At 59.4% G+C, this 45,067-nt stretch carries 40 protein-coding genes and 5 tRNA genes; 31 read left to right on the forward strand and 14 right to left on the reverse strand.

Annotated features, from left to right (window positions below; genetic code table 11):
- Positions 1–2,407 (reverse strand): ribonuclease E (rne, locus tag BLP65_RS08565; protein ID WP_175452498.1); only part of this gene is annotated, 2,407 nt, incomplete at its 3' end.
- Positions 2,408–2,772: 365 nt separating this feature from the next.
- Between rne and rluC the strand changes: the two genes are divergently transcribed.
- The 3 genes from rluC to sppA are packed head-to-tail and all read left to right on the forward strand — an operon-like array spanning position 2,773 to position 5,370.
- Positions 2,773–3,717: a 23S rRNA pseudouridine(955/2504/2580) synthase RluC gene (rluC, locus tag BLP65_RS08570; RefSeq protein WP_092995496.1), complete on the forward strand. Its 945-nt coding sequence runs from the start codon at positions 2,773–2,775 to the stop codon at positions 3,715–3,717.
- The gene (locus BLP65_RS08575) at positions 3,707–4,399 is read left to right on the forward strand and encodes an HAD-IA family hydrolase (protein ID WP_092995499.1); all 693 of its coding nucleotides are present in this window, start codon (positions 3,707–3,709) and stop codon (positions 4,397–4,399) included. The genes rluC and BLP65_RS08575 overlap by 11 nt, the downstream gene beginning before the upstream one ends.
- The gene (sppA, locus tag BLP65_RS08580) at positions 4,396–5,370 is read left to right on the forward strand and encodes a signal peptide peptidase SppA (protein ID WP_092995502.1); all 975 of its coding nucleotides are present in this window, start codon (positions 4,396–4,398) and stop codon (positions 5,368–5,370) included. The genes BLP65_RS08575 and sppA overlap by 4 nt, the downstream gene beginning before the upstream one ends.
- A 57-nt stretch (positions 5,371–5,427) precedes the next feature.
- Here sppA and BLP65_RS08585 read toward each other — a convergent pair whose 3' ends face one another.
- The 3 genes from BLP65_RS08585 to BLP65_RS08595 all read right to left on the reverse strand — a co-directional run bounded on the left by BLP65_RS08585 (position 5,428) and on the right by BLP65_RS08595 (position 9,400).
- Entirely contained in the window at positions 5,428–6,003 is a 576-nt protein-coding gene (locus BLP65_RS08585) for a Maf family protein (RefSeq protein ID WP_092995504.1), read from the reverse strand.
- A 102-nt stretch (positions 6,004–6,105) separates the two neighbouring features.
- Positions 6,106–7,935: a sodium-extruding oxaloacetate decarboxylase subunit alpha gene (gene oadA / locus BLP65_RS08590; protein WP_092995507.1), complete on the reverse strand. Its 1,830-nt coding sequence runs from the start codon at positions 7,933–7,935 to the stop codon at positions 6,106–6,108.
- 46 nt (positions 7,936–7,981) lie between these two features.
- The gene (locus BLP65_RS08595) at positions 7,982–9,400 is read right to left on the reverse strand and encodes an acetyl-CoA carboxylase biotin carboxylase subunit (RefSeq protein ID WP_092995510.1); all 1,419 of its coding nucleotides are present in this window, start codon (positions 9,398–9,400) and stop codon (positions 7,982–7,984) included.
- A 394-nt stretch (positions 9,401–9,794) separates the two neighbouring features.
- Here BLP65_RS08595 and BLP65_RS08600 point away from each other — a divergent pair, with 394 nt between their 5' ends.
- The 10 genes from BLP65_RS08600 (at position 9,795) to mltG (ending at position 18,324) form a co-directional block, all read left to right on the forward strand.
- Positions 9,795–10,337, forward strand: coding sequence for a YceD family protein (locus tag BLP65_RS08600; protein ID WP_175452499.1), 543 nt, complete (start codon positions 9,795–9,797; stop codon positions 10,335–10,337).
- Between the two features lie 19 nt (positions 10,338–10,356).
- Positions 10,357–10,536, forward strand: coding sequence for a 50S ribosomal protein L32 (gene rpmF / locus BLP65_RS08605; protein ID WP_092995516.1), 180 nt, complete (start codon positions 10,357–10,359; stop codon positions 10,534–10,536).
- Between the two features lie 237 nt (positions 10,537–10,773).
- Positions 10,774–11,793: a phosphate acyltransferase PlsX gene (gene plsX, locus BLP65_RS08610; RefSeq protein WP_092996259.1), complete on the forward strand. Its 1,020-nt coding sequence runs from the start codon at positions 10,774–10,776 to the stop codon at positions 11,791–11,793.
- Entirely contained in the window at positions 11,790–12,758 is a 969-nt protein-coding gene (locus BLP65_RS08615) for a beta-ketoacyl-ACP synthase III (protein WP_092995518.1), read from the forward strand. The genes plsX and BLP65_RS08615 overlap by 4 nt, the downstream gene beginning before the upstream one ends.
- Before the next feature lie 63 nt (positions 12,759–12,821).
- Positions 12,822–13,754 (forward strand): ACP S-malonyltransferase, encoded by a 933-nt coding sequence (gene fabD / locus BLP65_RS08620; protein WP_092995521.1) that lies wholly within the window; start codon positions 12,822–12,824, stop codon positions 13,752–13,754.
- A 158-nt stretch (positions 13,755–13,912) separates the two neighbouring features.
- A complete protein-coding gene (gene fabG, locus BLP65_RS08625) occupies positions 13,913–14,656 on the forward strand; it encodes a 3-oxoacyl-ACP reductase FabG (RefSeq protein WP_092995524.1) in 744 nt (247 codons plus the stop codon).
- Positions 14,657–14,796: 140 nt separating this feature from the next.
- The gene (gene acpP / locus BLP65_RS08630; protein ID WP_092995527.1) at positions 14,797–15,033 is read left to right on the forward strand and encodes an acyl carrier protein; all 237 of its coding nucleotides are present in this window, start codon (positions 14,797–14,799) and stop codon (positions 15,031–15,033) included.
- Positions 15,034–15,126: 93 nt separating this feature from the next.
- Complete coding sequence (gene fabF, locus BLP65_RS08635) at positions 15,127–16,368, forward strand: beta-ketoacyl-ACP synthase II (protein WP_092995530.1); 1,242 nt, start codon at positions 15,127–15,129, stop codon at positions 16,366–16,368.
- A 101-nt stretch (positions 16,369–16,469) separates the two neighbouring features.
- Positions 16,470–17,285, forward strand: a complete 816-nt coding sequence (gene pabC / locus BLP65_RS08640) for an aminodeoxychorismate lyase (protein WP_092995533.1) — start codon at positions 16,470–16,472, stop codon at positions 17,283–17,285.
- 1 nt (position 17,286) lies between these two features.
- Positions 17,287–18,324, forward strand: coding sequence for an endolytic transglycosylase MltG (mltG, locus tag BLP65_RS08645; RefSeq protein WP_092995536.1), 1,038 nt, complete (start codon positions 17,287–17,289; stop codon positions 18,322–18,324).
- 163 nt (positions 18,325–18,487) lie between these two features.
- On the opposite strand, the gene BLP65_RS08650 is transcribed toward mltG, so the two are convergent.
- Positions 18,488–18,670, reverse strand: coding sequence for a hypothetical protein (locus tag BLP65_RS08650; protein WP_092995539.1), 183 nt, complete (start codon positions 18,668–18,670; stop codon positions 18,488–18,490).
- Between the two features lie 172 nt (positions 18,671–18,842).
- A complete protein-coding gene (locus BLP65_RS08655) occupies positions 18,843–19,514 on the reverse strand; it encodes a Bax inhibitor-1/YccA family protein (RefSeq protein ID WP_092995542.1) in 672 nt (223 codons plus the stop codon).
- Positions 19,515–19,667: 153 nt separating this feature from the next.
- On the opposite strand from BLP65_RS08655, the gene BLP65_RS08660 reads away from it, so the two are divergent.
- The 10 genes from BLP65_RS08660 (at position 19,668) to BLP65_RS08705 (ending at position 28,234) form a co-directional block, all read left to right on the forward strand.
- Positions 19,668–19,757, forward strand: a tRNA-Ser gene (locus BLP65_RS08660).
- Between the two features lie 313 nt (positions 19,758–20,070).
- Positions 20,071–21,576: a dynamin family protein gene (locus tag BLP65_RS08665; protein ID WP_245688277.1), complete on the forward strand. Its 1,506-nt coding sequence runs from the start codon at positions 20,071–20,073 to the stop codon at positions 21,574–21,576.
- A 69-nt stretch (positions 21,577–21,645) separates the two neighbouring features.
- Entirely contained in the window at positions 21,646–22,296 is a 651-nt protein-coding gene (gene uvrY / locus BLP65_RS08670; protein ID WP_092996262.1) for a UvrY/SirA/GacA family response regulator transcription factor, read from the forward strand.
- Between the two features lie 193 nt (positions 22,297–22,489).
- Positions 22,490–24,334 carry an excinuclease ABC subunit UvrC gene (gene uvrC, locus BLP65_RS08675; RefSeq protein WP_092995547.1) on the forward strand — a complete coding sequence of 615 codons (1,845 nt, stop codon included), beginning with the start codon at positions 22,490–22,492 and terminating at the stop codon, positions 24,332–24,334.
- Complete coding sequence (gene pgsA / locus BLP65_RS08680) at positions 24,335–24,919, forward strand: CDP-diacylglycerol--glycerol-3-phosphate 3-phosphatidyltransferase (protein ID WP_092995550.1); 585 nt, start codon at positions 24,335–24,337, stop codon at positions 24,917–24,919.
- 57 nt (positions 24,920–24,976) lie between these two features.
- Positions 24,977–25,052, forward strand: a tRNA-Gly gene (locus tag BLP65_RS08685).
- Between the two features lie 42 nt (positions 25,053–25,094).
- A tRNA-Cys gene (locus BLP65_RS08690) sits at positions 25,095–25,168 on the forward strand.
- 21 nt (positions 25,169–25,189) lie between these two features.
- Positions 25,190–25,265, forward strand: a tRNA-Gly gene (locus tag BLP65_RS08695).
- Between the two features lie 103 nt (positions 25,266–25,368).
- Positions 25,369–25,455, forward strand: a tRNA-Leu gene (locus BLP65_RS08700).
- A gap of 388 nt (positions 25,456–25,843) precedes the next feature.
- Positions 25,844–28,234 carry a phosphoketolase family protein gene (locus BLP65_RS08705; protein ID WP_092995553.1) on the forward strand — a complete coding sequence of 797 codons (2,391 nt, stop codon included), beginning with the start codon at positions 25,844–25,846 and terminating at the stop codon, positions 28,232–28,234.
- Positions 28,235–28,267: 33 nt separating this feature from the next.
- Here the strand turns inward: BLP65_RS08705 and BLP65_RS08710 are convergent, their stop codons facing one another.
- Together BLP65_RS08710 and BLP65_RS08715 are read right to left on the reverse strand one after the other, a co-directional pair.
- The gene (locus BLP65_RS08710; RefSeq protein WP_092995557.1) at positions 28,268–29,641 is read right to left on the reverse strand and encodes an MBL fold metallo-hydrolase; all 1,374 of its coding nucleotides are present in this window, start codon (positions 29,639–29,641) and stop codon (positions 28,268–28,270) included.
- Positions 29,642–29,717: 76 nt separating this feature from the next.
- A complete protein-coding gene (locus BLP65_RS08715; RefSeq protein ID WP_092995560.1) occupies positions 29,718–30,635 on the reverse strand; it encodes a mechanosensitive ion channel family protein in 918 nt (305 codons plus the stop codon).
- 221 nt (positions 30,636–30,856) lie between these two features.
- Between BLP65_RS08715 and BLP65_RS08720 the strand changes: the two genes are divergently transcribed.
- Together BLP65_RS08720 and BLP65_RS08725 are read left to right on the forward strand one after the other, a co-directional pair.
- The gene (locus BLP65_RS08720; protein ID WP_092995563.1) at positions 30,857–31,228 is read left to right on the forward strand and encodes a TusE/DsrC/DsvC family sulfur relay protein; all 372 of its coding nucleotides are present in this window, start codon (positions 30,857–30,859) and stop codon (positions 31,226–31,228) included.
- A 453-nt stretch (positions 31,229–31,681) separates the two neighbouring features.
- Entirely contained in the window at positions 31,682–32,467 is a 786-nt protein-coding gene (locus tag BLP65_RS08725; RefSeq protein WP_245688278.1) for a class I SAM-dependent methyltransferase, read from the forward strand.
- 232 nt (positions 32,468–32,699) lie between these two features.
- On the opposite strand, the gene BLP65_RS08730 is transcribed toward BLP65_RS08725, so the two are convergent.
- Positions 32,700–33,050, reverse strand: a complete 351-nt coding sequence (locus tag BLP65_RS08730) for an Hpt domain-containing protein (RefSeq protein WP_092995566.1) — start codon at positions 33,048–33,050, stop codon at positions 32,700–32,702.
- A gap of 124 nt (positions 33,051–33,174) precedes the next feature.
- On the opposite strand from BLP65_RS08730, the gene cysM reads away from it, so the two are divergent.
- A complete protein-coding gene (gene cysM / locus BLP65_RS08735) occupies positions 33,175–34,071 on the forward strand; it encodes a cysteine synthase CysM (protein WP_092995569.1) in 897 nt (298 codons plus the stop codon).
- Positions 34,072–34,427: 356 nt separating this feature from the next.
- Here cysM and BLP65_RS08740 read toward each other — a convergent pair whose 3' ends face one another.
- Positions 34,428–34,691, reverse strand: a complete 264-nt coding sequence (locus tag BLP65_RS08740; protein ID WP_092995572.1) for a DUF2249 domain-containing protein — start codon at positions 34,689–34,691, stop codon at positions 34,428–34,430.
- Positions 34,692–34,971: 280 nt separating this feature from the next.
- Here BLP65_RS08740 and BLP65_RS08745 point away from each other — a divergent pair, with 280 nt between their 5' ends.
- Together BLP65_RS08745 and rlmD are read left to right on the forward strand one after the other, a co-directional pair.
- Positions 34,972–35,802 carry a 3'-5' exonuclease gene (locus BLP65_RS08745; protein WP_092995575.1) on the forward strand — a complete coding sequence of 277 codons (831 nt, stop codon included), beginning with the start codon at positions 34,972–34,974 and terminating at the stop codon, positions 35,800–35,802.
- Between the two features lie 69 nt (positions 35,803–35,871).
- Positions 35,872–37,200: a 23S rRNA (uracil(1939)-C(5))-methyltransferase RlmD gene (gene rlmD / locus BLP65_RS08750; protein WP_092995578.1), complete on the forward strand. Its 1,329-nt coding sequence runs from the start codon at positions 35,872–35,874 to the stop codon at positions 37,198–37,200.
- Positions 37,201–37,203: 3 nt separating this feature from the next.
- Here rlmD and BLP65_RS08755 read toward each other — a convergent pair whose 3' ends face one another.
- The 4 genes from BLP65_RS08755 to BLP65_RS08770 all read right to left on the reverse strand — a co-directional run bounded on the left by BLP65_RS08755 (position 37,204) and on the right by BLP65_RS08770 (position 40,750).
- Complete coding sequence (locus tag BLP65_RS08755) at positions 37,204–37,596, reverse strand: cupin domain-containing protein (RefSeq protein ID WP_092995581.1); 393 nt, start codon at positions 37,594–37,596, stop codon at positions 37,204–37,206.
- An 89-nt stretch (positions 37,597–37,685) separates the two neighbouring features.
- A complete protein-coding gene (locus BLP65_RS08760) occupies positions 37,686–38,432 on the reverse strand; it encodes a copper resistance protein B (protein WP_092995584.1) in 747 nt (248 codons plus the stop codon).
- Positions 38,433–38,459: 27 nt separating this feature from the next.
- Complete coding sequence (locus BLP65_RS08765) at positions 38,460–40,382, reverse strand: copper resistance system multicopper oxidase (protein WP_092995587.1); 1,923 nt, start codon at positions 40,380–40,382, stop codon at positions 38,460–38,462.
- A gap of 128 nt (positions 40,383–40,510) precedes the next feature.
- Positions 40,511–40,750, reverse strand: coding sequence for a hypothetical protein (locus BLP65_RS08770; RefSeq protein ID WP_092995590.1), 240 nt, complete (start codon positions 40,748–40,750; stop codon positions 40,511–40,513).
- 447 nt (positions 40,751–41,197) lie between these two features.
- Between BLP65_RS08770 and BLP65_RS08775 the strand changes: the two genes are divergently transcribed.
- From BLP65_RS08775 to BLP65_RS17085, 3 genes are all read left to right on the forward strand, one after another.
- Positions 41,198–42,436, forward strand: coding sequence for a VWA domain-containing protein (locus BLP65_RS08775; RefSeq protein WP_175452501.1), 1,239 nt, complete (start codon positions 41,198–41,200; stop codon positions 42,434–42,436).
- A 212-nt stretch (positions 42,437–42,648) separates the two neighbouring features.
- Positions 42,649–44,703, forward strand: coding sequence for a copper-translocating P-type ATPase (locus BLP65_RS08780; protein ID WP_217631961.1), 2,055 nt, complete (start codon positions 42,649–42,651; stop codon positions 44,701–44,703).
- Positions 44,704–44,822: 119 nt separating this feature from the next.
- A partial coding sequence (locus tag BLP65_RS17085; protein WP_217631948.1) for a hypothetical protein occupies positions 44,823–45,067 on the forward strand: 245 nt, incomplete at its 3' end.

Here is a 45,067-nt window from a genome sequence, read left to right on the forward strand (position 1 = left end):
TGGCCTCGCTCTCCGGCTTCGGCTGGGATGGTGCCTTCTTTTCCTCCGGGCCAGGGATCGGCGCGGGCTCGGCATGCTGTTCGCCGGACACGAGGTTTCTGGGCGGCGCGTCACCCTCCTTGGCAGGTGGCATGGGCGGACGGCGACGCCGACGATTTTGCTCAGGAGGTGCTGCTCTCGGACCTTGTCGGCCTTCCCCTCGGCCCTCTACCGGCTTGTTGCTCCTGCCGGCATCGGCCGCACTCGGCTGGGGCGCCGAACCGGCGTCCTTCGCGACGGCTTTATCTGCAGCCCTGGACTCGTTATCCCTGCCGGTCGAGGTGGTTTCAACCGCCTGTTCACTGCCTTGCGCGGCCGAATCCTGGCTCGGAGTGCGACGACGACGACGTCCTCCGCGACGTCCGCGGCGGGTAGAGGCGCCCCGATCGCCTTTATCGGCGGTTTCGGTGCCCTTGGAAAGCTCACTGCCTTCACCCTTTGCCGATTCCTTTTCTTTCGGCTCCCTGGCTTCCTTCTCCGGCTTCGCCTGCTGTGCGGGCTTGCCGGCAGGTTTCTGACCCGAACGTCCACCGCCGCTACGCCGCCGTGGACGGGTATCGCCCTTTCGACGCTCAGAAGTACCGCGTCCTCGCTCTTCGCCGCCCGAACGGCCGCGGCGTTGCGGAGCGCGCTTTTCCGGCTCTGCTTGCTCTTCGGGCTTTTCGGCACCGAACAGGTTATTCAGTAAACGGCGCAGGAAGCCGCCCGGCTGAGCGGCAGGCTGCTGCTCCACGGCGGGTACAGAAGTCGGGGTCGGAGGTGCGGCGCTGGGTACAACCGAACGGACCGCAGGCTCTTCGCGCGGGGGAATGGGCTTTTCGCCGCGAACTTCCTCAACATCTTCCGGCTTGCTCATCAGCTCATAGCTGGGGATCGCCTTATGAGCCGGCTCAACTTCGTCGGCCCGGACCCGCTGGAGCTCATAGTGCGGGGTTTCGAGGTGGATATTCGGCACCAGAACCACACTCACCTTCTGGCGTTGCTCGATATCAGCGATCGAGGAGCGCTTTTCATTGAGCAGGAAAGTGGCCACATCAACCGGCAACTGGGCCTGGATCTTGCCGGTCTTCTCCTTCATCGCTTCCTCTTCGAGGATGCGAAGGATGGAAAGGGCCAGCGATTCGACGCCCCGAATGGTGCCCTGACCGCTACAGCGCGGACAGACGATCTGACTGGATTCCCCAAGCGACGGGCGCAACCGCTGACGCGACATTTCCAGCAGACCGAAGCGCGAGATGCGGCCTACCTGGACCCGGGCACGGTCCTGCTTGAGGGCCTCTTTCAGACGGTTTTCCACCTCCCGCTGATTGCGGGCAGGGGTCATGTCGATGAAGTCGATAACAATGAGGCCACCCAAATCCCGCAGGCGCAACTGTCGGGCGATCTCGTCGGCCGCTTCGAGGTTGGTGTTGAGTGCGGTTTCCTCGATATCGCCACCCTTGGTCGAACGGGCAGAGTTGATATCAATGGAGAGCATCGCCTCGGTATGATCGATAACGATCGAGCCACCGGAGGGGAGTCGTACTTCCCGCTGGAAGGCCGATTCGATCTGACTTTCGATCTGATAGCGTGTAAACAGCGGGGTGCTGTCCTTGTACCTTTTGACCTTCTGGAGGTTGTGCGGCATCACCTGCTTCATGAACTGCCGTGCATGCTCGTAGGTCTCGGGATCGTCGATGAGTATCTCGGCAATATCACTCCGGAAATAGTCGCGAATCGCCCGGACCACGACATTGCTCTCCTGATAAATCAGGAAAGGTGCCGATTTTTCCTCGGCGGCGTCCTCGACGGCACGCCAGACCTGAACCAGGTAGTCCAGGTCCCATTGAAGCTCCTCGGCACTCTTGCCGACGCCGGCGGTTCGCACGATCAGTCCCATGTCCGCCGGGATTTGCAACTGACTCATGGCATCGCGCACTTCGCTGCGATCATCGCCTTCAATGCGACGGGAAACGCCCCCTGCCCGGGGATTGTTGGGCATCAGGACCAGATAGCGACCAGCGAGACTGATGAAACTGGTGAGTGCCGCGCCCTTGTTGCCACGCTCCTCCTTGTCTACCTGAACGACGATTTCCTGCCCCTCGTTCAGTACCTCCTGAATGCTGATTTTTCCGGAAAGATCGGCATTGGACTTGAAATAGGAGCGGGAGATTTCCTTGAGCGGGAGAAACCCGTGACGTTCGGCGCCGTAATCGACAAAGGCGGCTTCAAGACTCGGTTCGATGCGCGTGATGCGGCCCTTGTAGATATTGGATTTCTTTTGAACCCGGGCGGCGCTTTCAATATCGAGGTCGAACAGACGTTGGCCATCCACTAGCGCAACACGCAACTCTTCCGGCTGAGTTGCGTTAAACAGCATTCTTTTCATATTGTAATTTCTCTCAGGCGCTCAACCACTGCCCCGACCGGGACGCGGGTTCGCCAGAGTGGCACCTTCCGCGGCGCACGAAAAAGCGGCTGGCTCTATTCGGCCGCCGCTGCACTCCGTTGGCTGTCCTGCGACCCCAACTGCGGGGCTGCGGGAGCGCTGTTAGTTCGAGCGCCGGCCGTTCGGCCGACGCAGTAAACCTACAAATGGTGTGACAACATTCACCCGTCGGTAACTCCCGAGGGCGGTCAAAATTCTTGCCCTAGACAGACGCCAATTGACGCAAGCCTCTGAATTCAGGCGATCACTACTATATCAGCGTTGTCGTGGTGCATCAATGAGTGCGCCTGTTATCATAGCAGGTTATGGCTGAACCCAAACGCCCGCAAGTGCGGGAGACCACCGTTGGAGAGGACAGCGGCGGTCAGCGAATCGACAATTTCCTCCTGAAGAGGCTCAAGGGCGTACCGAAAAGCCGGATCTATCGATTGCTCCGCAAGGGCGAGGTGCGCGTCAATCGCCGCCGTGCCAAACCCGAATACCGACTTCAGAAGGGGGACATCGTCCGCATTCCTCCGGTGCGGACCCGTGATCCAGCCGCAGCCGCCAAGCCGGGCGAGTGGGTCCTGAAACAGGTGGAGCAGAACATTCTGTATGAGGATGACGGTCTGCTGGTGCTGAACAAACCGTCCGGGCTGGCTGTCCATGGGGGCAGCGGTGTCAGCCATGGCGTTATCGAGGCACTGCGTGCCCTGCGCCCCGATGCCCGTTTTCTGGAACTGGCCCACCGGTTGGACAGGGACACCTCGGGCTGCCTGGTTATCGCCAAAAAACGCAGCACCCTGCGTGCGTTCCATGAACTAATGAGGAATGGCGGGGTGGACAAGCGCTATCTTACCCTTGTCCAGGGGCGCTGGCGGGGCGGAAAGGTCGAGGCACCGTTGCGTAAAAACATCCTGAGTTCCGGAGAACGGCTGGTAAAGGTCCATACGGCCGGCAAATATGCGTTGAGTCTCTTTTCCCCTGTGACGCTATATGAGGGTGCCAGTCTGATGGAGGTCAAGCTCATCACGGGACGTACCCATCAAATCCGGGTCCACGCCCGGCATTCGGGGCATCCGATTGCCGGTGATGACAAATACGGCGATTCCGAATTCAACCGTCGTATGGCCGGATTCGGGCTGAAACGGCTGTTCCTCCACGCCGGTTTGCTGCACTTCACACTCGATACCACCGTGCATGTGGAGGCGCCTCTGGAGGAGGGGCTCAAAAAAATCCTAAAAGCATTGGAAGGCAAGAATGTCGCGTAAATTCAATCTCCTGGTCTTCGATTGGGACGGCACGCTAATGGATTCCGAAGCACGTATCGTTGCCTGCCTGCGTGCTGCCATCGGCGATCTGGAGCTCGAGTCACGGGATGAAGAGGCCCTGAAGAACATCATCGGACTCGGCTTGCGGGAAGCGGTAAGCGCGCTCTATCCGGGTTCCAACGACGACCTGCTGCGACGGCTGACTGACCGTTACCGCTATCATTTCCTGACGGCGGACCCGACGCCATCGGCACTGTTCGATGGGGCGGAGCAGATGCTTCGGCAGCTTGCGGATGCCGGTTATCTGATGGCGGTAGCTACCGGCAAGGGGCGGGCGGGTCTCGACAAGGTGCTGGACGAGACCGGAGTCGGAGCCCTGTTCCACGCCACTCGCTGTGCAGATGAGACCTTGTCCAAGCCCAATCCGCAGATGTTGCATGAGGTGATGGATGAACTGGGCGCCGAGCGGGGGGAGACCCTGATGATCGGAGACACGGAATACGACATGCTGATGGCTCAAAATGCCGGAACCGGAGCATTGGCCGTCAGCTACGGTGTCCATACCCGTGAGCGACTACTGGGATGTACCCCATTAGGCTGTATCCACGATATCAGGGAGCTGGAAGTCTGGCTTGGGGAATACGGGTCCATACCGGCAGAGCAAAAGGAGAGGGTGAAATGAATCAAGAAGAACAGAAATCCGCCGGGAATCCGAAAAGTGAACCGAACTGGGAAAAGGATCTGGTCAATCGGCTGGCATTTGCCTCGCTGAAGGAGCAGCGCCGCAGCCGGCGCTGGAGCATCTTCTTCAAGTTTCTGCTGTTCATCTACCTGTTTGTACTGCTGTTCACGGCCATCGGACCGGATTTCGGGGAAAAGGCCACAGTCGGCAAACATACTGCCCAGGTGGAGGTGAACGGGCCGATCTCCGATGATTCAGAGGCGAATGCCGAGGATATCATCGACGGCCTGCGCGATGCCTTCGAACATGCGAACACCAAGGGTGTAATCCTGCGCATCAACAGCCCGGGCGGGAGTCCGGTGCAGTCCGACTACATCTACAACGAGATCCGGCGGCTTCGCTCAGCACATGAAGAAATACCTGTCTACGCCGTTATCGTCGATATGGGAGCCTCCGGCGCCTATTACATTGCCTCGGCAGCCGATGCCATCTACGCCAATCCGGCGAGCATTGTGGGCTCCATCGGTGTACTGATGAACAGCTTCGGTTTTGTGAAGAGCATGGATAAGCTCGGGGTGGAGCGGCGCCTCTATACAGCGGGAGAAAACAAGGCCTTTCTGGACCCGTTCTCTCCCGTGGAGGAGGAGAGTACCCGGCATATCCAGGCCATGTTGAAGGACATCCATCAGCAGTTTATCGGTGCCGTCCAGGCAGGGCGGGGAGACCGACTGTCGGAAAGCGAGGAACTGTTCTCCGGACTGGCCTGGACCGGTCAGAAAGCCGAAGAACTTGGGTTGATCGATGGCATGGGAGATGTGGACTATGTTGCCCGCGAACTGATCGAGGCGGAAGAAGTGGTCGACTTTACCCGCAAACCCGATCTGTTCAAGCGCTTCGCCGACCGAATCGGTGCCAGCATGGCAGGGGTCATCACCAGGAACATCGGTCTACAGGGCCCCGAGCTCCGCTGAACTCATTGGTAGGCCTGCAGTTTATCCCGGATAACCTGCAGGCCGGCCTTCAGGCCGTCACGGCAACTGAATCCCCACGCTCTCCAGCATCCGTACCAGCCGGATCAGGGGGAGGCCGATCAGCGTGTTGGGGTCATCCCCCTCCAGACGTTCGAACAGGGTGATCCCGAGGCCTTCAGATTTGAAACTGCCGGCACAGTTGAGCGGCTGCTCCCTGTCGATGTAACGCTCGATTTGCGAGTCGGACAACTCCCGAAACACCACCGAAAAGGGTACGACTTCCACCAGTGCCCGGTCCTGGAGGGCATCGTAGAGACACAGACCGGTCTGGAAGATCACGGTTTTTCCGGAGCAGGCCCGCAACTGTTCGATCGCCCGCTCCCGGCTCCCGGGCTTGCCCAGAATCCTGCCGTCGTTCACCGCCACCTGATCGGAACCGATGATGAGTGCATCGGGGTGCCGCGATGTCACAGCGCGCGCCTTGGCCTCGGCGAGGCGGGCGACCAGAGCCTCCGGGGATTCATTGTCACGCCGGGTCTCATCGACCTCGGGGGAATCGGTATCGAAGGAGAGTCCGAGCTTGCTTAACAGTTCACGCCGAAACGGGGAAGTGGAGGCGAGTACCAGTTTCATTATTCTAAAATTTTTATTCCAGAGATGTAGGTCGGCCTTTAGGCCGTCATGCCGGTGACGGGCTAAAGCCCGTTCGGGTGTCTCCTGCTGATTTTAAGGGTTTTATTCGATGTCGACCAGCGCTTCGTCGGGGTTGACGCGGTCACCCTTGGTAACGCGCACCGCGGTCACCTTGCCGGCGACCGGGGCCTGGATCTCCGACTCCATTTTCATCGCCTCGGTGATGAGGATCGGATCACCCGCCTTGACCTCGTCACCCTCGGAAGCCAGGACATCGACGACGGTTGCCGGCATCGAGGTGGTCACCTGACCGGGGCGGGTCGCACGCGGACGCTGGCTCTGCCCTGCGCGGGCCGCCGGGGTGAAGCCCTCCCTGGGAGTTCCCGAGAACAGCTCTTCCAGGATCTCCACATCGATTTCTTCAGGTACCCCGTCCACGGTGGCGTAAAAAGGCCGGTGCTGCTGATTCTTGTGCCCGGATCCGGTGAGCTTGATGTGATAGGTCTCACCATGAAGGCTGACGTTGAACTCCGTCGGCACGGCGCTGACTTGATGATTCTCTTCGGAGGGCAGCGGTTCCAGCGGTTCGGGTTTGAGTTCGCCGGCTGCACGCTGCTCCAGAAAGTCGCGTCCCACGTCCGGGAACATGGCGTAGGTCAGCACATCCTCGTCGGTTTTGGCGAGCGCTCCGATCTCTTCCTGAAGGCGATGCATTTCCGGTTTCAGCAAATCGGCCGGACGGCGCTCGATGGCATCTTCGTTGCCGATGGCCTGCTGGCGCACCACGGAGTTGACCGGGGCAGGGGACTTTCCGTAGCGCCCCTGAAGATAATATTTCACCTCGTTGGTGATGTTCTTGTAGCGGGTGCCGGTCAGCACATTCAGCACCGCCTGGGTCCCTACGATCTGCGAGGTCGGCGTCACCAGGGGCGGGTATCCGAGGTCTTCGCGCACCCGCGGGATCTCCTCGAGCACTTCGCTCATGCGGTTCAGCGCGCCCTGTTCCTTGAGCTGATTCGACAGATTGGAGATCATTCCGCCCGGTACCTGGTTGACCTGGACCCTGGTATCGACCCCGGTATATTCGCTCTCGAACTGGTGGTACTTCTTGCGAACCTCATGAAAATAGAATCCGATTTCCTGAAGGTGCTGAAGATCCAGGCCGGTGTCATATTCGGTTCCCCACAGCGCGGCCACCATGCTTTCGGTGGGAGCATGTGAAGTACCGCCGGCAAAGGCGGAAATCGCCGTATCGATGATGCTGGCCCCGTGCTCGATGGCCTTGAGGTGACACATTTCCGACAGCCCGGCCGTCGCGTGTGTGTGGAGTTGCAGGGGCACCTTAACGGCACCACTGAGTTCGGAGAACAGCTCGGCGCTGGTCATTGGCGTCAGCAGGCCGGCCATGTCCTTGATGGCGATGCTGTCACAGCCCATCGACTCCATCTCTTTGGCCAGGGCCACGAACTGGGGAATGCCGTGTACCGGGCTGGTGGTATAGCTGATGGCGCCCTGAGCGTGCTTGCCCGCTTCCTTGACCGATTCCACGGCGACACGAATATTTCGAATATCGTTCAGGGCATCGAATATGCGGAATACGTCGATCCCGTTATTGGCGGCCTTTTTGACGAAGGCCTTCACCACATCATCCGAGTAGTGACGATAACCGAGCAGATTCTGGCCCCGCAGCAGCATCTGCAGAGGGGTATTCGGCAGGACCTCGCGAAGTTGGCGCAGGCGCTCCCAGGGATCTTCCTTGAGGAAGCGGATGCAGGCATCGAAGGTCGCGCCGCCCCAGACCTCAAGGGACCAGAAACCGGCCTTGTCGAGCTTGTCGCAAATGGGCAGCATGTCTTCGGTGCGCATGCGCGTCGCGATCAGCGACTGGTGCCCATCCCTCAGAACGGTCTCGGTAATCTGTACCTTGGCCATCTCTCGTCTTCCCGTTAGAAATTGGTTTCGTCAGTGAGCCGCTGTTCTACATACCCATCGATGCCGCAATCGATGCGGCAATCGCGGCAGCCAGTTCGTGAGTGGGGCGTCGAACGTGGTATTCAGACAGTTCCGGATGCGCTTCGACAAAACCGGTATCGAATTCCCCCCGGCGGAATTCCTCGGACTTGAGGATCTCCAGGTGGTAGGGAATCGTGGTCTTGATGCCATACACCCCCATGTCGTGCAGGGCTCGCTCGGCTCGGGCAATCAGCTGCGGCCAGCTGCTGGCCCTGACGATCAGCTTTGCGCACATGGAATCGTAATAGGGCGGGATTTCATAGCCCGTATAGATGGCACCGTCGGTTCGGACGCCGGGCCCACCCGGGGCAAAATAACGCGTAATCTTTCCAAAGCTGGGAAGAAACCCGTTCTTCGGATCTTCGGCGTTGATCCGAAACTCCATTGCGAAGCCACGCGCCTGGATATCCTCCTGTTTGAAGGAGAGCGGTTCGCCCGCAGCTATGCGGATCTGTTCTGCAACGATGTCCACCCCGGTGATCTCTTCGGTAACCGGATGTTCGACCTGCAGTCGGGTGTTCATCTCCATGAAATAGAAGTTGCCGTCATGATCGAGCAGGAACTCGACAGTGCCGGCATTTTCATAGCCCACGGTGCTGGCCGCGCGGGCCGCCAGCTCTCCGATGTACTCGCGCTGCTCGTCGTTCAACTGGGGGGAAGGCGCGATCTCCACCAATTTTTGGTGACGGCGCTGAATGGAACAATCGCGTTCATAGAGGTGAATCGCATTGCCGTGACTATCCGCCAGCACCTGGACCTCGATATGGCGCGGGTTGACAATGCACTTCTCCAGAAACACTTCGGCGCTGCCGAAGGCCTTGGTCGCCTCCGACACCACCCGGTCGTAATTCCTGCGTAGCTCGTCGGCGTCGTTGCAGCGTCGAATACCGCGCCCGCCGCCACCGGAGGTGGCCTTGAGCATGACCGGATAGCCGAGGGGTTCGGCAACGGCCAGCGCTTCATCCAGTCCGCTGATGTTGCCCTCGCTGCCGGGAGTGACCGGAAGCCCCGCCTCGACCATCGCCTGACGCGCCGCGGTCTTGTCGCCCATACGGCGAATCACTTCGGCACTCGGTCCGATAAACCGTACACCGCGACGTGTACAGATTTCTGCCAGCTCGGCGTTTTCCGAAAGGAAGCCATAGCCGGGGTGCAGTGCGTCGCAGCCGGTTGCAATAGCCAGATTGACCAGACGGTGGGCATTCAGATAACCGGCCACGGTATCCGGTCCCAGACTGTAGGCTTCATCGGCCTTTTTGACGTGGAGACTATGCCGGTCTGCTTCGGCATACACCGCTACGGAGCGGATACCAAGCTCGGCACAGGCGCGCACGATTCGCACCGCGATTTCGCCGCGGTTGGCAATCAGGATCTTTTTAATCACGATTACCCACCTTTAAAAACCTGCAATTCGCACCGGGTCTCCCCAGCAAAAAACAGGGGTTCGAGGAGAAAAAGCGAAGGCGGATGTCATCCGTCCGTCCATTCGCCCGAAAGAGGGGCTCTGATGAGCCCTGAATGTGAACGGCTACTCATTTTCAGTCCGCAAAATGTAGGGAAATAGATGACCAATGTCCATACAGCATCTGGCGGTCCGAGTCTTTCGGCCCCGAAGGTGCTTACGAGGGTGCCGTTTCCGGACGGAAACTATGTACGGAAATGCCCCGCGCATGTCAAGGATAGAGGCTGGGGCACAGGTCGCGGAAGACCCCTCCCGGGCGGTCGGAACAAGCGGATTTCATTGGTGTTTTTCTTTGACAACAGCGGGGGCCGCGCGTATGATTCGCGCTCTTATGAATGAGCGGCTTCCCGATCGTACCGAACCGTTTCGCCTGGCGCAGCGCGGCGCGGTTTTTACCGGTAAATTGCCGCTTGCGGACATGGACCGATTGGCAGGCTCACTGGTGAACAGTGAAGGCTCGGTCGAGGTTACCTTGCGGTTCGGCACCGATGAGCGCCACTTGGCAATCGTCAATGTCAAGCTGCAGACCGAGCTGACACTGACGTGTCAGAACTGCCTGGAACCATGTAGTCAGTCCATCGAGGTCGAGACGACGCTCGGTATTGTCCGCACGGAGTCGGAAGCGGCAAGGATCCCGAGGGCGTATGAACCCTTGGTGGTTGGTGACGAGCCACTCTCTGTTAAAGAGTTGGTCGAAGACGAATTGATACTTGCGCTGCCGATCGTTCCGCGCCATTTCGAGGACTGCCTACCCAGGGCCGCCACGGAAGAGGTGCCGGAATCCGGCAGTGAAGCGGCGGACCGGAAAGAGAGGGATAATCCCTTTGAGGTTCTCCGGCGTTTAAAGAAAGAACGGTAATCCTGACGAGGAATTCGAGATGGCTGTACAGAAGAGCAAAAAGACCCCTTCCAGGCGCGGCATGCGTCGCTCCCACGACGCGCTCAAGCCCGAGGCGCTCTCCGTCGAGCCGACCACTGGTGAAACCCATCTGCGCCACCATGTAAGCCCCGACGGTTACTACCGGGGTCGTAAGGTCGTGAACGTCAAGGGCGAATAAGCGGCTCTCGCTGAAGAGGCCGGCCTGGATTGCTGATCCGGGCCGGCTCTTTGGTTTAGACCGATTTGGCACCAGGGGGCGTGATGAGCGCGCAGGGATTTGGATTCACCAGGGGTTCTCCGAAGCGAAATAGCTGGTCTATTTCCAATTGAGGAAAATTCCTTGTGGTTCTGAAGATCAAGCGAGGGCGTCGACTGGTGTCAAGTGCAGGTCCGAGAGTTCCCAATGCCCGATGATATGATGACGATAGCGCTGGACGCCATGGGCGGTGATCATGGTGTCAGTGTCGTGGTGCCTGCGGCCCTGCAGGCGTTGCGGGAGATGTCCGCTCTCCGGCTGATTCTGGTGGGTGACCAGCAGGTCATGGCGGATGAACTCAAGCGCCATGGAGCGACTCCGGACGATCGCCTGATTCTGCATCATGCCTCCCAGGTCGTTGAGATGGATGACCTGCCTTCGCAGGCCCTTCGGGGCAAGAAAGACTCCTCGATGCGGGTGGCCATCAATCAGGTGAAGGAGGGCAACGCCCAGGCCTGCATCAGTGCCGGAAACACCGGTGCGTTGATGGCTACGGCGCGTTTCGTGCTAAAGACCCTTCCGGGTATCGACCGCCCCGCGATCATTACGGCCCTTCCCACCATCCGCGGTCATGCCCATATGCTCGACCTGGGTGCCAATGTGGATTCCAGCAGCGAACATCTGTATCAGTTCGCCATCATGGGGTCGGTGCTGACCAGTCTGGTCGATGGGGTGGATAACCCCTCCGTCGGACTACTCAACGTTGGTGAGGAAGAAATCAAGGGTAACGAACAGGTGAAGGGAGCAGCGAAGCTGCTTTCCCGGAGCGATATCAATTACAAAGGCTTCGTGGAAGGCGACGACATCTACAAGGGTACGGTGGATGTGGTGGTCTGCGACGGTTTCATAGGCAACGTGTCGCTAAAGACCAGCGAAGGCGTCGCCAAGATGATCAGCCACTATATGAAGCAGGCGTTCAACCGCAATCTGTTGACCCGTCTGGCCGGTCTGGTGGTGCTTCCCGTGCTGAAGGCTTTCCGGGCCAAGATCGATCCCCGCGCCTACAACGGCGCCAGTCTGGTGGGGCTGCGTGGCATCGTCATCAAAAGTCATGGCGGCGCCGATGTCTTCGCCTTCTCCCAGGCGATTCGGGAGGCGGTGCTGGAAGTGAACAAAAATGTGCCCGAGAAGATTACCCAGCGACTCGGGGAACTGTTGGAAGAAAGGCGAGCGGTTTGAAGTATTCACGAATCAGCGGTACGGGGGGCTATCTTCCGGAGCGGATATTGACCAATGCCGAGCTCGAGCAAATGGTCGAGACCTCCGATCAATGGATCACCGAGCGCACCGGTATCAAAGAGCGGCATATTGCCGCGGAAGGGGAGACCACCTGTGATCTTGCCGAGCACGCCGCTCGTCAGGCGATCGAGGCGGCCGGGGTGTCTACGGACGAGATCGACCTGATTATCGTCGCCACCACTACGCCGGACCGAGTCTTCCCGAGTACCGCCTGCCTGCTCCAGCAGCGGCTCGATATTCACGGTTGCCCCGCCTTTGATGTGCAGGCAGTCTGTACCGGTTTCGTATACGCCCTCGGCGTGGCTGACAACTTCATCCGCTGCGGTACAGCAAAGACCGCGCTCGTGGTCGGTGCGGAAACCCTGTCCCGCATTGTCGACTGGAATGATCGCACTACCTGCGTGCTGTTTGGAGACGGCGCCGGGGCGGTAGTCCTGACGGCGAGCGAGACCCCGGGTATCCTGTCGACCCACCTGCATGCCGACGGCAAGTACAATGAACTGCTGACCGTGCCGGGCGGCATCTCCGGCGGCTTTGAACAGGTAGTGGGTGGTAGCGCCTTCATCCAGATGAAGGGCAACGAAGTGTTCAAAATGGCCGTCAACACGCTCGGCCGGATCGTCGACGAGACTCTCGCTGCCAATCGTATGGAGCGCAGCGACGTGGATTGGCTGGTCCCGCACCAGGCCAACACCCGCATTCTCGGTGCTACGGCGCGCAAATTGAAGATGTCGATGGACAACGTCGTAATGACGGTCGACCGCCACGGAAACACGTCGGCAGCCTCGGTGCCGCTGGCCCTGGACGAGGCGGTGCGTGACGGGCGTATCCGGCGAGGCGATACCCTGCTGCTGGAGGCCTTTGGCGGCGGCTTCACCTGGGGTTCGGCGCTAATCACCTATTGAGTGATCGACACCGGGAGCGCCAAGACTCTCGGCGGCAAATAAATAGACTTTGGGGGAGCTCGGATGTCTCTTGCTTTTGTTTTTCCCGGACAGGGTTCGCAGGCCATCGGCATGCTGGGCGAACTCGCTGCCGATCACCCGCGGGTATCTGAAACCTTCGCGGTTGCCTCGCAGGTGCTCGGCTATGACCTGTGGCAGATTGTCGCGGAGGGCCCTGCAGACAAGCTGAACCAGACCCACATCACCCAACCGGCCATGCTGGCGGCAGGGGTCGCGACTTGGCGCGTCTGGAAAGCGGAAGGCGGAGCAGACCCGGCGATGATGGCCGGCCACAGCCTGGGCGAGTACTCCGCACTGGTCTGCTCGGGGAGCCTGGATTTCGAACAGGCGGTCTCCCTGGTGGCCGACCGTGGCCGGTTTATGCAGGAGGCGGTTCCGGCCGGCGTCGGGGCAATGGCCGCCATCCTCGGCCTGGAGGACGACAAGGTCATCGACGTATGTCGACAGGCCGCCCAGGACAAGGTGGTTGCCGCGGTGAATTTCAACTCACCAGGGCAGGTGGTGGTCGCCGGGCATATCGGTGCGGTAGAGCGTGCGGTTGGCCTGGCCAAGGAGGCGGGTGCCAAACGCGCCATGCTCCTGCCAGTCAGCGTACCGTCACACTGCGAACTGATGATGCCGGCTGCGGTACGCATGAAGGAACGGTTGGCCGGCGTGGATATAAAGCCCCCGGCTATCCCGGTCATCAATAATACCGACGTGGCCGCCCCGTCCGACCCTAACGCCATTCGCGATGCGCTGGTCCGCCAGCTGCACAGCCCGGTACACTGGGTGGAGAGCGTCCGCAGGATGATCGACGACGGTGCCGACGTGCTGGTCGAATGCGGTCCCGGGAAAGTTCTGACCGGATTGACCAAGCGGATTGAACGCCGGATGACCGCGCTGCCGCTGTACGACAGCGAGACGCTGGCAAAGGCCAAAGAGGCCCTCGGATAAACGAAGGTTAACCGCAAAGGACCCAAAGCGCGCAAAGACTGAATCAAGAAGCAAGCAACCGCAGCGACAGCTGAAGGCTGTTTGCGGTCATTATGCTCTTCTTAGCGTTCTTGGCGCTCTTTGCGGTACAAGAGAGATAGCAGGGGAGACAGTACACAATGTCCTGGAATGACGAAATCGCTCTGGTGACCGGTGCCAGCCGAGGTATTGGTGAAGCTATCGCCCTGGAATTGGGCGACCGCGGCGCCACAGTGATCGGTACCGCAACCTCCGACAAAGGCGCCGAGGCGATTACCTCGCGTTTGCAGGAAGCGGGTGTCAAGGGTCGGGGTTTGAAGCTGGACGTCACCGATACCGATAGCGTGGCCGAAGCAATCAAGGCCATTCAGGAGGCGTTCGGCACAGTGACCATTCTCGTCAACAATGCCGGAATCACCCGCGATAACCTGCTGATGCGGATGAAAGACGAGGAGTGGGACGAGATCATCGACACCAATCTGAGCTCCGCCTATCGGATGGCCAAGGCCTGTCTGCGCGGGATGACCAAGGCGCGCAGGGGGAGAATTATCAACATCGCCTCGGTGGTTGGGGTCTCCGGCAATGCCGGACAGGTCAACTACTCGGCAGCCAAGGCTGGACTGATAGGTTTCTCGAAATCACTGGCCCGCGAGGTTGGTGCCCGCGGCATTACGGTGAATGCCGTGGCACCCGGTTTCATCGACACCGACATGACCCGGGCGCTGCCGGACAAGCAGAAAGAGGCGCTTTTGGGGCAGATCCCGCTGGGACGCCTCGGCGCCCCAAAAGAGATTGCAACGGCGGTGACTTTCCTCGCATCGCCGGAAGCCGGCTACATCACCGGCGAAACATTGCACGTGAATGGCGGCATGTACATGGCTTAATTCAAGCCTGTTCAAATAGTTACAAGATTATCGTAAAGCAGTATCTAACGTTTCATTTGTATGGCATCTGTCGGCGGTTTTAAATACAATACCGCGGCAGTGATAAGACGAATTACTCAAGCTGGGAGGATATATCCGTCATGAGTTCTGTCGAAGAGCGCGTCAAGAAAATCGTTGTTGAGCAGTTGGGGGTTAAAGAAGAGGAAGTGAAGACGGCATCTTCTTTCGTGGACGATCTTGGCGCCGATTCGCTCGACACCGTGGAACTCGTTATGGCTCTTGAAGAAGAGTTCGAGACCGAGATCCCGGATGAAGAGGCGGAAAAGATTACGACGGTTCAGCAGGCGATCGATTACATCAACGCCCACGCCGGATAATCGTTTGCATTCGAACCGGGGCCGTAGACCACGATGTGTAACTCAGTGTGGTCGCGGCCTTTTGTTTGAGAATCACTAGGAAGGGTTGGTCTCTTGGCTAAGCGACGTGTCGTTGTCACCGGCCTGGGGATGGTATCCCCCGTCGGCCTGTCGGTGAAAGAATCCTGGGAAAATATCGTTGCCGGTAAAAGCGGCATCGGTCCCATTGAGCATTTCGATGTCTCCGCGTTTTCGACCCGCTTCGGCGGCTCGGTGCGGGGTTTCGATGTGACTCAATACCTCTCTCCAAAAGATGCAAAAAAGATGGACCCGTTCATCCATTACGGCATCGCCGCAGCCGCCGAAGCTATTGCGGATTCCGGCCTGGAGGTCACCGAGGAGAATGCCGAACGCATCGGGGTCTCCATCGGCTCCGGTATCGGCGGACTGCCGGGCATCGAAAAGGGCCATGCTGCTTATGAAAAGGGTGGGCCGCGCAAGGTTTCTCCCTTCTTCGTGCCGAGTAACATCATCAATATGGTCTCGGGTAATGTCTCCATTATTCACGGTCTGAAGGGACCGAACATCTCGCTCGTCACCGCCTGCGCAACCGGCACCCACAGTGTGGGGGATGCCGCACGTTACATCGAATACGGTGACGCCGACGTGATGGTGGCCGGCGGTGCCGAAATGGCCACCTCGCCCTGTGGGCTGGGCGGCTTCGCGGCGGCCCGGGCGCTCTCCACCCGTAACGACGATCCCGAAGCAGCCAGCCGGCCGTGGGACACGGAGCGCGACGGTTTCGTGCTCTCCGATGGTGCAGGCGTTGTGGTGCTCGAAGAGTACGAACACGCGAAGGCCCGGGGGGCAAGGATTTACGCCGAAGTGGTCGGCTACGGCATGAGTGGCGACGCCTATCACATGACGCTCCCGGCCAAGGGGGGTGAAGGTGCGGCGCGCTGTATGAACGCCGCCCTGCGCAATGCTGGTGTGGATCCGGATGAGGTCAATTACATTAATGCCCACGGCACTTCCACGCCTGCCGGCGACCAGGCGGAGACCGATGCCGCAAAGAGCACGTTTGGCGACCACGCCTACAAGCTGGTGATGAGTTCCACGAAGTCCATGACCGGTCACCTGCTGGGCGCCGCCGGAGGTGTCGAGGCGATCTTCACCATCCTTGCCATTCAGGATCAGGTTGCACCACCGACCATCAATATCTTCAATCAGGACCCCGATTGCGATCTCGACTATGCGGCCAACGAGGCGCGCGAGATGGAGATCAGGATCGCGTTGTCGAATTCCTTCGGATTTGGCGGGACCAACGGCACGCTGGTCTTCAAAAAACCCGAATGACTGCCTGGCCGGGTCCGTGAGGCCCGACTCGCTTCCGCAGTGGAATCGCCCATGGCCGCACTCAGCCTGACAGGCCGCTCCTCTCCCTCCGGTTACCTGCCGTGCTGTTGGTAAACGGCGATCCGGTCCGATCCGTGGATCCCTGTGACCGCGGACTCCAGTATGGTGATGGCGTCTTCGAGACGATCGCCGTACGGGGCGGAAAACCCGAGCTTTGGCATGCCCACCTGAAGCGCCTGATAACCGGGTGCAAAGCGCTGGATATTCCTCCACCCGATCCCGAGCAGCTTGCCCGGGAGATCGCCCGGGTTACCGCCGATCAGACCCGGTGTGTTGCCAAGCTGGTGATAACCCGGGGTCCGGGGGGGCGGGGTTATCGAAAACCGGATCAGGCCAAGCCGACCCGGTTGGTCATGAGCAGTCCATTTCCGGATTATCCATCAAAGTGGGCCAAGTCGGGCGTTGCCGTGCGGCTCTGCCGTACACCACTGGGACTCAACCCTGTACTCGCCGGGCTCAAGCACCTGAACCGCCTGGAACAGGTGATGGCCCGTAATGAATGGCAGAGCCCCGAGATTGCCGAAGGCCTGATGAGCGACAGTGAAGGCTTCCTGGTGGAAGGGACCATGAGCAACCTGTTCCTGATCGTCGATGACACACTGGTGACGCCACGACTCGACCGGTGCGGGGTTGAGGGCATCATGCGAAACAAGGTACTCGAAGTGGCGACATCCCTGGGTATTCCCACCAGGGAGGAGAGGGTGACACTTTCAACCCTCCAGCAGGGGGAGGGTGCTTTTCTCACCAATTCGTTGCTACGGATGTGGCCGATTCTCACTTTGGAAGATCGGGAGTGCCCGCAGACGGCGATCACGGCTACACTGAGACGGGCCCTGGATAAAGTTCTGGAGGAATAGAGTGCGTCGTTTGCTGTTCAGGTTTTTGGGTCTGACCATCCTCATTGCCGGTCTGTTCGCGGGCTGGCAGTTGATGCGTTACCAGAACTTTGTCGAGGCCCCGCTGAATATCGAAGGGGAGGGCACCGATATCGAAGTGGCGCCGGGCACACCATTCTCGATCCTTGCGGCTCGCCTCGAGGAGCGGGGCATCATCAGTGACGACCGGCTGCTGGTCTGGCTGGCCCGTTTTGAAGGGGTGGCAGGGGATATCAAGGCCGGGGAGTACCATGTCGAGCCTGATACGAGGCCGCTCCAGCTTTTACAGCAGATGGTAAAAGGACGTGTAAAACAGTATTCCCTGACTCTGGTTGAAGGCTGGACCTTCGCCCAAGTTCTGGACGCGATTCGCGGTAACCCCTATCTGGAAAACACACTGGCAGACCTGGACCACGAGGCCATAATGGAACGCCTGGGCCTGGCCGGGGAGCATCCTGAGGGGCAGTTTCTCTCCGACTCCTACCGTTTTCCCCGTGGCACCAGGGACGTCGACTTCCTCCGGCGCGCTCACCGGGCGATGCAGTCCTACCTGGAAGCCGCCTGGGAGAAGAGGGATGAAGACCTGCCCCTCCAAACACCCTATGAAGCCCTTATATTGGCCTCCATAATCGAAAAGGAGACCGGTGTTCCCGAAGAGCGTCCTGCTATCGCAGGCGTCTTCGTGCGGCGGCTGAACAGGGGGATGCGCCTGCAGACGGATCCCACCATCATCTACGGCCTGGGGGAGGAGTTTGATGGCAATCTTCGCCGTGTCCACCTACGCGACAGCGACAATCCCTACAATACCTACCGGCACTCGGGCTTGCCGCCGACCCCCATTGCGATGCCTGGCCGGGAGGCGATAGACGCCGCACTTCATCCGGCCGACGGCAAGTCACTCTACTTCGTGTCCCGGGGCGATGGCAGCCACGTGTTCTCCGCGACCCTGGAGGAGCATAACCAGGCAGTGATCAAATATCAGCTCAAGGGCCGCGCCCGTCCCTTCTCCTCCAGTCCCTGAAATCCTTCGGGGCGCAGCCAGCCTGGTGTCCTCAGTGGCCAGGAGCCTGTCCGTGGGCTCCAAAATGTAGGTTGGTGCTGAGGAACGAAGCCCAACAAACTCAGCGTTGGGGTTCGCATAACTCACCCCAACCTACAAAAAACGATGTTCTCGGACAGGACCACTAGCGAACCGCCAGTATCAGCAAAATCACAAATCCAATAACGGCCAGCAGCGGCACCAGCAACCCCTTCCAGTCGGCATTGGTGGCCTCCCGGCTCTGCGCCATCATCTGTTTGGCCCGGGGAAGCAGAAGCACGATCATTGCCCCAATCAGTAGGGCCATTCCCAATTTCATCCAGTCCATACGTTAACGTCTCTTCGATTTAGAATCACAAATAGCCACATCCACACACGGGGCCGGGCGCGATATTTCCGAGAAAGAATTGCCCGAAGGCGCGCTCCTCCTCCATCCATACTGCCCCATAAAAAAACCCCGGACGAACCGGGGCTTTTCAGAGCTACTGCTTGCCGTGCGGTCATTCGCGACCGGCAAACGCCGCGAGCAGGTTCAACAGGTGAATGAAGATGTTGAAGATGCTCAGGTAGAGACTGACGGTCATCAGCAAATAGTTGCTCTCGCCGCCATTCACCATCCGACCGGTGTCATACAGAATGAAACCGCTCATCAGCATGATGACCACGGCGGAGATGGTCAGCGACAGGGCCGGGATCTGCAGGAAGATATTGGCCAGAATCGCCGCCAGAATCACCAGCATGCCCACGAACAGGAAACCGCCCATGAAGCTGAAGTCGCGGCGGGTCGCCAGTGCATAGCCGGACAGCCCCAGGAAGATCACGCCGGTGCCACCCAGAGCGGTGCCGACTATCTGCGGCCCGTTAGACAGTGCCAGGTACATCTCCAGCATCGGGCCGAGTCCAAAGCCCAGTAGTCCGGTAATCCCAAACACCACGCCCAGACCTGCCGTCGAATTAGCCGTACGCGGCAGCGCCAGCCAGATCAGCAGCATCGCGCCACCGAGAGTCAACAGTGATGTCATCGGAGGCGGCTGGATGGCCAACGATACGCCCGCCATCAACGCGCTGAAGAGCAGCGTCATGGCCAGCATCGTATAGGTATTTCGGATTAGTTTGTTGACCGCCAGGGTCGATTCGACCGAATGGGCAACCGCGCTATTATTGGGATTCATCGGCACTCCTCGTAAAGTTTCCGAAATCTTGTTAAGAACGAATGTTCTTGTTCGACCGGTTTTCACGGTCTTTCGTTCCTTAAGGATACCGGTAAGCACAGGAGAATCAAGCTGGAAAACCACAGGGGTAATCGGTTAAGCTTCTCTCCCGCTGGAGAGGTGGCTGAGCGGTTGAAAGCACCGGTCTTGAAAACCGGCAGGGGTTAGCGCCCCTCGAGGGTTCGAATCCCTCCCTCTCCGCCAGATTTCCGGTGCTCTGGACGGGTTAGCAGCACCTGCTATTCTCCAACTGAGACTGTTCCAACGACTTCCGTTCCACCGCCACAGCCCCGGTTTCACAGACCGGTCGTAAAGCGAGAAGTGACCATCCCACTGCTCGAAGACCGAATGCCTGTTCAAAACCTCTTGATTTTCACTTCATTACATCGCTTTGCGATCTTGTGCTCGTCGGCGGATTTTACTTGATCTACAACTTACTCAATACAACCGGCAATATGTCCGGGTTCCGGGCTGAGGGGATGGCCGGTTACGACTCACTCGATGACGGAGAATAACATTGCGCGCCGATCCGGTAATTGAGAAGCGGCTGCAGAGCCTCGAATCCCATCTCAAACATGAAAATCCGGTCTTGCTTTCCGCGGTCAAGAGCTTCCGGGAACTCGACCGTGTCGCCTATCGGATGGGGCTCCTCAAACGCACGCAGTCCTACGCGACGCTGATTCCCTGGTGGCCACTGATTTCCGTTCTCGGGACCTTCTCGTCAGGCAAGTCCACGTTTATCAACTATTACCTGGACTACCCCCTTCAGATCACAGGCAATCAGGCGGTCGATGACAAGTTCACCGTCGTGTGTCACGGCCGCGAAGGGGACGTACACACGCTGCCGGGATTGGCCCTGGATGCGGACCCCCGCTTCCCGTTCTATCAGATCGGCGAAGAGATCGACAAAGTCGCAGAGGGGGAGGGGCGGCGCATCGATGCCTATCTCCAGCTCAAAACCTGCCCTTCTGAGGTGTTGCGGGGCAAGATCCTCATCGATTCGCCCGGCTTCGACGCGGACGAACAGCGTACCTCCATTCTACGCATTACCGAACACATCGTGGACCTGTCGGACCTGGTGCTGGTGTTCTTCGACGCCCGCCATCCCGAGCCGGGCGCGATGCACGATACCCTGGAGTACCTGGTGGCGGACACCATCCGTCGGCCAGACTCCAGCAAGTTTCTCTATATCCTCAATCAGATTGACACCGCCGCCCGTGAAGACAATCCCGAGGAGGTCTTCGGAGCCTGGCAGCGGGCCTTGTCGCAAAAGGGACTGACCGCCGGTCGTTTTTACACCATCTACAATCCCGAGGCGGCCAACCCGATTGACGACGAAAGCCTGCAGCGTCGCTTCGAGAGCAAGCGCGATCGCGATCTCGAAGAGATCCGTAGTCGAATGGAGCAGGTCACCACCGAGCGGGCCTACCGGATAGTCGGTGCCCTGGAGTCCAAGGCACGGGATATCGAGGAGCGGGTGGTTCCGCTGCTGTCCGAAGCAATCGGTCGCTGGCGGCGGCTGACCCTCGGGCTCGATGCCGTGCTGCTTCTGGTCGTGCTCACCGCCTTTCTGGTGATAACGATCCAGGCCGGCTACTGGGAGGGCCTACGCTTCACCGCTCCCTGGTTCCAGAGCCTGATGGAGAACGTCAACCTGGGCATCGCCGTTGCAGTGGTGTTGGTCGCCATCCTGGCTTATCTGCATCACATCATGCGCAACATCGCCCGTCGTCGCGTCCTCAAGTGGCTCACGGCGCAAGCCGAGAGCAGTCTGGATCGGGTCAGCCTGGCCGGTGCCTTTCGCAAAAGCACCCGCTTCTGGCACCGCCCATTCAGCCAGACCCCGATTGGCTGGGGCCGCCGGGCCCGTAAACGCATTGCCCGTGTGGTTGCCGATACGGATCGCTTCGTGCAGAGCCTGAATGACCGGTTTGCAGACCCCACCGGCAAAGTGAAGGATACCGCGGAGGACAGCAAATCGGGATCGGTGGCGACAGTCCGCTCTGACAGCGAGATACAGTAAGGGCTATAATCGCTCATGGTCGCCTCGGGGGGGGCGGCCGGTTTTTCCTTCAAAGGTCCAAAGTTAAAAATGATAAAGGTCCTGCTTGTCGACGATCATGAATTGGTCCGCACCGGTATCCGCCGGCTGCTGGAGGATATAGAGGACATAGAAGTCTGTGGTGAAGCCTCCAGTGGTGAAGAGGCGCTGAACAGGGTCGCCGAATGCCATCCGGATGTGGTGCTGATGGACCTGAGCATGCCCGGGATCGGTGGACTGGAAACCACCCGGAAACTCTCACTGAATAGCCCGGATGTGGCCGTAATCATCGTTACCGTCCATACCGACGCCCCTTTCCCGAGCCGCCTGATGCAAGCCGGGGCAATGGGCTATCTCTCAAAAGGGGGGAGTCTGGACGAAATGCTGCATGCCATTCGCGAGGTGAAGGAAGGGGGTCGGTATATCAGCCCCAAGATCGCCCAGAATCTGGCGCTCTCCCTGATGGACGAAGAGGAGTCGCCGTTCTCGGTACTCTCGGAAAGGGAGCTGCAGGTCATGTTCATGCTAATCCAGGGACAAAAGGTCGCGAACATTTCCGAAAAGCTGAATCTCAGTCCCAAGACCATCAGTACCTACCGCCATCGCGTATTTGAAAAGCTCAAGGTCCAGAATGATGCGGGGCTCACGCGTCTTGCCATGTGTCATGGGCTCCTGGATGGCTATCTATCCTCTAATCAGTAGTTTACGCTTGTCTTTTGACCAAAAACGTGAAGTCTGGGTTTTTCCGTTTTTCAGGGCCAGTCGGTGAATAATCAGGACCTTACAGGCGCCTCCTGAACTCATCTGTGAAGTGCGCCCGCCCTCCCGTCGTATTCTCCAGGGAACCGTCGACCGGGTATCGGCTTCCAAACCCCGATGAGCGCCGAAAATCCGAATGAATCCCGATAACCAGGAAACCTTCGATATCCAGGGTTTTCTCCAGACCCTGACGACACGGCCAGGTGTCTACCGCATGCTCGATGAGGATGGCAGGATCATCTACGTCGGTAAGGCGCGGAACCTCAAACGACGTGTCTCCAGCTATTTTCAGCGCCGGGACGACTCCCCCAAAACCCGCAGCCTGGTCGCGCAGATCCGCAGCATCGAAGTCACGGTAACCCATACCGAAGGCGAGGCGCTGCTGCTCGAAAACAACCTGATAAAGAAGCACCGTCCGCGCTACAACGTGCTGCTGCGGGACGACAAGAGCTATCCCTACATCTTCCTTTCCGAGGGGCCGTTTCCGCGTCTCGGATTCCACCGCGGCCGCCGTCGGGCCAAGGGACGCTACTTCGGACCGTTCCCCAACACTTCGGCAGTCCGTGAGAGCCTGAGCCTGCTGCAGAAGATCTTTCCGGTGCGCCAGTGCGAGGACAGCTACTTCGCCAACCGCAACCGGCCCTGCCTGCAATACCAGATCAAACGCTGCACCGGCCCCTGCGTGAAACGGGTGGACGAGGCCGGCTACCAGGAAGACGTGCGCCATTCGGTCATGTTCCTGGAGGGCAAGAGCAGTCAGGTGATCGACGAACTGGTGCAACGCATGGAGCAGGCATCGGAAAGGCTGGAGTTTGAACAAGCCGCCCGCTATCGGGACCAGATCGTGAACCTGCGCCGCGTACAGGAGAAGCAGTACGTCAGTGGCGAACGGGGCGACCTGGACGTCCTGGCGGTGCACCAACAGGCCGGCATCAGCTGTGTCCAGGTCTTTTTCATTCGTGGGGGCCGGAATCTGGGTAATCGTCTCTACTATCCCCAGCACACCACCCACGCCCCACCGCCCGAGGTGATCGGTGCCTTTATTGCCCAGTATTACCTGGCCAACCGCAGCGACCGGCTGGTGCCCCCCGAGCTGCTGCTGAACGTCGAACCCGAAGACCGCGAACTACTGGAACAGGTCCTCGGAGAGCGGGCCGGCAGGAAGGTGGCAGTTACAGCCAGGGTGCGCGGCGACCGGGCCCGCTGGGTAGAGATGGCGGTACGCAATGCGGAGCACGCCCTGAAAGCCCACCTGGCGACCCGCAGCAGCCAGCAAAAGCGCTTCGAAGCCCTGCAGGAGGAGCTCGGGCTGAGCGAACTGCCGCGCCGGATCGAATGCTTCGACATCAGTCATACGCAGGGTGAAGCCACCGTCGCCTCCTGTGTGGTGTTCGACAACAACGGACCGCTCAAATCGGATTACCGCCGCTTCAATATCGAAAACATCACCCCCGGCGATGACTACGCCGCGATGCATCAGGCGTTGACCCGACGTTTTCGACGCCTCAAGGAGGAGGACGGAAAGCTGCCCGACCTACTGCTCATCGATGGCGGTAAAGGGCAAATCACCCAGGCCGAAGCGGTACTTGGCGATCTCCAGGTTGCGGGCGTGACCCTGGTCGGCGTAGCCAAGGGAGCGAGCCGGCGGCCCGGACTGGAGCAGTTGATTATTTCCGGGCACAATGGCGCTGTCTCGCTGCCGCCCGATTCACCGGCACTGCACCTGATTCAGCATGTCCGCGATGAAGCGCATCGTTTCGCCATCGCAGGCCATCGACAACGGCGCGCCAAAAGCCGGCGCAGTTCACCGCTGGAGGCCATCGAAGGGTTGGGGCCAAAGCGGCGACAGCAGCTCTTGCGCCAGTTCGGCGGGCTCCAGGAAGTCGTACGGGCGGGGGTGGAAGACCTGAGTTCCGTGCACGGCATCAGCCGGCAATTGGCTCAACGCATCTACGACACGCTGCATCCGGATGAGAAATAGATGAATTTCACCATACCGACAATCCTGACGCTCTTGCGCATCGTGCTGATCCCGGTGTTTGTGGTTTTCTATTACTTGCCGGTGGAGTGGGCGCATCTGGCGACCACTATCATCTTTGCCTCTGCCGCGGTGACCGATTGGCTCGACGGCTATCTCGCCCGCCGGCTGCAGGCGCACTCCTCATTCGGTGCATTTCTCGACCCGGTGGCGGACAAGTTGATGGTGGCCACCGCGCTGGTGTTAATCGTCGACAGTAATCCAACCACTTTTAGCGGATTCTGGATGGCACTGCCGGCGGCCATCATCATTGGTCGCGAGATCACCATCTCGGCGCTTCGTGAGTGGATGGCCGAACTGGGCGCCACCGCAACCGTGGCGGTAAGCATGCTCGGCAAAATAAAAACCACCGCGCAGATGGCGGCTCTGCTGCTGCTCATCTACCAAGAGCCCCTTGCGGGCCTGCCGACCGCTCTGGTAGGATTCGCGCTTCTTTACGTCGCCGCTGCTCTGACGCTCTGGTCGATGGTGATGTACATGAGGTCGGCCTGGCCGGTCCTTGTGGCTCGGGAAGGTTCGGGGCTTTAGCTTCCAGAGCTTGACACCGAAGCTCTCCTGAATACAATGAGCGTCGCTTTGAATTATGCGGGAATAGCTCAGCTGGTAGAGCACAACCTTGCCAAGGTTGGGGTCGCGAGTTCGAATCTCGTTTCCCGCTCCAAATGCCGAAACCTCGGCCGATAAGCCGGGGTTTTTTGTTTTTGGCTGGGTGGCAGAGTGGTTATGCAGCGGCCTGCAAAGCCGTGTACAGCGGTTCGATTCCGCTCCCAGCCTCCATAAAAGAAGTAAAAGAAAAAAGCGGGAATAGCTCAGCTGGTAGAGCACAACCTTGCCAAGGTTGGGGTCGCGAGTTCGAATCTCGTTTCCCGCTCCAAATCGAAAAAACCCCGGCCCCTCGTGCCGGGGTTTTTTTGTTTAAGGTCGGCGAAGACCTCCCTTTTTAACCTACCGTTGGGTAGAATCGCAGCGATTCCACCGCCCGGGTGGCGAAATTGGTAGACGCAAGGGACTTAAAATCCCTCGGGGGCAACCCCGTACCGGTTCGATTCCGGTCCCGGGCACCATTTATCGGACGAGCAAGTTCCCTCTGAAGAAACGCTCTTCCGTGCAAACCACCGATCATACTGGTCCTGCAACGCACGCCAACTCTCCGGAGTACTCCTCGAAGGCCTTCGAAAGCCGCAACGCCCTCTACTGATACCGCTCTTGCCCTGTCGCACAGGCGGCATTCGGGCTGGGTCAGGGGCACCGGGCCTTGCTTCCTTCTTTTTTGAGACGACCGATTTCCGGGAACGCCATTTCGAGAAATGCCTTGACCGGAACAGGTAGGGCAGGGTTCGGCCCCGCGGTTCTCCGGTTGCAATGTACCCGCCCTCTGCTAATGCCTATAGGGAGTTGTCGTCCGGAATCAGGGCGGCGCCTTTCCATCTGGGACGCCCGGAGGCGGATTCCATGAATGACGTGTCAACCCGAGTCATTTCCGAGGCCCCGCTTGCCGAGGAAGAGTTGGACCGGATGCATGCCTATTGGCGTGCGGCCAATTACCTTTCAGTGGGCCAGATCTATCTGCTCGACAATCCGTTGCTGCGCGAAGCTCTCAAGCCGGAGCACGTCAAGGCGCGCCTGCTCGGACACTGGGGCACCACGCCGGGGCTAAACTTCATCTATGCACATCTGAATCGGGTCATCAGGGACCGCGACCTGGATATGATTTATATCTGCGGTCCCGGGCACGGTGGGCCGGCAATGGTGGCCAATACCTACCTGGAGGGGAGCTACAGCGAGCTCTATCCCAACGTGCCGCAGAGCACCGAGGGGCTTCAACAGCTGTTCAAGCAGTTTTCCTTCCCCGGAGGTATCCCCAGTCATGCAGCCCCGGAAACACCGGGCTCTATTCATGAGGGTGGAGAACTCGGCTATGCCGTCTCCCATGCCTACGGGGCGGTATTCGATAACCCCGACCTGATTGCCACCTGCGTGGTCGGCGACGGTGAAGCGGAGACCGGACCGCTGGCCGCCGCATGGCACTCGAACAAATTCCTGAATCCTGTTCGTGACGGGGCGGTACTGCCCATTTTACACCTGAACGGCTACAAGATCGCCGGTCCCACAGTGCTGGCCCGAATGGCAAAGTCGGAGCTTGAGGCTCTCTTCGTCGGTTATGGCTACAAGCCCTATTTTGTCGAAGGTTCCGAACCTACTGCAATGCACCAGCAGATGGCCGGTACGCTTGATGTGGTACTGGACGAGATCCGCGAAATCCAGGAACAGGCCCGCACCACGGGTGAAGCCCGGCGCCCCCGCTGGCCGCTGATCATCCTCCGCAGTCCCAAGGGGTGGACGGGTCCGAAAGAGGTGGACGGCCGCAAAATGGAAGGTTTCTGGCGCTCTCACCAGGTGCCGTTTTCGGACATGCTCAAGAATCCGGAGCATCTGCAACTGCTCGAGGACTGGTTAAAGAGTTACCGTCCTGAGGAGCTGTTCGACGAGGAGGGACGATTGCTTCCGGAACTCGCCGAGCTTGCTCCACGAGGCGATCGGCGTATGGGAGCCAATCCCCATGCCAACGGTGGTCTTCTCCTCAAGGACCTGCGGTTGCCGGATTTTCGTCTATCGGCCGTGGAGGTGCTGAAGCCGGGCAATACGATCGCGGAAGCGACCCGCGTGCTGGGCACCTGGTTGCGCGATGTCATGAAGTACAATGCCAAGTCCGCCAACTTCCGCGTCATGGGCCCCGATGAGACCGCATCGAACCGGCTGAATGCGCTGTTCGAAGTGACGGATCGGGTCTGGATGGATGAAATCCTGCCGGAGGACGAAAACCTCTCTCCGGATGGACGGGTCATGGAGATCCTTTCGGAGCACACCTGCCAGGGTTGGCTGGAGGGCTACTTGCTCACCGGGCGCCACGGGATCTTCTCTTGCTATGAAGCCTTCATCCATATCATCGATTCGATGTTCAACCAGCATGCCAAATGGCTGAAGGTGGCACAGAAAGAGATCCCCTGGCGGCGGCCCATCGCCTCGCTGAACTATCTGCTGACCTCGCACGTATGGCGCCAGGACCATAACGGCTTCTCGCATCAGGACCCGGGCTTTATCGATCATGTGGTCAACAAGAAGGCCGATGTCATCCGGGTCTACCTGCCGCCCGATGCCAACTCGCTCCTTTGCGTGGCGGACAAGTGCCTGCGAAGCCGCAATTTCGTCAACGTGATCGTTGCCGGCAAGCAGGCCCAGCCCCAGTGGCTGGATATGGATTCGGCGGTGAAGCACTGTACGGCCGGTATTGGTATCTGGGAGTGGGCGAGCAACGACCGCGGCACAGAGCCGGATGTGGTACTCGGCTGCGCGGGTGATGTGCCCACCCTGGAGACCCTCGCCGCGGTGGACTTGCTGGACCAGCTGGTCCCCGACCTCAAGGTGCGGGTGGTGAATGTGGTTGACCTGATGACCCTGCAACCGAAGGAGGAGCATCCCCACGGGTTGTCGGACCGGGACTTCGATACCCTCTTCACCACCAATAAGCCGATCATCTTCGCCTATCACGGCTATCCCTGGCTGATCCACCGGCTCACCTACCGGCGCACCAATCACGACAACCTGCATGTGCGCGGCTTCAAGGAGGAGGGCACCACCACGACACCGTTCGATATGGTGGTACGCAACGACCTCGACCGCTTCCATTTGGTCAGCGACGTCATCGAACGGGTGCCGCAGCTGGGCTACCTGGCGGCCTACGCCAAGCAGGTGGTGCGGGACAAGCTGATCGAACACAAGGACTATATCGCCAGGCACGGCGAGGACATGCCGGAAGTGCGCAACTGGAAATGGGTGCGCTGAACGGGTCGAGCCGTCTTCACGGTTGGTTGGATATCAGTCCCGATAGTCAATGGGACAACCGACGGCCTTGCAGGCGGCGAGGGAGCCGAGGCAGACCTCCACCTCTGCGAAACCATGCTGGAGCAGTATCGAGGAGGCGATAATGGAGCGCCGGCCGCTGCCGCAGAAGGTGGTGATCGGTCGTTGCGGGGGAATCTCGTTGAGCCGTTGCGGAAGCTCACCCAGGTAGATTTCCGTCGCACCCGGCATGGCAGCCTGCTCGATTTCCGAACGGCCGCGAACGTCGAGCAGGGTGAAGGGCACCTGTCCCTCCATACGCGCCTTGAGCTCACCGGCGTAAAGTGCGGGCACGGTCTGGTATTCCCGCCCGCTCATTTCCCACCCGTGCAGTCCCTCATTAAGCCAGGCCACCAAACGGTCGTAACCGAGCCGCACCAGGCTCCTCACCGCTGGCTCGATATCGCCGGGATGGGCGACGATCAGCCCGATATCACGGTCGTAGGGCAGATACCAGCCGGCGAACGAGGGCAGCATGCCGAGCGGGATAGCCAGGCTACCGGGCACAAGAGCACCGGAGATGGCTTCGGGTTCGCGGATATCGATAGTCAACATGCCCGCTGATGCGGCCTCGACGAAGGCCTCTACGCCGAGGGGCCTGGGGGTGGGCAGGTGACCGAGCACCGCAGGACCCTGCCGGTTCACCGTTTCCATCTGCCTGAAGTAGGGCGGCTGATAGTGGTGCTCGTTGAGCCGCTCCCTGACGAACTCATCCCGCCCCTGTTGCAGCGCCGGATTGTGATGCCGCTCGTAGCCGATGGTCGAGAAATCCCGGTCCGCCAGCCCGGCACCGCAGACCGAGCCGGCGCCGTGCGCCGGATAGACGATGGTCTGGTCCCCCAGCGGCAATATCTTGTCGAACAGGCTCTCATACAGCAGATTGGCCACCTGCTCGGGGCGATCGGGATAGAAGTCGGTCCGTCCCACCCCGCCAACGAACAGGGCGTCGCCCGTAAACACACCGATCGCCTCGTCATCGCCCGTGCTACCGTCGTAAAGGGCAAAAGAGAGGCTCTCATCGGTATGACCGGGAGTTTCCAGAGCGCGCAACCGGATCTTGCCGGCATCGAACGTATTCCCCTCACGGATCGATTCGCCGTAATCGAAGGGTGCCGCCGCACCGTGGTGAATCGTCGCGCCGGTTCGTTCCGCCAATTCCCGTGAGCCAATCACGTAATCCTCATTACGGTGGGTCTCGAAAATGCGGGTGATGCGCATTCCCTCGCTGCCGGCCTGCTCGAGGTAGACGTCGGCATCGCGGCGCGGATCGATGACGAAGGCCTCCCCGCCGTCGCCAATCAGATAGGAGAGATGGGCGAGCCCCGGAGAACGGATGGTTTCAAAATACACGTTGACCTCCCACGGGACGGCAAATTGCCATAAACATAGCCTTCCCGGGTGGGGGTGCAACGGCCATAAATCGCCCCTATTCTTTCGACAATGCAGCCGTTTCGGCCTCCATACGGGTGACAAACGGCTTGCTGGCCTCCCCGAAATAGATTGAGCGGTGAGGGAAGGGGATCTCAATCCCTTCTTTGTCAAAGGTCTGTTTTACCCGGCGTTTGAACTCGCGGCCCACTTCCCACTGCTTTATCGGCCGGGTTTTGATCCGGCCCTTGATCACCAGCGCCGAGTCGGCAAATTGGTCCAGTCCGAACACCTCGATGTCTTCGATGATAAGGGGCCCGAAATAGTCATCTTCCCGCAGTGTCGTACCAATCGCCTTGAGTAACTCGATAACCCGATCCACATCCTCTTTGTAGGCGACGCCGATATCAAAAATATGGGCAGACCATTCATGGGTCATGTTGGACAGGGTGGTAATGGTCCCGTTGGGAAAGATATGCACCACCCCTGAAAGGTCGCGCAATACCGTGGTCCGGAAATTTATGCTCTCCACCAGCCCGCCGGTGCCGTTGATGATGGCGATATCGCCGACCCGAATCTGGTCCTCGATAATCAGAAAGAAACCGGAAATGACATCCCGTACCAGGTTCTGGGCGCCGAAGCCGACGGCGAGGCCGACGATACCGGCGCTGGCGAGAAGCGGCCCGATCTCTACTCCGACGTCGCGGAGGATCACCAGCGCTACCATCACCCAAATCAGGATAACGACGCCCTGCCGCAATAGCCTGGCAATGGTGTAGGTACGTTTTTCGAACTCTTCCACGGCCTCACCCCGTGCCTGGCTTCGCTCCACCAGATGCCGTTCGAGGCGATTTATGAAACGCTTGGCAACGGCGATCCCAATCAGTGCGAGCCCTATCACCAGACCCATTCGAAGCATGGTCATGACGATAACCTTCCACTGAAACAGCGCTAGGAATTCGAAAATGGCATCCATTGAGTCTCCTTTTGTGGCGATCGAACCGGATTCCGGAACCATTCCGGACTAACCAGCAGAATAGACCCACCGCTGGTTTGTGAATACCCTTCGACACTGACGGAGTGTCATCTCCTTTTAGCCATCCGCCGAGTGCTTGCCGGGACTTTGCGGGGAAAAACCGGGGCTGCTAGTCTTAGTTCTAAAGTACCTCCCAAATACCAACACTGCTGGAGGTCGAAATGAGCGATATCGGAAAGACGATCCTGGAGGGGCAAGAGAGACCTGAGAACCCCAAGAAAGAATCGCGTCTGCAGGACCTGGGGCCGTGGGACGAGGCATCCGTACGTGAGCGCGCGGATGCGGAGCAGATCGAACTCACACCCACCCACTGGGACGTGCTCGAATTTCTCCGTGAGTATTATATTGAGCATGGCCGGGCCAAAAGTGGCCGCGAACTGGTCTACGAACTCGATGACCGTTATGAGGGGCAGGGCGGTCGCCGTTTTCTTTATCAGCTTTTCCCTCGGGGACCGGTAACCCAGGGCTGCAAGATTGCCGGAGTACCGACTCCCGCCTACACGACAGATCCCTCGTTCGGTTCGGTCGAGTAAAGGGCACTTCTATTAATCCAACTCGGATTCTGTTGGGTCCAAAATCGCCGAGGCCAAGGCGCGCTGCGCAGACAAGGGTGGCTCCCTTATCAAGCAGCGCACAAATCCGCCGGGAGCGGATTTGGACGGCCGCAGGCCGGCCCGAAGGGCGGACTCCAGGGATGGAGTCCGCAACGCCGGGATCGGCGATTTTGGGCCCAACCCTTCGGGCTCGGGACCGTTTTGCCCGCTGGACTGCGTTACAGCTCGCTCATGTGGAGCAACCACACATCACTCGCTGCGCCTTGCCAGCGGACAAAACGGCCACGAGCAGAACCGTGTTGGATTAATAGAAGTGCCCTAAAGGCGCTACTTTTTCCCTTCCCTGATGTCGAGGCTATCAGGCCCCGAGGTGTCACACCGTCCGGTGTTATGCAATCATATTAGCCGTTTTCCACACGACGGTAATCGACCTTGGACACAGTACGCCTCTGCGACATTCCCCTGGTATGCGAAGCGGCGGAGCGATGCGAAGAGGCCGATGATCTGGCCCACCACTGGGGGCTGCGCCGGGCCGGGGCCGGCGATGAGCCACTGAAACTCTTTCTCACTGGCGAGCGCCTGGAGCTTCGTGAATCAGGTCCGGGGGCACCCGGCCCCGTATTCGTGGACTTTGTCGGCGGAGCCGCGGGACACAGGCGGCGTTTCGGTGGTGGTCGGGGCCAGCCCATAGCCAAGGCGGTCGGGCTGAAGAAGGGCCGCACGCCGAGTGTCATCGATGCGACCGCCGGTCTCGGCCGGGATGCTTTCGTTTTGGCCAGTCTCGGTTGTGCAGTCCGACTGGTAGAGCAATCAGCACCGGTAGCCGCTCTGCTGGAAGACGGACTTCGGCGGGCCCGAAAGGATCCGGCGACCCGGCCGATAGCAGAGCGCATGTCGCTGGTGCAGGCGGACGCTGTTGAATATCTGCGCAATCTCCCGGGTCACCAGTGTCCCGATGTGGTCTATCTCGATCCCATGTACCCGCCGCGGCGGAGCCGTGCTCTGGTGAAAAAAGAGATGCAACTCTTTCATCGCTTGATCGGCACCGATCCTAATGCACAGGAGCTCCTTCCTGCCGCCCTGGAGTGTGCCCGCAAACGGGTGGTGGTGAAGCGGCCGGATTACGCCCCGCCACTGGCGGACCGATCCGCCACACTGACGTTCGCGACAAAGCGCAATCGTTTCGATGTCTACATCATCCCGACAATGAAGGGGTGAAAACAGACGTCGGAGACGGCGCATTTGGGTATGCCACAGGCGATGGTTGGTGCACTCGGAAACGCTCTCGGCTTTTGAGAGTGCGGTGGCCTATCAGAATGCGCCCTACGTGAGGTCGTCGTAGGGTGCATTCTTCAAATGCACCGGTTCGGCGATGATTGGAGACGGCGCATTTGGATGTGCAACATGAAAGGAGATGGCAATCGTCTGCCCGGTCGGCTTGCTGCCGCCGTTATCCGATCCGCAAATGGGCGTGCTCCTGCACCCGATGGATTTCCTCCAGCAGGTTGTCGACATCCGGGCCGACATCGTCGTTCTGACCGCGCTTGAGTTTCTTGTCCAGTCTCTCCGAAGCGGATTTCAAGGCGGGGACCCCGCAGTAAATGGCTGCGCCGGTGAGCTTATGGACACTCTGTTGTAGCGTTTCCCAATCGCAGCGTTCAAAGGCCGCCTGGATACCGCTATCGAACTGTGGCAACTCCTTGAGCAGCATTGCAAACAGTTCATGGGCCAGCTCGAGGCTGCCTCCGGCCTGCTCCAGGGCCAATTCGTTGTCGATGACCTTGAGTGCTGTTTCCATCATCCATGTATTCCACTAGTGCGCGTGGCGCCTTGCAGTAACGTTTGAAGCTTCAGTGTACCGAAATCGGCATAGCGAGCAATCATGCCTTATAATCATGCTCCGTTTCTAGATTTCGGAGTGGATCATGGAATACGCCACCATCGAATCGCTGGTCGGCAACACACCGCTGGTGAAACTGCGCCGCCTTCCCGCCGGCAGCAACGGCAATACCATACTGGTCAAACTCGAAGGTGATAATCCCGCCGGCTCGGTCAAGGATCGTCCCGCACTGAGCATGATCCGCCATGCGGAAGGGCGCGGTGACATCCGGCCGGGCGATACGCTCATCGAGGCAACCTCGGGCAATACCGGGATAGCGTTGGCGATGGTGGCGGCGGTCAAGGGCTATCGCATGATCCTTGTCATGCCGGAAAACATGAGCATCGAACGCCGGGCGGTCATGAAGGCTTACGGTGCGGACATCGTGCTGGTCACCAGGGCCGAGGGCATGGAGGGAGCCCGTGATCTGGCAGACCGGATGCAGAGTGAAGGCAAAGGCAAAGTCCTCGACCAATTCTCCAACCCTGACAATCCCGTAGCTCACTACGAGACTACCGGCCCCGAAATCTGGCGTGATACCGGTGGTGAAATTACCCACTTCGTCAGTGCCATGGGGACTACAGGCACCATCATGGGTGTCTCCCGATTCCTGAAGGAACAGAAGCCGCAGGTGGAGGTAGTCGGTGTCCAGCCCGTCGCAGGGGCGAGTATCCCCGGCATCCGCCGCTGGCCGCCGGAATACTTGCCGAGGATCTTCGACGCCTCCAGAGTCGACCGCACCATGGATATCTCTCAGGAGGATGCGGAACGCATTACCCACGAGCTCGCCGCGAAAGAGGGCCTCTTCTGCGGGATCTCCTCCGGGGGTGCCGTAGCCGCGGCCCTGCAACTTTCGGAACAGGTGGAGAACGCCACCATCGTCACCATCATCTGCGATCGCGGCGACCGCTATCTCTCAACCGGCATCTTCCCGGCCGAGTGAATTGCCTCGGGCTCCGGGCGGCAGGCCTGACCCTCTACCCCCGGAATGGCGGTGCAGAGGGTCCGCCATCACCGCTGGCGAATGATTAAGGGCACTTCTATCAATCCAACGCGGATTCTGTTGGGTCCAAAATCGCCGAGGCCAAGGCGCGCTGCGCAGACAAGGGTGGCTCCCTTATCAAGCAGCGCAACGCCGGGATCGGCGATTTTGGACCCAACCCTTCGGGCTCGGGACCGTTTTGCCCGCTGGACTGCGTTACAGCTCGCTCATGTGGAGCAACCACACATCACTCGCTGCGCCTTGCCAGCGGACAAAACGGCCACGAGCAGAACCGTGTTGGATTAATAGAAGTGCCCTTATGCCTCGCGAACGAAATCGATCACGATCTGCCCGGGTTCACGCTGGACATAGTTGATGGAAACCGCCTCACCGTAGCGCTGGCGAAGCTGATCCAGCAGCGGCAACGGGTCGTGATCATTCACGAACCGCATCGTTTCACCCGGCACGAGCGCATCCAACGCCCCGAAAATGGCGGCATGGCGGAAACGCTTGGCGATACCGCGCGCATCAAACGGGTAGAGCTGATCCGGTCGCAGGTGGAGGTGGGGTTGATTAGCCATGAAGGCCTCCCTTGTAGTTGGCTTGACGATATTAACTGAGTGCGTTTGTATACCATTAGCTCATTAATAGCAATATTTTCGATACATCTTCAGGGCTGTACGCAACCCCCTGCCGGTGTTGGACGAATACGGCCTTGGCCGACAACACGCAGGGCTGCATTTCAGAGCCGTGTTACCATGTGCTGGCTGCGCAAAGGCACCAGTGGACCGGACCGCGTGTGGGGTATGTCAGGTTCGGCCGGATCTACCTTAACGGATACCTTTCAAAGAGTTACAAAACGTGAATGTACTGGTATTTGATATTGAAACCATTCCCGACGTTGATGGCGGGCGACGGTTGTACGACCTCGACGGACTTAGCGACAAAGAGGTCGCAAATATCCTGTTCCACAAGCGACGTCAGCAGACCGGCAATGAGTTCCTGCGCCTGCACTTGCACCGGGTGGTGGCGATTTCCGCCGTGCTGCGGCATGGCGAGGACCAGTTCAAGGTGTGGTCTCTGGGCGATCCGGATGCCTCGGAAAAGGAACTGGTGCAGCGCTTCTACGACGGACTGGATCGATTCACGCCCACCCTGGTCTCCTGGAACGGCAGCGGTTTCGACCTCCCGGTCCTGCATTACCGCGCGCTGGTACACGGCATCCAGGCCCCGCGCTACTGGGATTCAGGGGACGATGATCGGGAGTTCCGCTGGAACAACTATCTGAACCGGTATCACAGTCGCCACCTGGATCTGATGGATGTGCTGGCCGCCTATCAGCCCCGGGCCAACGCCCCGCTGGACGAGATTGCAACCCTGCTGGGCTTCCCCGGCAAGATGGGAATGAGCGGTGCCAAGGTGTGGGACACCTTCCAGGCGGGAGATATCGAGGACATCCGGAACTACTGCGAAACGGACGTGCTCAATACCTATCTGGTCTATCTGCGCTTTGAACTGATGCGGGGACAGCTGATGCCGCAGGCCTACGAGGCCGAATGCCGGCGCGTGCGGGAGAAACTGGAAGAGGAGGGCAAGCCCCATTTCCGGGAGTTCCTCGCCCACTGGAAAAGTCCGCCCGAGCCTTCACCTTCCCTTGGAACCACTGAGAACACTGAGTGTTCCAGGGATTGATGCAGCCGAGAAGAGAAGCGCGGCTCTCCGTGTCCTCTGTGGTCAAAACCTTTCCTGATAACAACTTCTATGGCAAGACGCAGACGTAAAAAGCTTCCCGCCGAGCCGGTGCAGGCAACGATCGAGAGCATGTCCCACGACGGGCGTGGTGTCGCCCATGTGGAGGACAAGGCTGTATTCATCGACGGTGCGCTTCCGGGCGAGACGGTGCTGTTCCTCTACACGGACCGCCGTCGCAAGTTCGACGAAGGCACGACCAGCGAAGTCCTCGAGGCATCGCCGCACCGGGTCGAACCCAAATGCGCCCACTTCGGGCTCTGCGGCGGTTGCAGCCTTCAGCATCTCGATCCGGTGGAGCAGATCCATGCCAAGCAACAGATCCTGCTCGACAACTTCCACCACCTGGGAAAAGTGAAACCGGACGAGGTGCTCGAACCGCTCACCGGCCCCTTGTGGGGGTATCGGCGCAAGGCGCGCCTGGGTGTGAAATACGTCATCAAGAAAGAGAAGCTGTTGGTCGGCTTCCGCGAAAAACACAGCCCCTATGTCGCCGAGCTCTCCCGCTGCGAGGTATTGCATCCCAGTGTGGGTGAGCGACTGACCGACCTGGCGGAGCTGATTGCCGGTCTGGAAGCCTACAATCGCATCGCGCAGATCGAGGTGGCGGTGGACGATACCCGGACCGCTCTGGTATTGCGCAATCTCGTTGAGCTCTCTGCAGCGGATCGGGAGAAGCTGACCGCCTTCGCCCGCACCAATGACCTGTGCCTCTTTCTGCAGCCCAAGGGACCCGACAGCGTGACACCCCTGTGGCCCGAGTCGATTCAATTGCACTACGCACTGCCGGCCCACGGGGTGGATTACCACTTTGAGCCCACCGATTTCACCCAGGTAAACAGCGATATCAACCAGGCCATGGTGGAGCGTGCCTTGGAACTGCTGGCGCCGCAGGCGGACGAGCGCGTGCTCGACCTTTTCTGCGGACTGGGCAATTTCACTTTGCCGATTGCCAGGCGGGCACAGGCAGTGGTCGGTATCGAGGGGGATCCCGGGCTGATCGAACGGGCCCGAGAGAACGCCGAGCGCAACGGAATAGAAAACGTGACCTTTCACACCGCCGATCTCATGGCGGACCTAGCTGAGGCGCCCTGGTGGGGAGGAGGCTTCGACAAGGTCCTGCTGGACCCACCGCGCAGCGGTGCCCAGGCAACCCTTCCGCATATCGCCCGACTCGGGATAAATCGCCTGGTCTACGTCTCCTGCAACCCGGCTACGCTGGCCCGGGATGCCGGCATTCTGGTCAACGAGTACGGCTATCGGTTGGAGAAGGCCGGGGTCATGGACATGTTCCCGCACACCGCCCATGTGGAGTCCATCGCGCTGTTTACGAAGGGCTGACCCTCACTCCAGCAACTCCGTGTCTCCGTGAGAGTAGGGTGGAGAACAGCAACACAGGACCCGGAGAGGTTCAGTGCCGCTGTTTTCCAGCCTGTGGGCGGTGCCCGGGGCAATACAGATGGTATCCCCGGGACCGATGGCAATGCGATCTCCACCCAATTGGAGCCACCCCTCACCACTGCTGACGTGGTACAACTCCTCCGAACGGTAGTGAAGGTGCAGCAGGGTTTTGCCGCCCACCGGTAGCGTCGCCTCGGCGAGGCTCTGCTCGGTGTTGCCCTGCACGGCGGGGTGCATCAACTCCCGGATCTCGGAACCATCTTTGGTCCGATAGGGGGTTACCTCCGGATAGCGGGTATGGCGTAGTCGAGTCACAAAATCGCCTTCGGATCCCATTCATCATCACTTCGGGGCCAGGGGCTGCCGCCGGTGGCTGTCGGCGGGCACGACCCGCCCTGTGGCCCCCGGCGGCGGCCGGTCTGCTTTTAAAACCACATCCGGATGCCGGCGACCAGCGAGGTGTGTTCGTCATCCTCGCCTTCGGCTTCCATCAGGTCTGCGGTGTCACCCAATGCCCGCCGCCATGATACACCGATGTAGGGCGCTAACTTCCGCGTAAACTCGTAACGCAAGCGCAGTCCCGCCTGCACGAAATTGAATCCTTCCCCGATCCCGAACTCTTCCACTTCATCGAATGCATAGGCAGTGGAGAAGCGTGGCTGCAGGATCAGTCGCTGGGTAAACAGCAGCTCATATTCGGCTTCGAGACTGGCCGAAGCATCGCCCTCTTCGCTGACCTGCAGAGAGGGGTCCATCTCGAAGTAGTAGGGTGCCAACCCCTGGAGCCCGACGGTTGCATAGGTGCGGTCGTGATCCGGTCCCGGACCGTAGATGTGCTGCTGTCCGATGCCGGCCTGCAGATCCCAGAATGGAGAGATCATGCGGCCGTAGAGGAGTTCGAGCTCCGCCTCACCGCCATCACCCCCGGAACGAACATCTTCGCCTTCCGCTTTGACCCACAACCGGTGGTAGTCACCGCCATACCAGCCCTGAATTTCCCAGTCGAGCGTATCCTCGTTGTCACCCCAGGCGTATTCGAGACGATCGAAAAGGACCGAACCAACTGCGATATCGTCATGAACCGGGGAGGGCCATCCCTCTTTATCGCGCTCCTGATCGGCAGCGACGCTCAAAAACGGAAACAGCAGCAGAGCCCCTGCGAGTCTTGTCATCCAATTACTATTCACACTACACCTCCATTAAGCGACCGAGACGACACGGAACATGCCGGCTTTCATGTGGTAGAGCAGGTGGCAATGGAAAGCCCAGTCACCCGGTGCATCCGCGGTGATTTGGGCCGAGACCTTTTCCCCCGGCTTCACGCTGATGGTGTGCTTGCGCGGCTTTAACGGACCCGCCCCGGTATCCAGCTCCATCCACATTCCATGCAGGTGGATGGGGTGGTCCATCATGGTGTCGTTCACCAGAGTGAGCCGCAGCCGCTCTCCGTGGTGGAATCTCACCGGTCCCTTCACTTCCGAGAACTTCTTGCCGTCGAACGACCACATGTAACGTTCCATATTGCCGGTCAAATGGAGTTCGATCTCCCGGCCGGGCTTCCGCTGATCCGGCCAGGGGTGGAGACTTTTCAGGTCGGAGTAGACCAGGACCCGGTGCGAATCGGTGCTCTCCAGTCCGACACCGGGCTCATCCAGACGGCTGCGGGGGTTCATGGCCACCATGGCGGCTCCGGGTCCGTGATTGTTCGGTCCGTGCTCCACGGATCGGGAGCTATCCCCGACCATGCCGTCCATTGCGGCGTGTTGGTTCGCCTGCCCCTCTTCCACGGCGGGGCCGTCCATGTTCATCGATTCGCCTTGGTTTTCCATGGAAGCCATGTTTTTGGAAGGATTCATTTCCTCCATCGAGTTCCCCATGTCCATATTCATGTCCATCGACTGACCCGACTCTTCCATGGATGCCATACTCCCGGACGAATCCATGTTATCCATCGACCCGGAGCCCTCCATGTCCATATCCATGTCCATATCCATGTCCATCCCCATGCTGTCCATGCCACGCACCGGCGCCGGACGTCGTTTGGGGATTGCCGCGGAGTCGCCGTCCCGGGTCGACAGGGTGCCGCGGGCAAAGCCGCTACGATTCATCGACTCGGCGAACAGGGTGTAGGCACGATCCTCGTCCGGCTCAACAATCACATCGTAGGTTTCGGCGATACCAATCCGGAATTCGTCGACCGGCACGGGTTGGGTGTTCTGTCCATCGGCCTGAACGACGGTCATTTTGAGACCGGGGATGCGGACATCGAAATAGCTCATGGCCGACCCGTTGATGAAACGCAGCCGAACCTTTTCCCCGGGGTTGAAGAGGGCGGTCCAGTTCTCCTCCGGAGCCATACCGTTGAGTAGAAACGTATAGGTGGAACCGGTGACATCCGCGATATCGGTCGGGCTCATTCGCATGTTGCCCCACATGCGCCGATCCCGCATCGTTGGCCCCCAACCCTTCTCTTCGACATCACGGAAGAAGTCGGCCACGGTGCGTTTTTGATAGTTGTAGTAGCCTTCCGCCTTCTTGAGGTTCTTCAGGACCTCCATTGGATCCTCGAAGGTCCAGTCCGAGAGCATTACCACATAGTCGCGATCATATTCGAAAGGCTCCGGTTCTGCCGGATCAATGACCAACGGGCCGTAATGCCCCAACTGCTCCTGCAGTCCGGAATGGCTGTGGTACCAGTATGTGCCGCTCTGGTTCAGCGGATAACGGTAGGTGAAGGTTTCACCGGCCGGGATTCCCGGAAAGCTGACGCCGGGTACACCATCCATCTGAAACGGCAGAAGAATTCCATGCCAATGGATCGAAGTTGCCTCATCCAGCAGGTTGGTAACGCGCAGGGTTGCGATCGTACCCTCTTTCAGTCGAATCAGAGGTCCGGGCGTAGTGCCGTTAATGGTTATCGGTTGTGCCCGTTCTCCGGCGATGCGGCCGGTGGTGCGTTCGATGGCAAGATCCACCGCACCATCGTGTCCCAGACCGCTGGTTGGGTCCAACCCCTCGCGTTGCGAGGCATAGGCCGGAATCCAACCGTTAAGCCCCGCCAGGACGCCAACGCTTACCGCACTTTTCAGAAAATTGCGGCGAGAAAACCCTTTGTTCTGCATGCTCGTTCTCCGTTGTTCCAGGGAATTCGGTTGCACAACCGCATTCGCTTTCAATCAACTTACGGGCGAAGCGGTCGAATCGGTTTTGGAGAGAAACAGGGGAGTTGCCGCGAAGCGGCAAAGGGCTCTCAAAGCCTCAGGCGGCGGGTGATTAGATAGAGCGGCCCATCGGGCACAGAAGCGATCCGTGGAAGGACGACTCCGATTCCTTCGTCCGGAAACGGCACAACACGGGATCGCATCTTCACCGGAAGCGGGATTGGTCCGGAAGGCAGGAACTTTTCAGCATCCACGGCTGCAGGAGCCGAAAACCGATGGCAATCATCGCCGGCCATGCACGGATAGGGCATCTCCTGCTCATGGTTCATGCCCCTCTCCATGGCCATGGCACAGGGACCCACCAAGGCCGATAGGAGTAACAGCGTCAACAGAACCCGCGGTTCCCGCAGGAGCCTGATCGGAGTCCGGCCGGCACCGGTATGTTTTGCAGAAGGGGTCAAGGCGACTACGCTAATTCCGGGTTATTTTCTGACTAAAAAGGTCGACATTAGTAGACTAGCACCTGAATAGCCCGGATGCACGCTCCAACCAATAGCGGGTCCGGCGGAAAGCTCTGGTCCGAGGCAGCGGTTTCCGACGAAGGCTGCTCGTTTTTGGTATGACATACTTGCTGTTTTGCATAGCAGCAACTAAAAGTTCAATACCAATGACAACTTACAAGGAGGTAGGTGATGTACCTATCCAGGTTAGTACGCGAACCGTTGGCCAAGGCTTGGCCAATTATCCTGTTTTCTCTGCTTCTCAGTATCTCCCTAATGCCGGCTGTGACCGAGGCGGCGGTGGACATGCGGGTCAATGCTCAGGCCGATCCTGTCGAAGTGCATGCAACGGTAACGGACGCAGATGGCAATTTTGTAACCGACTTGAATGAAGCCGATTTTCAAATCGTCGAAAACGGAACGTCGATGCCGATAACAAGCTTCCGGCAGCCGGCCATCACAAGTGAACAGGATGACGTGGCGCTCTCGGTGGTATTTGTCATCGACAACAGCGGTAGCCTGGATGCTCTCAACAGGCAGGTCGAAGATTCGGTGGTCAGTTTCGTAAGGAACATGCAACTCGGCGACTATGTCGGGCTGGTGAAGTTTCGCACGGAAATCGTCACCACCGATTTCACAATGGTGGATCCCTCGAATACGACAGCCATCGAGGAGGCCATCTATCAGCAGCTGAACCCGGATGAATCAACGTCTCCGATCTTCGATGCCATGATGGAGGCACTCACGATGGCAGAGAACGGCCCGGTGGGTGTCAATGGCCCGAAGGCCATCGTACTGCTGTCGGACGGATACGACCATTATTCCGATACGGAACTCCCGGAACTCCTCGGGGCCATTGATTCAAGCGGCATACCCGTCTTCACCATCGGTTTCGGCTCGAACGTAGAGACCGACACCATGACGCAAATCGCACAGGAGGGTGGTACTGATTACGTCGCGGCCGATGATGGGCAGGCATTGGAGGCCGTACAACTGGAAATGGCCAAACTACTCCAGAATGGCTATTTGCTGACCTATCAATCCGCTGTCGCTCCTGATGAATGTAGCGCGGTCGAGTTGTCGCTGAGCGTTACAGGCCAGCCATCCCAGGAAACAACCTTCGACCGCTGCGGAAGCAATAACTTCGCTCCCCATATTCAAACGGTGAAGCAAAAGAGTTTCGAGCTTGGAGAGCCGGTCTCACTGGCCATCGACGCATCCGATCCCGAAGGTGATCCGCTGGAGTTCAGTGCGGAGGGACTTCCTCCCGGTCTTTCCATTAATACCCGGACGGGAGTTATCTCGGGTACGCCGACTACAGTCGGAAACTACGATGTCCAGGTCGCAGTGACTGACGGCCAGGCGACCAGCCGGATCGCATTCACCACGGACATTCTAGAGGCAGGGACGACCAGTGGTAGCGGCGGTGGTGGCTCGTTTGGCCCATCCGGCCTGGCTCTACTTTTACTGCTGTGGGGTCTATCCATCGTCGCAACCAGAAAGCGCTCCGTGTAGAAGACCTTTGAAGCTGAATGTACCCGGCGGTATCGCCGCAAGGGTTCAGGAACGGCAGATTCGCATCGCACGCTCTAACAGCAGGCGCCACGAATCTGCCGTTCTTTTTATGGAGGGTCAGCCGCTTCAAACCGGCAAAGAAACTGAAAAGCAATCCCCGTTTCCGCAAACTACGATTAAGAGTGGCATCCCAAAAATTCAAAGGTCAAATCATGCAGCACGCCGGCCATTCCGGCCCAGCGGGGAAGCAGGACAAACATACCGATCACCAGCAGCAACAGGGCGGACATCAGGCACACCATGCCGCCATGATCGCCGATTACCGGCGGCGGTTCTGGTTCTCTCTGGCGCTGACCGTGCCGATCCTGGCGCTATCGCCGATGATACGGTCGTTTCTCGGCCTTGAGGACCTGCTCCGCTTTCCAGGAGACGCACTGGTTCTGTTCCTGCTCGCCACCGGCGTTTACTTCTATGGCGGATGGCCATTCCTACGCGGGCTCTACGATGACCTGAGCCGGCGCGAGCCGGGAATGATGACCCTGATCGGGCTGGCCATCACAGTCGCCTATGGCTACTCCAGCGCCGTTGTCTTCGGTCTGGAGGGTGAGGTCTTCTTCTGGGAACTGGCGACGCTCATCGACGTCATGCTCATTGGCCACTGGGTGGAAATGCGTTCGGTAATGGGGGCCTCGGGTGCCCTGGAGGCCCTGGTCAGACTGTTGCCCACCGAGGCTCATCGCCTCAGGGAAGATGGCAGCGTAGAGGAGGTTTCAGCATCGGATCTGGCCGTTGGAGACAAGATCCTGGTCAAGCCGGGGGAGAAGGTCCCCACCGATGGCGTGATTGCAAAAGGCGAGAGCAGCTTTGACGAATCGATGCTCACCGGCGAATCGGTACCGGTTTACAAGGATGAAGGAACACAGGTAATCGGCGGCTCGGTGAACGGCGAGAACAGTGTCACCGTCGAGATCCGGAAGACCGGCCGCGACACCTATCTCTCGCAGGTCATCGATATGGTTCAACAGGCCCAGAGTTCACGCTCGCGCAGCCAGAACCTGGCAGACCGTGCCGGTGGATGGTTGACCTATATTGCGATCAGCGCCGGCTTGCTGACGCTGTTCACCTGGCTGACATTCGGTGCCGATTTCGAGTTCTCCCTGGAACGCATGGTGACCGTGATGGTGATCACCTGCCCTCACGCGCTTGGTCTGGCCGTTCCCCTGGTGGTGGCGATGAGTACCAGCATGGGCGCATCGAACGGGCTTCTGATCCGCAATCGGGCCGCCTTCGAACAGTCGCGGGACCTCGGCGCTGTGGTATTCGACAAGACCGGCACTCTCACCGAAGGCCATTTCGGTGTGCGTGAAACCACTGCCTTTGGAGACTGGGACGAAACCGAGGTCCTGCGCATAGCCGCTGCTCTGGAAAGCCAGTCGGAACATCCTATCGCCCGTGGCGTCACCGACGCCGCCACGAAAAAGGACCTCAAGCTGGCGAGCGTCAGCCATTTCCACAACCTGACCGGGCGGGGCGCTGAAGCCGAGATCGAGGGGCGCCGGGTTCGAGTGGTCAGTCCGGGTTACGCTCGAGAGGAGGGATTCCGCGTGGATGAGGAGGTTATCAGCCGCCTGTCGGAGGGCGGCAATACGGTCATTCTCCTCATCGTGGCGGACGAAGTCGCCGGGGCCATCGCCTTGGCAGACGTCGTCCGGGCTTCCTCCAAAGCGGCCGTAACCCGGCTAAAGGCCATGGGAATACAGTGCATCATGCTAACCGGCGATACGGAAGCCGTAGCCCGCAGTGTTGCTGCCGAGCTGGGACTCGATGACTACTTTGCGGGCGTATTGCCGGATCAGAAAGCCGCCAAAATTCGCGAAGTAAAGCAGCGGGGACTGCGGGTCGCGATGGTGGGCGATGGCGTCAATGATGCCCCTGCCCTGGTGGAATCGGATCTCGGCATCGCCATCGGCGCCGGGACCGATGTGGCCATCGAATCGGCCGACGTCGTTCTGGTGAAGAACGATCCCGAAAAAGTGGCAGCAATCCTGGCGCTTTCACGTGCCACCTACCGGAAAATGCTGCAGAACCTGGGCTGGGCGACCGGCTATAACGTCGTGGCCATTCCACTGGCGGCCGGGGTTGCGGCCGGTGCGGGGATCATTCTTTCACCGGCGATCGGTGCGGCCTTGATGTCCGTCTCCACCGTCATTGTCGCGGTCAATGCCCGCTTGCTGAAGCGGACGGATATTCTCCGGTCCACCGCATGAAAGCTTCTCAGCCATCCGGATTTCCGGGGCCGGGTACTCAGTGCCGCATGGAGGTAATCAATCCCACTGCGGCCGAAACAGCAATGGAGGAGGTACTTATGAGGTTCAAAAGGATTGCAATGGCAACTGTGCTGAGTGCCATGACTGCAACGGGTAGTGTTTGGGCGCAAGGTGCGACTTCGCCCTGTCCCTACGGAAGCGGGTGCCCTTACGGTTATCAAGGCCAGGGGCCGATGGGCAAAGGCATGCAGATGGGTCCGGGCATGGGTCCATGTATGATGGGTCCAGGTATGGGTCAGAAGGGCATGGGTCCCGGCATGGGCATGGGCCCCGGCATGGGCATGGGTCCCGGCATGGGCATGGG

Origin of the sequence: Thiohalomonas denitrificans (assembly GCF_900102855.1) — a bacterium.
Classification (GTDB): Bacteria; Pseudomonadota; Gammaproteobacteria; order Thiohalomonadales; family Thiohalomonadaceae; genus Thiohalomonas; species Thiohalomonas denitrificans.

Excerpts from the sequence above, each read along its gene's own strand:
- rluC (WP_092995496.1), top strand. The coding sequence starts at position 2,773 with ATGGCTGAACCCAAACGCCCGCAAGTGCGGGAGACCACCGTTGGAGAG.
- BLP65_RS08575 (WP_092995499.1), top strand. The coding sequence starts at position 3,707 with ATGTCGCGTAAATTCAATCTCCTGGTCTTCGATTGGGACGGCACGCTA.
- sppA (WP_092995502.1), top strand. The coding sequence starts at position 4,396 with ATGAATCAAGAAGAACAGAAATCCGCCGGGAATCCGAAAAGTGAACCG.
- BLP65_RS08585 (WP_092995504.1), bottom strand. The coding sequence starts at position 6,003 with ATGAAACTGGTACTCGCCTCCACTTCCCCGTTTCGGCGTGAACTGTTA.
- oadA (WP_092995507.1), bottom strand. The coding sequence starts at position 7,935 with ATGGCCAAGGTACAGATTACCGAGACCGTTCTGAGGGATGGGCACCAG.
- BLP65_RS08600 (WP_175452499.1), top strand. The coding sequence starts at position 9,795 with ATGATTCGCGCTCTTATGAATGAGCGGCTTCCCGATCGTACCGAACCG.
- rpmF (WP_092995516.1), top strand. The coding sequence starts at position 10,357 with ATGGCTGTACAGAAGAGCAAAAAGACCCCTTCCAGGCGCGGCATGCGT.
- plsX (WP_092996259.1), top strand. The coding sequence starts at position 10,774 with ATGATGACGATAGCGCTGGACGCCATGGGCGGTGATCATGGTGTCAGT.
- fabD (WP_092995521.1), top strand. The coding sequence starts at position 12,822 with ATGTCTCTTGCTTTTGTTTTTCCCGGACAGGGTTCGCAGGCCATCGGC.
- fabG (WP_092995524.1), top strand. The coding sequence starts at position 13,913 with ATGTCCTGGAATGACGAAATCGCTCTGGTGACCGGTGCCAGCCGAGGT.
- acpP (WP_092995527.1), top strand. The coding sequence starts at position 14,797 with ATGAGTTCTGTCGAAGAGCGCGTCAAGAAAATCGTTGTTGAGCAGTTG.
- BLP65_RS08650 (WP_092995539.1), bottom strand. The coding sequence starts at position 18,670 with ATGGACTGGATGAAATTGGGAATGGCCCTACTGATTGGGGCAATGATC.
- BLP65_RS08655 (WP_092995542.1), bottom strand. The coding sequence starts at position 19,514 with ATGAATCCCAATAATAGCGCGGTTGCCCATTCGGTCGAATCGACCCTG.
- uvrY (WP_092996262.1), top strand. The coding sequence starts at position 21,646 with ATGATAAAGGTCCTGCTTGTCGACGATCATGAATTGGTCCGCACCGGT.
- uvrC (WP_092995547.1), top strand. The coding sequence starts at position 22,490 with ATGAATCCCGATAACCAGGAAACCTTCGATATCCAGGGTTTTCTCCAG.
- pgsA (WP_092995550.1), top strand. The coding sequence starts at position 24,335 with ATGAATTTCACCATACCGACAATCCTGACGCTCTTGCGCATCGTGCTG.
- BLP65_RS08705 (WP_092995553.1), top strand. The coding sequence starts at position 25,844 with ATGAATGACGTGTCAACCCGAGTCATTTCCGAGGCCCCGCTTGCCGAG.
- BLP65_RS08715 (WP_092995560.1), bottom strand. The coding sequence starts at position 30,635 with ATGGATGCCATTTTCGAATTCCTAGCGCTGTTTCAGTGGAAGGTTATC.
- BLP65_RS08720 (WP_092995563.1), top strand. The coding sequence starts at position 30,857 with ATGAGCGATATCGGAAAGACGATCCTGGAGGGGCAAGAGAGACCTGAG.
- BLP65_RS08730 (WP_092995566.1), bottom strand. The coding sequence starts at position 33,050 with ATGATGGAAACAGCACTCAAGGTCATCGACAACGAATTGGCCCTGGAG.
- cysM (WP_092995569.1), top strand. The coding sequence starts at position 33,175 with ATGGAATACGCCACCATCGAATCGCTGGTCGGCAACACACCGCTGGTG.
- BLP65_RS08740 (WP_092995572.1), bottom strand. The coding sequence starts at position 34,691 with ATGGCTAATCAACCCCACCTCCACCTGCGACCGGATCAGCTCTACCCG.
- rlmD (WP_092995578.1), top strand. The coding sequence starts at position 35,872 with ATGGCAAGACGCAGACGTAAAAAGCTTCCCGCCGAGCCGGTGCAGGCA.
- BLP65_RS08755 (WP_092995581.1), bottom strand. The coding sequence starts at position 37,596 with ATGGGATCCGAAGGCGATTTTGTGACTCGACTACGCCATACCCGCTAT.
- BLP65_RS08760 (WP_092995584.1), bottom strand. The coding sequence starts at position 38,432 with ATGACAAGACTCGCAGGGGCTCTGCTGCTGTTTCCGTTTTTGAGCGTC.
- BLP65_RS08765 (WP_092995587.1), bottom strand. The coding sequence starts at position 40,382 with ATGCAGAACAAAGGGTTTTCTCGCCGCAATTTTCTGAAAAGTGCGGTA.
- BLP65_RS08770 (WP_092995590.1), bottom strand. The coding sequence starts at position 40,750 with ATGAACCATGAGCAGGAGATGCCCTATCCGTGCATGGCCGGCGATGAT.
- BLP65_RS08775 (WP_175452501.1), top strand. The coding sequence starts at position 41,198 with ATGCCGGCTGTGACCGAGGCGGCGGTGGACATGCGGGTCAATGCTCAG.
- BLP65_RS08780 (WP_217631961.1), top strand. The coding sequence starts at position 42,649 with ATGCAGCACGCCGGCCATTCCGGCCCAGCGGGGAAGCAGGACAAACAT.